This window comes from Haladaptatus sp. SPP-AMP-3 (genome assembly GCF_049568665.1).
In the GTDB taxonomy this organism is placed as follows: Archaea; Halobacteriota; Halobacteria; order Halobacteriales; family Haladaptataceae; genus Haladaptatus; species Haladaptatus paucihalophilus.
Window position 1 is genome coordinate 1 of the sequence record NZ_CP145896.1, and the last position, 57,671, is coordinate 57,671.

Genomic DNA, 57,671 nt, shown 5'->3' on the forward strand with positions numbered 1-57,671 from the left:
ATGACGCTTCGAGTTGCCGTTTCACAGCAAAAAGGCGGTGTTGGAAAGACCGTAACAACGAAAAACCTCGCTGCAGCACTTGCTGACCGCGGTCACCGAGTACTAGTCCTCGACGCTGATCCCCAGGGCGGCACAACACTCAAGCTTGGGCTTCGAGACCGCTACCGACAAAGCGACATCCCAGCATTGTTCGATGTACTAGCCGATCTTGGGGATCTAACGTTAGACGACCTTGACCAACTCGTTGTTTCGAATTGGGACGTCGATAGTGCCGCTCATGAGGGCCCGGAAGGCTTCGATCTTATTCCAGCACATATTCGGAACTTCCGTTTAGAGAAGCATCTGCATTCTCAGACACGCGGTATCGAAGCACTCCGAATGGCACTTGATCGGTACGAGCATGACTATGATTTCGTTCTCGTTGATTCACCGCCAAACCTCGGTCCTCTAGCGGATGGTGCATTAATCGCAACTGAGAACGTCCTGTTCCCAGCCAACGCAAACATCATCGCGAGAGATTCGTTGGAAATTCTGTTTGACGAGATTGACACGCTTGAAGATCGATTCACAGACGGTGACTCGAAGAAGTATTCCATTCGGACGCTTGGAGCCGTCTTGAACGAAGTCCCTGCGCAAGGTTCTGTCGTCACTGAAACACGAGATTGGTTCTATCAGACCTTCGGCGAAGATTTCGTTTTTGAGATTCCAGATCGGAGTGCGATTGAACACGCAATCGAGAATCACTCAACAGTGTTTAGCTACAACCCTGAGTTAGGAGACTACCCGTGGGATCGCAAGAAAATCGATGAGCTACGTAATGCGTATCATCGAATTGCAGAACACCTGGAGGAGTATCAATGAGTGACGACAGTCAAAACGAACTGGGTAAGCGATTTGAGGATCGTATCTCTCCTGAGCCACCCTCTTCCTCAGCGAGTGATTCGTCAAACGCGTCTACCACAGAGGAGATGAATAACCCGGGTTTAGCAAGTGAGACAGAAAACGCGAGTAACTCGAATAACTCGGGTAACCCGAGTAACACGGGTTCGTCGCCAGGACCTGATCCAGATCCAAACGCAAGCCGCAATCAAGAGCGGATATACATGGCTGTTGGCAGTGATCGAGCAGATGCCCTGAACGGTATGTATGAACGATTCGACGCTCGTTCAAAGCTCGCAGGACAAGGTGGAATCGAAAAGCATCGCGATTTTTGGGCAGCCGCAGCTGAATTGCTAGTCGATTCTGAAGACGAACTTGCTGACCGCCTTGATATTCCAGCAGTGACCGAGTCCGAATAAGTCCAGACTGGTAGAGACTGCGGAATTTGTGGTACGTAGGAGAGTATGAGAACTTCCCCTACTCCCTAAATGTTCAGTCTGAGTGATCGGGCCTATGGCTCCACGAGGGTGCGGGACCGTATAGTCGCTCGTCGGTATCGTCAGCGTATGGCATTCTCTCGGGCGCTTCGAGGAGTTCGAGATACAATCCCCACTCGACTCGACAAAATATGTAGGTCAAGCCCTCTGTGGGCCCATCGTCGTTCGTTTGTGGGCCATCAAGCATCGTAATGTCGTCTCTTTCAGCCAATCCATCTATTGCCACATCGATATCCTCTACCTGGAGGCCGAGATGCGTCGCTCCGATGTCGGAGTTGTTCGGTGGCGTATCGTCCTGGTCGGGAGCGTCCCACTCAAACAACTCTAGATTCATCGTTGGACCGCACCGCAGCATCGCAAGTGAAGCTGTCGCGTCAGGATGCACATCCAACCGTCGCTCCATCGAATCACCATCGGAATCTCCGAATGGCCCCTTCCGATAGAGCAAGTCACACCCGATGGCATCAACAAAGAAGTCAACTGCCTCATCGAGATCGGGAACGGTGATTCCAACGTGATGGACGTTTTGTGCCGTCAACGGATGGTCGTTTGTCATCGTGTGTATCTCAGATGGTGGTGTGCATAGGTTACTTTCGAAGGAGAACGATCCCGTCACCGACTGCATTCACTGGCTCTGCGATGAGGACATCGAAGCCAACGCTTTGGGCATGATCGACGAGCCATTTCATACTAATTAAGTATTCATCATCACGAGTGAGGACATTATCACCGGCTTCTAACTCATGCTCTCGGGAGAACTCGCCGACCTCCTGGGCGTGTTCGATGGCAGCCGGGTCGATACCGTCGAGTGCGGACCAAAACGTGGACGCAAACGCCTCGACGCCCCGATTTGCCCACCGTATCTGAGTCTCGCGGTTGGCCGCTGTATCACGAGCGTCGTTCTTCAAGAACGTCTCAGCGATGCAAATATGACCGCCCTCAGGTAAGGCCGTATAGCAATCTTCGAGAAAGTCGACTTTCTGGTCGAGTGGATCGGGGATGTGATGGAAAGAATACAACAGCACCACCATTTCCGGGAGTGAGGTGACTGTTTTCACGTACTCGGTCATATCGGCTGTTTCGAACGATAGGTTTGACACCCCGAGTTTTTTCGCGTTATTCCGGGAAACCTCGGTGACTGTCGCTCGGTTATCGATACCGAGTATCCCTGTTGTTGGCATTTCTTCAGCCAATCGGACAGAGGTTTGCCCTGTCCCAGATCCCATTTCGAGTATTCGGTCAGGAGCCGCATGAGAGACAAGTTCTACAACGTTCTTCTGTAATGCCTCGTAGTACGACGTCTGTCCGAGGTACTTCTCAAATGTTTCATCACTGGTGTAAAAGCTCGGCGTCCCATCGAAGTCACCCATTTGTGTGCCCTCCTGCGCGAGAATGGATCCGATTCAGGGGGTGTGCATTTCTCATCGATCGCATTGTTGAATGCAATCTATTCCACTGGGGTATAACAGATTCGGTAGGCGGGATAATCGGGTGATGGAATGGTGTAGAGGTAGCCTTGGTATCCTTCGCCATGAATCGGCTCCAACGCGGGACGCTCATCAGCCGCAAAGTAGTCTGGTGTGCTGGAGATCGATCCCCAGAGGTCGTCTTCTTCTCCGAGAAATTGCTGGCACTCAACCCCAACGTGGTTCGCTTTATCAACAATTCCAAATTGGAGTTCACCCACACCGTGATTGTAGCGTGTGAGCGAGATGCTTTGATTGTACGTCGCATAGTGTGCCAACTCGTTCGGCCAGGTGAGTCGATAGTAAAGCGTCAGGCTGTCACCCGGCGGAAGTGGCTGGGGAAAGAGGAACTCTAATTTCTGTTCAAATGCTGGCTGCTGTTCGGTGAGATCGTTGACTTCCAGTCGCTGGCCGTCACGGCCATCGACAAATACGAGTGGATCGATGTCCTCGAATGTGATCTTGTTCTCGCCGCTTTCTTTGTGGGTGATCGAATTCGTTGGCTCTGTTCCGGCGTTCTCGACAGTTATCCAGCGGAAGCTGTTCCACTCGTCGGCTGGTCGGTCAAGAAAGTCGATTCGCTTCACATGCCGATAGAAGTGGGAGTTATCAACTAATTGTGGGTCGTCATTCTCTAGGCTCCATGCCGTTGCGATACGGTCGCGTCGAAGCTGAAGCACGGCTTCGTCGATGCTGTCAGTCGAGGCATACTCCCCGCTCTGCTCAGTCACAACTTGATTTGCGACGACTTCCGCAACGTGATTGAGGAGGTCCGCGTGCTGTTGGCCTTTCTCTGTGAGGATAAGACGATCGTCGTCACATGTGAGGGTATCATGTTCAACAAAGCGGTCGATAATCTGTCTGATTTGGTAGCTAGACGTGGTTTTCTCCATCTTGTGGAGGCGGTTTTCGACATCACGATTGACCGTCTCGACCTTGGCAGACCGCAGATCACGCCGGCGGCCACCTGGTCCACTTCTGGTAGAGACCGAATCCAAGACGAAAAATGGTTCAACGCTCCGCGACCCATAGAGCGGCGCGAGACAGGCCTCGATTTGTTCTTTATCGGATGTGGACCCCCATTCAACGGCATCCAATTTGATCCCGAGGTTTTGAAGGGTGGTGATGACATAATCAAGGATTTCGTTCCCAGTATCTGTGAGAACATAGCTCCGATTCTCCCTCTTGATCAGCGAAATATCAGCGGTTTCGAGTGCTAGCGATTGGAAATGGCTCGAGACAGTTGATTGATGTCGGTTGATCGTGTTCGCAATTTCTGTCTGGGTCGTTGCCGTATCGCTCTCAATGAGTACGAGCGCGGGGAATGTTGTGGGGGTGATTGTGCGGAGAATTTCGCCAGCAGTCGTGAGTACTGGCGTGGGCCAGTTTTGGTGAAGGGAGCGGGAGACCATGAGTTAGTAGATAGTTATGGATGTAATATGCCCAGAAGTAAGCGTTATGGATGTAATATGACCTGGTATGGACATAGAATGTCCATATGCGAAATACTTAATTGAGTGTTTGGGAGATAGATGAAATGTGATGGACCACTTCGAAGTGGCCGACGAACCTGCCCAGAAGCTTTCCGGAGTCCGTAGTGGTCCTGATGGCCCAGTTGGCAATACGAGCGATGAAAGACACCAGTTGCAACGATTCGTATCGAATCACTGGTGGTTGACAAATGAAGAATGGGTCAGTGATGCTCTACCAGCAATGCGAGACAGGCAGCTAAGCTAGGCAAGAATCAACGCCAAGAAATGACAACTCCGTCGGAAGTTATTGGGTGCTCCAACACCCGTCACACCTTCCGACGAACGTACAAATGTTGTTTCTTGCTCAGTGGACAAAATTGTTCGGGTGTACACCTGCAGGTATACCCTCTTGTCCGCCTGAGTGACTCTGAGACGGGTCAGCGTGCGACGTATGCACGATGACACACCACACGCAATATCTACAATACGACGACATTGAGGCCAAAACTAACCAGCAGTGCATCACGCCGGACGATTTGAAAACGAACGACGTTATTTTTCTCCGTCGTCATTCACGCGAAGGTGTCGGCAGCCGCGAGAAGGACATACTGAACCGTGAAACCACACGAGGGCGTCGGCATTCCGACGCCCTAAGCCGGGTCCATGGACCCGGCTACCCTGCTACTACTAGTACTGTACTCACACTAGTGAGTGTGAGTGAGGGGGGGTACTCCCACTGGCCAGTGGGAGCAGCCCCCTTCGTGAGGTGGTTCCGATGAGTGGCACGGGCCACATCGATTTGTTTGTGTCCAACCGAGTAATCGAACAAATTCACGAATACGTCCAAGACAGATACGACGTCGGAGCGTCTGAGTCGGACTATTACGTGCGTATCGTGGTTGAGAATGCGATTGAAGAGTGGTGCGACAAAGATCCGAACGCGGAGATTGAAGACCTCATCCGTAATGCCATGGACGCACTCGGTGGCGACGACAACGAAGAAAAAGATCGTTCGTTTTCGAATTTGTCGGTGGCGCCCGACGAGAAGACGCGCCTCGCTCGCGACGTGCGAGAATCAATTGAGGCTCTGTTTAACAAGGATTATGCGAAACGTGCGCCCGAGACAGACACAAAAGGCGACTATCTCTCGCGCATTCTTCTCGAATTCGTCACCGACGGTCGACGTGACCGTCTGCGCCGGAAGATGAAGCGGATCGATCTGTTCGCGCGGTGCAAAAGTGGCGACGCGAGCTCGGTTGAGCAGAAGGTTGCTCGTATCCGTTCGGAGCTTTCGGATAAATTCGATAACGGGTATCCGGTACAGCGTGACGACCTCGTTGCGGCCGTGAAAATGCAGCCACAGACGAAGACGCAAAAGACTCGCGAGAAGTTAATTCAGAGAGTCCTCGATCATGATACGGTTGAGTACGTGGAGAGTCCGACGACGAAGGACGTGTTTATGCCGCGTGAGCAGGCTATCCAGAGAATGGAAAACCTTGGGCTGTCCGGTATTTTGGACGGACCGAAGTACGACCGTCTTCAGGCGGGGTACGAGTTCGCGGATCTCTCGAAGGAGGACAAAATAGAGGGAATCAAAGTCGCACTCGTACGACTCGCGATGCACGCCGATCTGGGAGGAACATACCGGTTGACTGCAGAACAAATACGCCAGCGTGTATTCGGTATTGCCGAGTCTGTACGTGCCGATACGGTTCGTCGCTATATGAACGAAATAGCCGACGAAGACGGGTTCACAGAAACGCAGACGGAGGAAAATAGCACGAAAGCCGTCCGCGTACACGTTCCGACGATCATCAAAACAGACGTTGATCTTCTCGAAAAGGCAAATCTCGCAAAGGAATACGATTACGAAGACGCGCCGGATACGGGATTAGTTGTAAACATTTCGTCTATGTTCGACGCTGAGAGCGGTGAGAGTGACGACGAGAGCGAGTCTCTATTTGATGAGTCCCATCTATCGGAGCAGCCCGATGATAGGCAGAGCACGGTGCGTGAGGTAGATGGACGCTTTGATGAACTCGTGCAGGCGGTCTCAGCAAACAGGGTTGAATAGGAACCTGCTTCAGGACATTCTTCGACATGCAAAGAAATCCCATGGTGAGGCATTCGTTGCTGCCGTCCGAAAGCAAATCAATCACTGATCTTATTTGGTCAATCTGCATTTCCTTCTGATCGACCAAACATCCACGACTTTGCACGTGTGAGTAGCGACGTCTCCCTACTATCTTCGACCGCCGGGACCGGATCGGCTTCGAGTTGTCGCGTCAGTCGGTCATTTTCTTCGTGCAATCGCTCAATTTCGCCTTCAAGCCGGGATAGAGCCTCTCTCAGGAAAGCGGATTCAGCATCTGAATCCAGTGCTGAATGCGTTGAATCACGATTGCGGATAATTTGGCGGACGTATTCACTTCTGGATTCATCTTGTTTCTTCGCTTCCTTCTCCAACTCCTCTATTTCGTCTTTTTCAAGCCGGACGGTCATGTTCTTCATTGAGTTGGTCTGTGAATACGCTTGGATTCATATAGGATTCAGTCAGACGTGCGTGCGACGTATTTCGAGTGGAACCCGTAGTTTGTATAATATACTAACCCACACGGCACGCATCTATTGTCCTCGTTCAATTTTGATATAGCGTCATGCAATATATCGACTTCGAAACGCTCGAATTTGGTGATTACAGCCTTTAATCCGGTGGTATACACTGGAAGTGGTGGTGTGTTTGGCACTTCTGCTTAAATCCATAAGCGGAAGTAGACACACCCCGGGAGCCCCGAATCAATCTATGCGCAACGCTTTCTCACCCTGAATCGGAGTGATCTGAGAGACTTGTAATGAGCGGATAGCACGCTATCTACGCTCGAAGTGGTCAAATACTCCGGGAAGGACAGTAGTGACAACCGCGGTGGAGTGCTGCGTGTCAAGAAGGCTGACGACGACTGACGTTGAGCGTCGCCTCTGATTCGTTGGCCATTCACTCGGGCCAGTGCGCCTGTTCTTATAGGCTTTCTTCATGTTGGGTGACGAGAAAATTGATAACTGGCACCCTGGTATCCTTCTGAAAGAATGTCAAATTCGGGGAGCGGTATCATCGACGAAGACACCGCACAGACTGTCGCAAGCGGTCGAGAAACACTCGGCTCGATACTTTCGGCAACACAGACACATCTCCAGAAAGTATTCATCGTCTTTGTCGTCGGATTCATCGGGACCTTTTATGCGATTTCAGAGGTCGTGTGGCCGTTCCTTCGCCGAGTGATGACACAGGAGATGCCAAAGTCGGTAATGCAACACGTCGACATCGTCGCAGTGACGCCGTTCGACGTCATCCTCTTAAAAGCCAAAATTGCGATGGTGGCGGGTGTCATCCTCGCAATCCCCGTGTTGCTCTTCTTGGCTCGAGGCGCGATCCGGCGACAGGGGTGGTATCCCGATGCCTCTATTTCCTACTGGAAGGTTGGTGTCGTCGTCCTGCTCGGGGCGGGTCTCTTTGCTGGTGGACTCGCGTACGGCTATTCTCTGTTCTTCCCGCTGATGTTCAATTTCTTGGCGAAAAACGCCGTCAATGCCGGATTCAGCCCGAAATACGGTATTGTTTCGTGGACGCAGTTCGTTCTCGTTCTCTCGCTCTCATTCGGGCTGGCAGCCGAGATGCCGCTCGCCATGAGCAGTCTTGGGTACACTGGCATCGTGCAGTACGAGACATTCCGTGACAAGTGGAAGTACGCCGTCATTGTCATCTTCACCTTCGGTGCGGTCTTCTCACCGCCGGACCCGTTCACCCAAATTATGTGGGCAGCCCCGTTGCTCGTCCTCTACGCGGTCAGCCTCTATCTGACGAAAATTGTTGTCACCATCAGACGTGGAAGCGACGAGGTCAGCCTCGGCAGGACGGTACGCGAGAAATGGAACAATATCCTCGGTATCGTCCTCATTGGTGGCGTCGGCACGTACCTGCTCATCTCCCAGGGTGCAGGCGGCTATCTGAATCGAGAACTGATTCCGACGCTCAACGACACCCTGCCGGCGAAGTACCACCTCCCGTTTGTCCCGGCCGTCGAGAACCTATTCGGTATCCCCCGAGAACAGGCTCTCCTTGTCGCTGCGCTGGTCGTCGCGGCGGCCACACTCCTGCTGGCGGTACTCTACTACCTGTTCGTATCGCTCGAAGCAAGTGCTGACATGACCTCACCAAGCAGTGCTCCGGCTGCCATCGATGTGGACGAACTCGACGCAACCGGGGTGCGCGCGGCACCACCTGAAGTGTTCGAGACAATGAGCGGCGACGAGTCACTTGATCACGCTCGAACCGCGATGTCGCACGACAATCCCGAGAAGGCACAAGCCATCCTCGACCGCTACGACGAGATCAACGAGGAAGAAGCTGACACGGCGGTCCAGACGGGCGAGAGCGCCCCCGACGAATCCGAGGATGAGGCACCACTTGCCGAGGACGTGGCTCGCCAGCCCACGGAGAACGACGGCAATGTTGTCCAGAGTACGGCCGCGGGCATGATGAATGCGTTCTCGGAGGACGAGACAACTGAGGATGACATTGGCGGCTACTACTACGATATCGCCTTCATCTTCCAGTCGATCACGACGAAGATCTTCTGGGTTGTCGGCATCTTCATGCTCGTCCTTGCAGGGTCGTTCCTCGCCCTCTACAAGGGCGGGATGGAGGCTATCAACAAGGACTTCACACGGCGTGTTCCCGAGGGCGTCGTGCAGGGTGACCCGGCCAAGTTGTTGAACATCGTCACGCTCCACCCGGTCGAGGCGCTTATCTTCGAGGTGAAGGTCTCGACGCTCCTCGGTGCGGTCGCAGCGGTGCCCGTGCTGCTGTACTTCGCGTGGCCTGCGATGAAAGAGCGGGGCATCGCCCGTGGGAACCGCAATGTATTCTTTGTGTGGGGCTTCGCGCTGTTCGCCGGACTGTTCGTGGGGAGCTACGTCGGCTATACACAGGTCGCACCGCGTATCATCTCGTGGCTGGTCTGGGACGCCCAGCAGGCGAACATGGTTATCTACTACCGAGTCAAGAGCTTCTTCTGGCTTGTGTTCGCCACGACCGTCGGGATCGGCTTGCTTGCGGACGTCATTGTGACGATGGTCCTATTCAACGAGGGCGGCATTGTTTCCTATGACACTTTCCGTGAACACTGGCGGGTGGTCGTCATTGGAATGTTCGCACTCGGTGGGCTGCTGACACCGGATAGTCTGTACACAATGTTCCTCGTTGCCGTCCCGGCCACTGTCGCCTACGTCCTCGGACTGGGCTTGCTAACGGTCACGACCGTTGGCGGCCACCGTGGATAGGCCGTGGGCGACTTTTGTTTCTCGGCGGTACAGGCACTAACAAGAGTTAGTATATTATAATAACTTCGGTGTATTCACATCCGGTCTGGCTGGTGGTTGTTTATGCTGCGAACTAGCGAATTGGCTGCATATGCTTCGTGAGACGGCTTTACTCGATGCACTCTAGAGTGAGCTTGCGATCGTGTCGAAACCAACACAAGATGACAGAATCGACGCCGAGCGGCTTGCAACTCGGATGCTCGAAATTGATGGGACTAAACACTGCTAATCGGCATCGCTGAGGGAACAACGGTCCTCACCTGTAATCGGATGAGTTCGATCACGCGAACGCCAATTCAGACTGATCGATTCGATGGCGACGGGTAGATGACCAGAATGCTTGAATCAGGCGCGTTGGAGCTAGCAATAGGTCATTTTGAAGAGGACGACCAGTAGTGATCAACGACCCAAGGGAAGAAGCTGATCGCAATTGTACTGATGGTAATCCCGACGAGTGCTGAGAGATACATCGAATGGGAAAACGACCCAATGTAGCCACCACAATACCCCGCCACTAACAGCAGCACATTATAGTAGAGTATTCTCACGCCAAACAACGAGGGTGTCAGCGAAAGCCAGCCAGGCTCTGTTCGCGTTGGTGGTGTCACCCATTCACCATAGAAGAGAGCAATACCGACAACGGCGGTTCCCCACCCAAAAACAAGCGCATTTTTAACACCAATCGCAGAAATCGGCTCTAGATTGAGAATGAGAACGAGGACTGGCAGTGCAGGGATTGAGATATCGAATACCGCGTACACCAGGTCACCAACGGGATCGGTAGCTGAGATGGTTGGAAATCTCTGCTCTGATTTTCGGGGCGTTGAGGATGACATTGGTACTCACACTCTCAGTCTCGAACTTCGGGGGCGTACGTCAAAAAATTATTGTTACTTTCTATTACTATGTCTATGAATTCTTCTGGAGGCGTTTCACCGTGCTACTAGACTCGTGCAGACATCGAAGTCGTCGTGTTCATTTCCTATACAATGATTGATTGGTGAATTTCATACTGGACTTTGGTCAATTCTTGATGGGCCGGTAGAGTCATTGGTATTAGATCACGTGTGCCGCCGGGTCGCAATTGCTCCAGCGAGCGATGGGAAACTTCCAACGGCAAGTCCGCCAATCACGACTGCCCACCCCATTGGGAGTAAGGGAAGTTGGATTGTTTTGCCGAGCAAATCACCGCCATAGGCGATAACGGCTAACGCGAGGTTGAAATAGAGGAACCGGAGGCCGATCAGCAGTGGAGTTAGCGAAACCCAGCCGGGGATGTCAGTAAAGAGCGGCTGTATCCAGCCACCACGGATCAAGGCTGTTCCGAGGACCATTGTTAGCCATCCAATCATGGCCGCGCTTTTGATTCCGCCAAATTCGACTGCGGTAGTGACCATAATGACGTAGAGCAATGGAATACAGGGGACGGAGATATCGGCAAATGCATAGACGGTGTCGTCGATGAGGAGGCCAAGGCCATCTTTTTCGACGGTTGTGAGGGTGCCATGGCCACTGAATGAGCGTCGGGTGTTGGTCTCTGCTGGTCGGGGGGTGCGTCCTGGTGGACCAGACATGGTATTTCAAAACTTCTCTGTACGGTAATAAAAACATTCAGGATTGCTGCATTTCTATCACGTGTCTGAATACAAACCAGACACGGGATTGCCGATTTGGTTCAGCTATCCCGAACAATTCTGGGGAAAGACGTCTGTTTTCTGGGATTTCGGAACGTTTTAAGATGCGTGATTGATTTGATAACCGAAGTAGAACGTAAGACGGCAGCGAGGTCGATTCCTCGAATTTGGCCGATTTAGATGATTGACTTCCTGTGGGCAGTATAAGCGGTAGTGCGACACACTAGAAATGACGCCTCGATCTAGGCGCAGTTCGTATGTTCCCTCGTAGATTAAATTCCTTCTCACATGCGCTTGATTGTGTGGTCCGTCAATTGATCCACAACTACGTCATTGATACCACTCACTCGGTTCACAGACGATGTATTGAGAAAAACTTTCTCCAGAGTGTTTGCCAACAAATTTCCAGATAAAAACTTTTAAATATTGTTGGCAATTTATTCTTATCTCATAACTTGATATGGAAATTAACCTTCGGGTAACACCCTGTTGCAAGCTACAAACAGAACCCGTACATATCGATTGTGTACTGATCACCAGCTAACCCGACCAAGCGCGTCAGTCGGCGAGAACGGACGCCATCCAATTCCACCATATGCCACAGTCACCTCAGGACAACCAACAAATATTTTCCAACCAGCAAGACCAGATCGAGAGTCCAGTTCGACGACTCTTTCGCAACTATGGGTCCGAACGACCCCTCCCACTTGCAATTGCACTGCTCATGACGATTCTGTCACCACTTATTGGACTTGTGCCAACCTACTTGCTTAAGCCAGTTCTAGACGGTACCCTTCTCCGAGGGACCTATCAGCTTCCATTAGTTCCCCAAAGCGTGATTCCGTCGGGACCATGGAATCAGGTCGTCTTCACAGTCGGCATTATTCTTGTTACACAATTCCTCCAATTATTTGTCGGGTGGGCTAACGACTGGGGCTGGCACTACTTTTCGGAACATGTTCAACATACGCTTCGAGTAGATGCCTACGAGAAAACCCAACGCCTAGGGATGGAGTTTTTCACCGATAAGCGGACTGGTCAAATCCTCAGCATCCTAAACAACGATGTTAATCAACTCCAGGATTTTCTCCAAAACTATGTCTCCCAGATTTTGCGAATCACTGTGCAGTTTCTGGGTATCGCTGTTGTCCTCTTTAGCCTGAAACCCGCCTTGGCGACCATCACCTTGATTCCAGTCCCATTCATGATCTGGCACAGTTTCAAGTACGGTCAACGCGTCCGAAACAAATACGGAGATATCCGCCAGTCCGTCGGAAAGATCAACTCCCAAGTGGAAAACAGCGTCAACGGTATCTCGGTCGTCAAGTCCTATACACAGGAAGATTACGAACGTGATCGAGTCGAGGAATCCTCCGAAGAGTACTTTGAATCCCGGTGGGCAATGCTCACGGCACGTATCAAGTTTTTCCCTGTGCTCAACTTCATGAACTGGATTGGATTTGGATTAACTCTCCTTGTTGGAGGGTATTGGATTACAGTGGGGACACCGCCACTGCCCTTCTTCTCGGGCAGCCTCACAATCGGAACCCTCGTCGCGTTCCTCACGTTTAACCAGCAATTTACGCAGCCGATCATCCAGATCGGCCAAGTCATGGATATGTATGAGAAAGCACGCTCCTCTATCGTCCGCGTATTCGCACTCCAAGACTACCCCATCAATATCACCGAGACCGAGGCCCCCGTTATTCTTGAGGAAGTCGACGGTGATGTTGCCTTTGACGCTGTCTCGTTCAGCTATCCCAACACCGAGGAGAGAGTTCTCAATGAGGTTGATTTCGAGGTGGCAGCTGGACAAATGGTTGGGCTTGTCGGCCCGACTGGTTCCGGGAAAACGACCCTGATCAAGCTCTTGCTCCGGTTTTACGATCCGGATGAGGGAACAGTGTCCCTCGATGGACATGAGATCCAGAACCTCTCTCTGCAATATCTCCGTGACGCCATTGGCTACGTCAGCCAGGATCCGTTTCTATTTGACGGGACAGTAAAAGAGAATATCGCGTATGCCGATCTAGACGCTGATGACGACGCTATCGAGGACGCCGCGAGGATGGCAAACGCACACGAATTTATTGAGAGCCTTGAACAAGGATTTGACACGCGCGTCGGCGAGCGTGGTGTGAAGCTTTCTGGTGGGCAGCGTCAGCGCATCGCTATCGCTCGCTCCGTTCTGAAAGATCCAGATATTATCGTTCTAGACGAGGCAACCTCTCACGTCGACAATGAAACGGAGGTTCTGATCCAGAACAGTCTCGAGCGTCTCACTGCAGACCGAACAACGTTTGCCATCGCGCACCGGCTGTCGACGGTCCGGAACGCGGATAAGATCTTGGTTCTCGAAGAGGGGGAGCTGATCGAACGGGGGTCTCATGAAGAACTGTTAGCCCTTGAGGGTCTATATGCCAATCTCTGGCGGGTTCAAGTTGGTGAGATAGATACACTCCCTGAGGAATTTCTTGCCCAGGCAACAAACAGAGCGCCGTGACAGCTGCTGTTTTACTGCGGTGAAAGGAATGAGAGGTATTTTAGCGATGATCTAATCAGGTGGAATCGCTATCGGACACCGGGAAAGAAAAAGATACCAAACCAATCGTCGTTTATTAACCCCGTAAGCAGTAGTAATCCCCTCGGATACCTTTGAGTTGATCACTGTACATTTCGTCGGCATATTTAGCGTGCCAGCCGTCGTCGATTTTCCAAAATCAGCAATTTTGGATGACTGACTTTCTTGATAACAGACATAATGATATTTATTTTAAAGTCAATAATTTAAGCTGTGGTGATTATATAGACCTGTATTTATTCTAGTAACAAAACTGACGGAAGTATTTCGGGATTCTGTAATCGAAGAAGCGTATAAGCGACTCCAGAAAGACCATGGAAGAACATCGGATTAGAGAATGTAGCAGAATGCCCCGTCAAAGAAAGTGCTCCGTGGTGCTCACGTCGAGCGAGGCTTCGAGATGCCAATTTAACAGCATCTTCATGAGTTGCGATCCCGTGACGTGACCCAACAAGTAAAACCTCAGATCGGCCGAAATTGCCACAGCAAAGATGATCCATATTCGATGGTTCTGTAGTTGCAGTTTCGGCTAATACTTCGCTTGCGTCAGTAAGTAAGGTTTCATCGTCAAGGTACTCGCTAATACCAATTCTAGCAAGCGCCATCCCAGATCTACCATGGCACCACTTATCGACGTAGTCTTGATCTTCATGAGACTTAGCCCAGTTCATCTGTGATGAATCAAACAATTCCGCTTCAAAGTCAAGTGCTTCTCGGGATGCGTCAGCAAACCGCCACTCATCTGTAGACGCTGCAAGCTTTGCAAGCGCATAAGCAATTCCGCTTGCTCCATGTGAGAATCCTGTGAGTGGAGGTTTGTCCTCTGTTGTCTTCCAGACTTGATGACCTTTGATCGCAGTCCGTCCTTCAAGTAATTGATCGCCACAGGTAATTGCCCGTTCCAGCACTTCTTCACCTCCGTACCGGTCATAATATGCGAGAAGACCGAGTACTGTCCCGGCAGACCCTTCTAATATGTCGAATGTTCTATCTTTAGTAATATGCTCGTCGGTCACTAATTGAATCGCGTTTTTTGCAGCTATACGATATCGCTTTATATTGAGTAAATCAGCGATGACTGAGAGAGTATATACTACACTTCCAATTCCTAACATACCACCAAGATTTGCGATGAATTTTTCTCTCTCAATTCTTTTAACGATTGGTTCCAAAGTTGTCTTAACCTGCTTTCGGTAAGTATGTTGCCCCGTTATCCTATGTAGGGCTGCTGCTGTCAGCCCAATACCACCCCGGCCATGGTACAAAGATGGATCTGTGGGATACAAGTCGAGCCCGGATTTAGTAGGAGAAATAGAAACCCAACGATCCTGATTTGGTGTCTCATATGCCGCATTGATCACATCATCGAATAATGTTACTGCTGTTGCCTCAAACTGGTCATCTGGCACGTCTGCTTCAGGTGGAGTACCTGTATCAGAATTAGCAGGGTCAAATGCATATTGCATAAGCCAGGTTTGCCTGGCCAGGTCTTCCTCATCCATCGTCTCAATTCGTTGCTTACAGACTTCGTATCCAGATCGATCAGCTTGAACATCAAGAGACTTGCCATCATGGAACAATACTTGTTCGTTTGGACGGGATGTGAATCGAGGGATGTCACGCCTTCTTAGTGCTCGTCGCTCTGCCTTATACAACGGCCAGTAACGTTTTGCTTCGCTTTGTTCGTCAAAAAACGGCACTGCAAGTTCTTCAAATTCAACAGTCAGTCTTGCACCATCTCGGAGTGCATCTCGAGCAGTCGCTGATCGGAGGATTGATCCATATTGGGCTGTTGCTCGATACACTAGTCGATTTTCGAGTTCTTTAATAAGATTTGGAGGGGCAATCTCTGTGAAGAATTGACCATCAGCATGGAGTGAGCGTATTGTTTCGTAGGTTTCGGTAAACCCATGAACAAGTGCTTCTGAATAGTTTCTTGGTGGTTGGTCCTCTCCATCGATACTGGGCGTATTCTCATTCAGGTTAACCTCTGGTCGTTTCTCTACAACAGTCATCACGTCAGTATTGACTGCTTTAACCCAGGGACGCGTCTGTTCGCCATACTTTATTTCGCTTGAACTACCAAATCCCGCATGAGATACACCAATATTCTCTTCATGTGCTTTACGTGGATCACCAACTGACCAAGGGAAAAGTAGCGTAAGCAGAACTGATTCAGAAGCGACAGCAGATATCTCTGGCAAGTTTGGCTGGGCTGTTATATCAATGTATGGATGGAAAAGAGTCTCCCCATCCACAATCATCGGGTATTCCCCACTTGCAATGACATTCTCAAACTGGCAATCAGGTAAATTAAGAACATAAGCTACACATGCAATGGATCCTGCTCGTTCATAATAACGCGTCGCAGCTTTCTTGCTGGATAGATCTTTATATTCAATAGACTCCATCCATCCATAGTTGTCTCGGAGAAGATAATTAGGTGTCCTGAATGATGGGGTTGAGAGATGATCTTCAAGTTGGCTCAAAATTGAATATAAAGCAAATCCACCTGCAACATCTCTTGGCTTGTAAATAACGTCCCCAGACTCAAACGACACCCGGACGGGAAGCCGACCTTCTGCATGTGCATCATCCGAGAGGGGTTCAAGTTTTACAACTTCGCCTTTGATATCAAACCGTTTTCGTAGAGCTTCTCTATCAGTATAGATTCGATCATAAATTTCGGTTACACCATTAACCCAATTGTCTAAAAGACATATTAGTTGGCGGGCAAGTACTGGATATTCTAAGCACAAATTCTTAAACCCATGCTTAAACATTGCATTAATAAATTTATCATAGTATTCTGTTGGATATTCCTCGAAATCATTTGGATCGGCGTGTGCTAGATCCTCGTCATGATATTCGACGAAACTTTTAAATTCAACGTATAGTGGACGAATACAGAGGAGAAATATCTGTGAATGTAATCCTTCAATCATTGGCGACAATGAAATCTTTGAATTTATATCATTATCAATTAGATTCCTGGCATAATCTGTAATTACTGCGATCAATTCCGGGAATGCCGCCTCTTCTGGAACTGCATGGAAGCAATTGGTTCGGTTAGTTTGTATATACTGAATCAATTCTTCAAGACTGTGAATCCAATTTGGGAGCGATTCGTCGTGAGGCCAGCTTGTTGCAGTGACTTGATTTCGAATATGTGCCTCTGTGAGTCCTTCTTTTTCTAGACGAGTTTGAAATTGTTCTCCCTCCGGAAATTGATCACGCCATTCGTCCAAAATTTCATCGGGATTTATTGGGGGATCTTCACCTTGGATATTTGGGGGCCCCTCGATGCGTTCGTGAATTGTTCTAGATCTTCCAGCGATTTTTTGTCGTTCTTCTGGTGTGAATATGCTTTTCATATTATGTCATGAATAGGTCTGAATTTCTTATTTCCAATAATTAAGCGAACGGAAAACCGTTCGCTTCATCCGCACTACTTACCTTTTAGTTGGTGGTGTCGCAGCACGGAAGCTTTGAAGCCGTGTGGCAAGGAAGATAACACGATGCAGTAGCCGTTTCGGTATGACCTAATTCATGTTCTTCTGGAGTTTCGATATCGTCGAAATCTTGATCGAACGCATCTTTACTACCAAAGCCATTGGTGTCGTTGTCAATTGCAACGGACATGCAACTATCATTTACTGACCCTCTTTATTTAATTCTTTCTAGATCTATATGATATTTAATTCGAATTTGTCTAATATGAAATCCAGACACGTTCGCCTTTACAAATGAGAGTAACTTCGATTTCTACACAGGAGTAAAATCGTAGAATACTACAAATCAGCATATGGATAAATTATAGGTGATACTATTTGAATGTTTTTCACTTTTTGATTATCTTTCGCTTTAGCGGTACCAAGTCGAAGGCGAGAGTGGTGGGTGCATTTTGGTTTACGCAAGCGAGTAGGCGAGAGCAACAGTTATCTCGGTTCATCGGTGGTGGATTTTCCACTTTGATCATGGATGTCCACACCCGCTTAGTGCAAAAGGCGGTAGTAGACACTTTCCAGGAGTACCACTATGATCCATACGTAATTGCTTTGCAATCACCGTTCTTGTGGGGGTATATAGTTGTAGCAAAAATGTGTCAGCCCCAATTTTTCTCAAACTGTTTGGCATAGCGGGGCCAGTACTCTTCGAAGTGATCGATGGCCTCCCAAATGTCCCAATCAACGGGCTTCTTGTCTTTCGGATCACGAAACAGGCGGTCCATGTGAGTATATCCATGAGATGTATCAACACGAGCGATATCGATACTACTCTCTGTTGCGGCGTCTTTGTAGTATACATTCACAGAAAAGTCGTCAGGGTCGAAATAGTCTGGTGTCCCCCGAACCGCCATTAGATACGTTCGTCCCCGCCACGTCCCAAGGTTGTCCTCAAAATTCTGGGGTCCGGCCATTATTGAAATTCTCCTACATAAGCACATATCCCGTAGCTATTTAACTGTTGACCTCCTACGTCATCATAGACCAAGGGGACAACCCTTCACTGGAGTTGGTCGAGATACCCATGAAAATCAGAAAACAACCGTGTGATGCCAGGGAAGGCGTATCGTCAGAACACCGCAGCCGGACGGGAACGGATTAGGATGAATCAGAAAACAAAGTTCATTCGGCGAGTAGCGGAAGCTGGCTTCGACGATGTGTTGCTACTCTCCCGCTCAACCGCCGAAGAAGTGCTCACAGAAAAACGGATGGAGCTACTCAACGAGATAGCCACTGACGATCTCGAATCAATGCGAGATCTCGGTCGCCGTGTTGATCGAGACATCAGTATCGTCAAACGCGACCTTGACATCCTATACGAGGCTGGAGTTGTCGAATATGAGCAAAACGGTCGTGCAAAGCGGCCAGTGCTTGCTCACAAGAACGTGTTCGTCAAACCTGTCGTGTTCGAAGGTGAGCCAATGGAAGACGCAACCAACCACACTGGCGAGATAGCTGCTGACTAAGACGAATTTGGATTTTTACTGTTGAACAGATTTGATGAACCGAACATCTCCATTGACCTCTATAAACAGCAGTGAAATCGACCACATTGACGTCCTCGGAGACGCATAATTCGGCGTCCCAAAGTCAATTGTGTCGATCGAGAGTGTGTGCCTACAAGCAATCGTTTGTTGGTTAGTATCTCATACTAACCAATATCGCCCACCGATTTAACGACGTTCAGACACTACCACTCAATATGAGCGAGAATGCCGCAATCGTCGCTCGAATTATCGAGCATAACACGGGTGGGCAGAACCGTGCGACAATCGATCGCGACCACATTGGTGTGATTGCAACTCAGCACGGTCGCTTTGACGGCGATATTGATGACTCAATAGCCGAGGCCCTTGCTGAAGGATACATCGAAGAGCAGGATGGCGAGTACGTCGCGACAGAGAAAGTGTGGGATCTTGTTCCCGGTACTACTCGCTAACTAGCCGGAAAACTGCCACCGAAGAAAGTTCGTAAATAGCAACGCCCTGCCGCTCTTAGATCGCGTCTAATCGCTCGGTGAACGGCGACGATCCCTTTTTCGCACGGTTCAACTCGACCAGCGGTATGTCTTCGCCACCGCGACGGACGACGATGTCCTGCGGTGTCTCGGCGTCTTCGGGAACGATGAGAATCTCGTAATCATCGGCAGACCACTCTCCGGGAATCACGGGCCTCGTGATACAGCCCGTACCATCCCCGTCGAGTCGCCGTTCAGGGTAGGCACTGGCGTCCGTAAAGATGGCGTCGCGCGAATCAAAGCGGGCATAGACACGCCCGTCTTGATCCTCGAGGACATACTGGTCATTTCGCTCGTGCCAGACCGTCTCGGTCATCCCATCCGGGCGGGGGAACGTCGTCCCGTTGATCCGTACCGGATGTCCCGAGTGATTGTAGAACGACCCATCTTTCGCCGTGAACGGTGGGTCCGTGAGCGTCCCCTCGACGGTATCCGCGGTTTTCTCTCGACACAGGAACACGCACTTCTGACCGTTCGTGACGGCTTTCCCGAGGTTGACGAGTGTCTGTGAGGGTTGTGTTTTCCCGGTGGATGACTCGGATTCGAGAGCGACATCCGCCCCGTCAGTGAGTTCGAACAAGATCGGATAGTCGTCTTCGAGCTGTGCACGCACTTCGTCGGCGTTCCGAAGAGAGACGGTCGTCTCGAACGGTACCTTCGCGATGCCATCGGCAGCTTCCTCTCCCGTCTGGATGGGTAGTCGGACGTCCAACCCGGCACGGGTGAGCGGGTCGTAGGCGTCTTTCAGGAGTTCGCGATGATTACCTTTTCCCGACGTCGAAGACACACCCGTCGCGAGGAAGAATGCCCGGCCTTCCGGCGTGCACTTGAGGTACATGTCCCCGTCGCGTTCGCTTCGGTCTAATCGCGTGTCGGGGATGTAGTCAACCATCCCCCAGAACTGGGTGCCGCGAAGGGTGTCGAACCCCATCCAGTCTTTCGCCTGTTCCCACACGCGTTCGTCGCGGACGTAGCCATCCGTGTTCTCGTCGTCAGTGAGTGCGAGGTCGTAGGCGGCTTTGAGAATTAACGTCTCGCGTTCCTCGGTGAGTTCGTAGTCGTCGTCAGTCTCATCGTAGTCGTAGAACTTGGAATCGCGTTTCTGATCTTCGCTCGTCCGGCGATCACCACCGTACTGTTCGAGCGAGCGTTCGATGAGTGCCTCTCTGTCCTCGGCTGTCCGGGCGACGTCCTCCACTTCGTCGATCGGAGGGAACGTGCCGACCTTGTAGGTCTTGGTGGGTTCCCCGTGCTCATTGTCCGTTCGCATGTAGAGTTGGTACTTACCGAGGTTGGCCAAGTCCTGTTGTCCGATATCCTCACTGTGACGTTTCGCCATAAGACGCGCCTCTCCCGGTCGCTGTGGGTTGAAATTGAGAATCGTCCCACATTGTCCGAGAATCGCGTTCTGAATCTGCTCTTTGCCGTCCAACTGATTCGAGAGATCCTGACACGCCCCAATGATGGAGAGGTTCTTCGACCGGGCCAGCGAGAGAATACGGGCGATATTCGAGTTGGCCGAAATGATTTTGTCGAACTCGTCGAGAATGGAGTAGAACATCGGCGGTTTCTCACCCATCCGTGACTGTTCGCGAACCGCCACCCAGATACGCCGAATGAGTGCGGTTGCAACCATCGTTCCCACTGTCTCGGAGGTCGTGTTGTCCTCGACGATGATGATTTTCCCATCACGAATTGCGTCCTCGACGGAGAACGTTGACTTCGGATAAGACACGAGTTCCCGCGTAATCGGGTTCTCGATCCACTGTTGGAGCCGTCCAACCAGAGGTTCGAGGTCCGAATCATCCATGTCCGCCAGTTGCTCACGGGCGTACTCGACAATCCAGTCAATCCGTTCGTCCTCAAGCATCTGTGCGTACTGCTCGCGGCGCTCCTGACTGACCAGGGCGAAATACATATCCAACAGCGTACAGTCGTACCCTGCCTTTGCCATGCCCCGAACCATGTTCCGGACGACGCGCTTCATCCGTGGCCCCCAGTAGTCCTCTTCACCGCCAGCGAGGGAGATGAGTGCCTCTAGGTCGTCGGCCAACGCTTCAACCGCCTCTTTGTACGCGGGCGTGTCTGGATCGGCACTTGACGGCACTTCAAGGAAGTTGAAACCGACTTGTTTGTCGCGGTTCCCCCCGAGTTCGATGTAGATTACGTCGTCCTCCCGACCCTCGGGCACGAGTGAAACGACGTCTTCTGCATCGTCACCCTTCGGGTCGTAGAACATCCCACCGACACCGCGGTCCATCATCTGCCGGAAGAGATTCTTCAACAACGTTGTCTTCCCGTATCCTGTCGAACCGGGAACGAACACGTGGCGTTTGAACACATTCTCGTGGATGCCTGCTTCGGTACCTTTCCGTGCCCCGGTGCCGATCCAGTACGGCTTTCCGGCGGCGCTCGCGTTAAACATCGCGACTTGCCGTTCTAATGGCGTGGCCGTCTCGTCTAACCCCGCACGGGCGAAGTCAAAGCGTGGTGTCCCGATCGGGACGGGAATCCCGGCGCGTGACTCGGAATAGTCGATATGCGGATTGTTCACGTCGCCGGAGAGATGGACGACACCCGCCAGTTCCGACGCTGTGCATTTCATCGATGTGTAGTCCTCGAACAACCGGCTGGCCGTCGCTGATAGGAACGAATGCATGTCGCTCCGAGCGGACTTGAACGTCGTATTCCCGACTGGCGTACCGTAGAATCCCTGTCTATTGTGCGATTCATAGAACTCGTCGAGCGCATGCACCACCGAGTGAACCCGGCCTTCGGCCGCCTCTTTCGTGCTCGAAGCCGCTAGAACGCGGATCTCGATCTCATACATCGACTCATTCTGTTGGTTCTCGATGATGTCCGCTGCCTGTTTCTCGACGTCAGTCGCGGGGTAATCGGTCAGGAAGCGTGTGTTCGGCGCTCGCATTCGGTCGGCGACCTTCGCCATCTTCCCGCGGTACCTGAACCCCTGTTGGGAGGGCCGAAAGACGACCTGTAGCATCACGTCAGTACTTCCGCCTGTGACCTTTGTCAGAATATTTTTGAACGGATCCCGGACGTTCTTCCGACCACCATCTTCGTCACCGAACCCGTCGATATCGATGTGCCGGATCGGGTACTCCGTGCTCTTGAAGAAATGCATCCGCGCCCCAGCGACGTACTCGTCTTCATCCCATGTCGGGAACGCCTCGGGGAGTTGCTCGACGGTTGAGTCGGGATAGTCCTCGAACAATTGGTCGCGAAGATTCTTCCCGATGATTCCCGATCCCGGGACGAATCGGAAATCGAGAATCTCTTCATCATACACGATTTCGAACGCGTGTGTTTCGGGGCTCCCGGCTGTCTCGTGCATCCCGTTCAACAGCGTGATCGCCTCGCGAACCCCACCCTCACCGCGGTAGGGACGCACCTTGTAGACGGGTTTGTCGAGCTGCTCGCTCTCTCGGTCGATGATTCCGCGTTCTTTCTCCCCGAGTTCGAACGCTTCAACGTCGCTGATCTTCTTTCGCTTGCGGTTCTGTCGGAGCCGTTCGGTGAGTTCGCTGATTTCGGTTGTCATTAGTCGGCCTCCATCGGTTTCGGTGCAAATGACTGTGGTTCGCTGCTGCTCTCTTCCTCGTCGATCTCGTCGGTCCGTTCCGTGTCGTCCGTCTCACTGTCCTCCTGGTCGTCACTGGCATCGTCGCTCAATTCCCGCTCGAGATAGGCGTCAAAGTCGCCGTCGTCGGACTCACGGTAGTCGAGGATGGCCTTCGCGTAGTCACTCACGCGCTTACGCACCCGATAGACGTCGCCGTCAACATCGACGAGACACTCGCTGTAGGTCGTCCGTTTATCGTCACCGGCGGCCAACCCACCAGCAAGCTGTCCGGCCTGCATGTCCGTGAGCCCAAACGGTTCAGGGTTAGACAGCCCCATCTTCCCGAAATTCTGCCACCCACTGATGGCACACTGTTTGGCGATTCGCTTCGCCGCGTCCTCGTTGAAGTCGTCGTCTGCCTGCGAAACGAAGTCGAACATCAACCCGGCATTCCGACCGGCACGAACCATCGACTCAAGACGGCCAGCCTGTGCCGCTTCACGGAAGAGATCGTGCGCTTCGTCGATGACGACATCCACGTAGTTGTTCGTCTGTTTCGCCACTTCCGGAGCAATGGAGAGAATGTAAGCCATCGCCATCCCCTTCTCGACGGCGGGTTTTCCCTCGAACTTCTGCATATCGAAGTAGAGCACGCGAGAAGAGAGGTCAACGTCCGACTCGCCGCTCATCCATTCGAATGCGGCGTCGGGTTCGTCGTCGGGTGTCGGCTTGAACGGTCGAAGCGCTGTGAGCAGCGTCCCCGCGTGCTCGATCATGTCCTCAACTTCGACGTCCGTTCCTTCCGTTGTGTAGTCCTCTGGGTTGTTCGCCGCGTCGCCAAGGACACTGAAGAAGTCAACCATCGTTGGCGACTTTTCCTTTGAATGCGTCTGTGGGTCGTCGGTGATGCCCGCCTGTGAGTACGTTTTCCGAATTAGGTCAACCAACGTTGCACGGAGTTCTTCGGGATCCGTCGCGTTCTCCTGCAGGTAGAGGTAGAACATATCGGCGATGAGGTTGATCTTCGAGGAGAGGTCAGCCGTGAAGCCCTCCCCGTGTTCGTCAGGTGCACGGACTTCGAACGGGTTAATCTTCGTCTCTCCAACCTTCACCTTCCCACCATCGAACGTCTCAACCACGCCATCGAACCCGCGGGCGATATCGACGATAATCGTTCGGAGGTTGCGCTTGCGGAGCATATCGGCAATCAGCAAATCCTTGATGTTGAACGACTTGCCAGATCCCGACCGGCCGACCCAAAAGCGATGCGGGACGGAGAGCGTTCGGCGGTCTACCTGCAGCAAGCCGAGTGGTGCACCGGAGCGTGCGAGCGCCATCCCGTAGATGGTTCCCGATTCATGTGTTTGATAGCCGCCCGCCATCGGGAACATGGCTCCCAGCGTGTCGGAGGGCATTTCGAACCGCGTGTCGTTCTGTGAGGCATCGTCGAACGCGTCCCCGGGCGTTGGGCTCGTGGTTTTCATCGCGGCGAGTTGGCGGTCGTCCGCCTCGGTCGCCACGATATCGTTCGGCCCAAGGAACTCCGCCTTCACGTGCTTGCGAATCTTGAGTGCTTTTTCTCGGGTGTCAGCGCGCATCGTGACGACCATCGACACTTCAGAACACTCGACACCGTTATCGCGCATGTGATCACGAAGGATAATCTTCTGTGTCGCCGCAACGTCTGCGTCGTCGGCTTTTGCCTGCTTCCCTTCTTTCTCGATCCCCATCGCCGAGAGCCACTCCTGGTCGGTGGCGAGTTCGTTCATCTTCTCGCGGTAGTCCGTTGCGTGGACGTAGAGCGACGCGTCGAGTCGGACACCCGGAACAGTGAGAGCATCGGTCAGGAAGCCGGGAGAGGGCGACGACGGCCAGCCGACAACCCACAGGCTGCTCGTGTAAAAGTCGTCGTTGACACCCACACTGTTGACCTGCTCGTCGACGTTCGCCGGACCATAGATGGCACGCTCACGCGCGCTCGAGGACGTCTGTTGTGTGAGCCAGTCCCGCACCGGCTGGAGTTTCTCTTGCCATCCGTTCTGGTTGTCAGTGTCCGTCTCGTCGGGGTCGTCACTCACGTATGCTGTATCTGGTATTGGCGCGTCAGAGGTGACCTCGGAGTAGCTGAACGGCGTCTGTTCGTCCAACCAGAACTGTCGGAGATAGGCCACGCTCTCATCAGCAGAGAGGCGCGTCCCGTTCGACACACTCGAAACGGCTTTCTGTACTGTCTCAACCCGGCGGTCGAGGGCGACGGCTTGGTTGTCTTTCGTCGTATCTCCTGACGTGAAGACACCGGAGCCAAAGAGATCGGCGAGTTGTGCGATGTATCCCGAATCGGCGGTCGGTGTCTCAACTTCGTGGGGGGCAATCCAGACGACGATCGTGCACGTCCGTTCCATCATGCCCGACGTCGCCAGCCACTCGACGTAGTGCTCCGCTTGCGAACTCGCATACTCACGGGCCGCTTGGGGAAGCGTCTCATCGAAGGCCGCTTCGTCGAGAGCGTCCGTCTGTGAGATATCGCGCGGAGGCGTCTGTGGCAGGTGAATCTTCACATCGAAGCCATCTGACTCGGCCTGTGCGATGTGTTTGTTGATACCGTTCGCGAGGCTTGCGGCGTCGAGAATCCACTCCGCTCGATCGTGTTCCGAGACGTTCTGCAGGTCGACCGAGACGTGCGTGAAGAGTGTCCCATCGTCAGTCTCGAGTGCATCATACTCGGGATGCACGCTCGTCACACCGGGAACGTCCGCCGCGTTCGGGCCCACGAGCGGCATTCGGAATCTCGATCGAAGGTAGTCGAACTTCTTCGATATCGTCTCGAGCGGTGTCGCGTACCACGGCGTTCGTTTGACGGCGAAGTACAACCCGCCCGCCAGTCCCCCCACCGAGATGAAAAACCACATCACCGGCACCGAAATGTAGGTCAGTTCGATGTACGCTAAGAGAGCGGTCGGGAGGACAATCAGAGCTAGCTCCCCGATGGAAAGCCCGAGTACCGTCGCGAAGACGCTCCCGGTCGTTTCCTGTGGGATAATCGTTTCAAGGGCGATACGGCCGCCGGAATCACTGTTGTCGTCACTCATGAGTTAATCCTGCAATTTGTTTCGGATTTCGTTCAGTCGGTCCTGCCGGAGTTGTTCTAACTCGTCGTTCTCCGGGAAGTGGCGCTCGAGTCCGTGCTGGATTTCGCCACCAGTTTCAGGGTCGATGCTACTGCCGCCACGGATGTTCTGAATCCGTTGGCTGATCGGCTGGGTGTACGTCTGGAAGGTCTGGCGTCCGGCCTGTCCCGTCGAATAACCGGTGCCACCGTCGCCGACGGGGTCGGCACCACGCAACCCGCGATGGGTGTCACGAACTCCATTCACTCGCTGACGCGTGTTCTCTTTGACTTCTGCCGCTCGCTCACGCTGGTTCGCATACGACTCTTTCATGCCGTCGGCGGTGGGTGCCGACCCAATAACTCCCACAGAGGCGAGTGCTTGCCCGCCTTTCTGGTACATCACGTACGGCATCACGAGACACGCAACGGCCGTCCCGAGCTGCATCGCGATGAGCTGGAGGCCACTCACGCCGTAGGTTTTGAAGATATCCGTCGTCATCGGCGAGAAACCCACTGACAGGGCGATCGAGACAGGGAGTGTAATCAGCGAGAGCATGAACCACAACTTCGTGAGACCGTCGCCGACCATTCCCAATCCGCGGACAGGGAGTGACTTCAACGCGAAGAAAAACGGTATCCATGGGGTCAGCGCGGTGAGCCCGATGAATCGCAGGCTGACGAGGCTGATGATGACGAGGAAAATCCAGACGTTCCAAAACAAGACGAAGACCATTCCGATCAGCAACACGCCTTTGAGGCTATTCGACGCGATGGACACCCGAGTCAAATCCGCGGTTATCCCGTGGCCGAGTGCGTTCGAGATGGCGACCTCATCCTCGAAGATAACCTGAGAATACTAATAGCTAACCCATGGTAGCCTATCAAAATGTTAGCTATCATATGGTAATGATGGCTAACCTTTAGTAAGCTATCAATAGTGGAGGTAACCACGAAGATACTTATGGCTAACTCGGAAACACCTGACGAACGAATGATCACCTACCCGCTCGAGATACCCGACGACGAGGAAGATACGTGGCAAGATTGGAAACAAACCGTCCCTCGAAGTTACCCCAAAGTCGGCGATCGGCTTCAAGAATTCATCAAAAAAGATCTCGAATCACGGTCAAAACACGGCGAAGGACTTTTAGAGCGGTTCGACGAATATGAATCCAACGAGACTGACGAATGAGATGAGTTCCACGAACCTCACGTTCAGCCAGAAAATCGTTCAGACCATCAAGCGGTTCGCCGTAGGGCTCCCGATGCTTTTCATCATCTTTGGTGTCCTCCAACTCGTCATCCCTGGGATGGCCGCCGTAGCTATCGCACTCATCGTCACCGGCCTCTTTGTGAATATCTACTTCGCCTGAGCCTGTGCTTCGACTTCTGCCGCGAGCTCTTGCACTACTTCCTTGAGTCCCTCGACTCGGTCTTGTGCCGCCTGCGCTTCGGCCTTTGCGTCTTCGACGTCACTCCGCAGCGACTCGATATGCTGCTCAACAGCCGACGGTATCGGGCGAGCACCCGTCCGTGCTAACAAGTCCTCGACTGCCTCACGTCCGTGGTCGGTAAGAGAGAATACACGCGCGGGGATTCGGCCGCCCTGCTGCTCGTGAGCCACGACTTCGATCAGGCCCCACTCTTCGAGAATGTCGAGGTGATAATTCACGGAGTTGACGGTGTCAGTAAGCTCACTCTTCGGTGTCTCGGCCGGATAATTATCGTTAATCGCTAACAGGAGTTCGGCGCGGTTGCCACGGAGTTCGTCGATCAAAACATCCCATGACTTGGGTTCGTCCATACTCTCACTACCACGACGACCGTCAAAATTTTACCGGCAATTGTACATCAAATTCCCCCTCCCGACAATAATAGAGGGGAATCACTCATGGGACGGAAGCGAAATAACAATGAGATTAGTGAGACACTGGGTCCTTCAGGCGACCTGGTCCCGATCTCGCAGTGGCGGTTGAGAAACAAATGCAAGCTACCAGAATAGCATGTCAGAGGGTGGAAACAATCATCGACAGGAAAGAATACTGAGCCAGAGACTGGCAAGAGGGCACCCCAGACTGTCACACGAGAAAATTCAGTTAGAGTGGTGTGAATAGGGCACCCCAACAGGCGGAGAGCCGGAGGAAAGACGCGGTGGTCACGCCACACGAGAACGAAGTGAGTGCGGACGAGGGGACAGTCCAGTCGAGGACACGCGAGGAGAAGAACCAATGGTGAGACCGTGGGACAGTCAAACCGTGCCGGACCCAGAGGAATATGACTGAACAACGAAAAGGGGGCAGTCCGACAGTGCGAACAACGGAGGCGCTGGAGAGTGCATTACCAGCAGGAACAGCGATACATCACTGGCGGCAAGCCGCCATGAGTAACACCGGGCGATGTGCCGCACAGCAAGAAACCGTACCGCGGGGAGGCTGCAACATTACAGCAACAGCACAGCGACAGCAGCAGAGTAAAATGACGGCCAGTACAAGCGAGTGTGGCTGTGATTACCCTTGAGCCAGTGATAGAACGAGAAAAGTGGACAGTCTGCCCTGCCAGGCCATGAGAAAACCACGAATTGAATGTGAGGAGTGCCAGTATCCGTACTGGAGAGGGGTGCCGATTAGCGACACGCGGTCAACCAGTCTTGGTACACTAACTGGGGTGCCAGCAGCACGTACTCACGGAATGCCCGTGTGACGGCAGAGGTGGGGTGCCACATGGGCGCCATACTGGGGTGCCAATATGAGAGCAACCGTCTTCCGCAGAACGCGCAAGTGAGTGGCAGCAAAGCACTACCAGACTGTCCACAGGACGTTAGGGCACCGCGCCTGAACCGGTACAGGGCAGCATATTGGACTGTCCACAACTGAGCAGCACAGAAGATAAGCAGGTTAGAGCCCAGTGGACTGTCCTCTGTGTATTAGCATAAGAGTGATAGGTTTAGTGACGGTGGGACTGTCGAGCAAGCGCTGTTTACAGCGGAACTCTGGTGTCACCAAGGGACTGTCAGGACCTGGGGCTGACTGTCTAGCCGGTGAAAAAGCAGATGAAATCCGGTGTGTTTCAGCTGGGTGGGCACCCCGTCTGGTTTTTGCCGGCCGACTGTCCACCGATCGGGCACGTTTTATTGGTCATCTTCGGCGACAGCGTACAAAAGTCTCGATGGTAACAACATCGTTAATTACGCTCGATACTCCATTCAGAAAACGCATGTTTCGATCGGGGCGTATAGTTCATCCCGCCAGGAAATCCCTTAAATGACTGCATGTAGAGCCCACTAAAGACATCTTGATGGTAGACATCTTCGTAGTCGATTACCACCGGACGATCGTTGAGCGCCATGACTTCAACGTCATGTGGTTCCCAACCTCGGCTTCTGAGTACCCTTTGAAAATGTCGGCGCATCTGATAAGCATGCATTCGACCATCATTCCGAAGTCCATGTAGTCCAGGCAACGTTCCCAATGGTGCGGCCTGTTGCATTACTTCCCACCCCCCAGTCCTGTCTGCTGCAATAATTGGAGCAAAGAACCGACTATCTCCTCGACGTATCGCTTCTTCCCATACCCAGACTTCCTGATCAACAAAACAGTCCTGATGTGCTCGACCGTCGATACAACGAAAGCAAAGCTTCAGGACAAATCGACTCTGCTCGGTTAACGAAGGATCGTCCGTTACGAGATGATCGCCGTCGTGTTGAGATGGAAATGAAACCATGTAGCCTTTCCCAAAACTACGATCTGCTCCCAATGTCTGTTCAAGATGATCCATGACAGCTCGGCTCCTATTTTCATATTGATTGATGGCGTCTATGATGTGACGATGGGCTATTTTCGTCAAGGATGGATAGGATGGAACTGTAGACATACAGTTCCATAGCCGCTACAACCGGATTAACATTATTCCAATCGCGGTGGTCGGCTTACAATGTTCTGACTGGAGGTTAGTATGATCTACTAACTTGTGCACGCACAACATCCGAAGCAAGAGCGATAGAACAGACTCACGCAGAATACTGCAACTCGAGAAAATCTTCCTCGTATCTACTCCTTATCGCGAGAACTACTTAAGCGAGAATTCGGTCAGTAGCCGTTGCCCCCTTCCACACGAATTGCACCGCCGCACTTGCTACAACTGTACTGCTCGGGGTTCCGTACTGTTTTCGAGCGTCGATACCGGGCAATCCGACCGCCGCAGTCCTCACAGACAAGCCACCACGTTGGCGTGGTGAAGCGTTCGCAGTGCTGGGTGGTGTCGAGGGCATCGATCCACCGGTCGAACGTTCGCCCGTGATCTGCCTCGCCGAACTCGTGATACTGCCATGCGTGGATTAGTTCGTGGCGCACCGTCGAACTGAATTGCTTCCAGCCGTGTTGCTCAAAAGCGTCCCAAGCGAGCGAGATCGTTATCTCGCCGTTCGCAGGGTCGTATTTCGTCGCTCCTGCCGACCGCTGTCGTCGGTGGGACACCTCCCACACAATCTCATCAATCGGCAAATCGGGGAAATGCTCAACGGCGACGTCCGCCGCGTGTGCTTTCGCTCGGTTGAGCAGATCGCGTTCAGGTGTCGGTGTGTCATCGCGTTCGGTCGTATCCGCGCACTCAGTCAGCGTTCGCTGGGCAACATCGGAAAGCGTTGTTTGGCGTGACATTAATAAAAAAGGAAGACGGGGTTAGTTCGGCAGTTCCTTTCGTCCTGTTCGCACGCACGGCCAGCACGGGAAGTCACCAAGGCCGTCACAGTCGCAGTTGTCTGGTTCGGTCTCGTCGTCGTCCTCGGACGGGAATGCGTCGAGCGTCCCGTCGTCGGTTGCATTTTCGACGGCGGCCATGTGTTTGCAGTAAGCGTTGCGGTGGACGTGGTGCGGACACGTGCAGGCCATCAGTTCCTCGGTCACGTCGTCGATGGAGACAGTGTACTGGTGGTCTGCGGGGTTCACGTGGCTCTCGTTGGTGACGTCGACCATTCCGGGGACATTGACGTCGAAGGAGAATTGTTCCCACTGTGCGCGTTTCTGTGCCGTCTCGTCAGCTTCAAGTTCACTAGGCGTTTTCGTTGACATGGTCTTCTGGACCTCATTCAGGAAGACCAGTGCCGGGTGCTGGTACACCCGGCGCGTTTCTACACACGCCCGAGGGCACCGTTCTTCCTTACCAATTGCTACGCACCAAATGGTAATAAAGCTTGTCCTCTTGCTTCGCACCAATAGGCTTACACCAGTCGAAATACTACAGACAGATATGAGCCGAGAACGGAACCGAGATACTGGTCGCTACGTCCAGACACTCACCCTCGACGCCGTCCTTCGGGCGATCCGTGAAGCCAGTGACCCGGTCGTCACGGCAAAGGAACTGAGCGAGCGACTGAATTGCTCGTCAGAAGCAGCCCGTCAGAAACTCGTCCAGCTGCATGAGCAGGGACTGATCGAACGTCGGAAGGTTGGTGCAGGGGCAGTCATTTGGTGGATCGACGAGGATACAGCGGAACCGAGCGGAATCAATGCAGACGATCCGTTTTGGTCGCTGAAGCCAGCCGCTGGTGAACCTGTCGAGGAGGACGAGATCGACGATATCCTCTACGGTGGCGATGAGTGAACAACCACAGCCCCTGTTTATCGATACGGGGGCATTCTTTGCGTGGGTGAATGCACGTGCTGGACGGCATGAGACCGCCCAGTCCGTATTCGATGCGCTTCGCCGTGAAGCGATTCCGTATCAGCCGTTGTTCACGAGTCGGTATGTGCTCTCGGAGTTAGCCACGCTCACCACTCGGAAAGTCAACCACAAGACAGCGGTCGATGTGCTTCAGACAATTCGCCGTTCGGAGAGTTTCAATATACTTCCCGTTGGAGAGGGCGTGTTTGCTGCGGCGTGTGATGAGTTCGAGCGCTATGACGACCAGCAGATTTCGTTCGTTGACCACACAAGTGCGGTCCTTGCCAGTGAATATGAGATTGAGCATATCTTTGCTTTTGATCGGGATTTTACGACGCTTGGGCTGATTCGGGTTCCTGCGGATATTCACTTCCCAAAGTGAGTTTGGTTAGGAGTGCGAGGAGAATCCCACTCTTGGGTCGGCAGTCAGTCGAGCACACGCGAGTGGTTTGAGCAGTTTGTGTATTACTACATCCATCAGAAACCGCATCAATTCCTCGATGGAAAAACGCCGGTTGAGGAGGTGCTAAACTAGCAGTGCCGGAGTTCAGTTAGCGTTGAGGATTCGACGTATTGGAGTCTCCGCTGTATCCGGGCTCAGGATTCGCGTAGCAGCCCGTACTGTAAGCCGAGTTTGAAATCAAGGACGGTATGCTCGTCAGCAAGCCCTTCCTCTTTCCAGTCATAGAATGTCATAATCTACAGGAGAATTATTTCAATAGTGGTTTACAGTCTCTTCTACCCACTTGAGTCTTGAGTAGAATTATAAGCCTGCCGAAAAAACAAAGATGCGTGACAGTTACGTTTCTTAGCGGGAGTGGGTTCGAAGCTCTCCAAGAGGCGGTGTTCGAGCGGGTAAGTACCGTTGCGGGCAATCAGCCGGAAGCGGTGGTATTTCTCGAAGCGAACGACTATAGACATCCTGCAATCGCTGATGCGTGGGCGGCAGCCAAGGATCCGCTACGGATCCGTGTAACTGACTTCGACGATTTGGCGTGTGAGTATTACGAACGACTCGTCGGGCCAGGGACACGTCTCGACACTACTTTGCGGCGACAGTTGATCGGCCAAGCGCTACGAGAAGTCGGTGATGAGGCCCACTTTGCCGAAGCACAGGCCTACAATCGAGACATCCGTGAGCTTCTGGCGGAACTCGCGGGTGAGGGCTATGATGATACTGCGGAGATTTGGTCGCTCGTGAACGACCACCTCAGGAACCGAGCGGCGAATGTAGTCGGCCGAACTGCTGAATCATTCGCTACACTCCGGACTGCATGCGCGAGCGAAACATACAGTATATCCGACACATACCAAACTGTCCTGTCGTCTCAAACCGAATTAGAGAACACAGTCAAGGCTGACGTGGTCGTTGTCTCTAATTATTCTAGCCTCTCACAAAATGAAATTGCACTCCTTCAGCGACTCGCGGAAACCACTGAGATTTTCATAAGCCTTCCACTAACGGCAACGCCTGAGAGCGGTGACTCTCCGCCCGAGAGTCTGATTGGAGCAAATGAATACACCGCCGATACGGTCGAGATATACCGGTCACTGGCTGACGAGTGTGTGCATGTCCCTGCAGAATCAAAGGAAGACAGCTACGGAAGCAAACTTGCCGTTGCCGCCGGGCAGATTTTCACCCGAACACCGACGGCCGAAGAGGATGAGACACCACCTTCGGGGTTACACTGGCATTCCACTCCGACACCGATCCGTGAGGCACGGCAGGTCGCTCGACGTGTCCGGCAGCAACTCGCCGATGGCGCAGACCCTGAGGACGTGCTTGTCGTCGTACCCGAATTACTATCGTACCGCAGCCAACTCGCTGAAGCCTTTGACGAAGTAGGTGTCCATGCCGCCAACGTGGGTCGGCCACCGATACAGCAGACACAAGTTGGGCGGGCAGTGCTGAGGCTCGTTGACTGCTGTCTCTCAGAGCCGACACAACGAGATGTGGCAGCACTGGCAAGCAGCCCCGCAGTGACGCTGGGCGACGACGATGAAACGGTCGATACGGCCACGATTCTGAACCTGACCGACCGGCTCCCGACTACAGACCTCGATAGGCTCCAGAGCGAACTAGACGATGATTCCACAACGGCGATAGATCACTTCTGCCAAGATGTTGAAACGGTTGCGTCCGCATCACAGGAGAAGACTATTAATGCTCTCCGCGAGCTCTTCGACGCGGTCGAATTAGAATCGAACGCGGAACGACTTGCGGATGGCGGTGCGGGGATCGAATTGACCGCTCGAGAAACAGTTGAACGCACCCTTGACGCCGTCGAGACGGTTGAATCAGCCGCTGGAGAATGTGGATTCGGATACAGGAAGTCGGCAGATCCAGCGCAGTGTGTGGCTGACTCACTAGATGGGCAGCGCGTCCCACAGCGGACACGCAGCCAGAAGGGTGTCGTCAGGGTAGTAGGCCCACAGGACGCTCTCGGGCTGTCGTACGACCACCTCCATCTCGTTGGTCTCACTCGGGCAGCGTTCCCACCAAATCGGACCCGACCGGAGTTCTTCGAACGAGTTTTCGATGCACTCCCAGGCGTGGACACAGTCGACAGGAGTGCTCGCGCCCGTTATCAGTTTGCAGTGCTCGTCGGGGCGGCCGAGACGGTCCATATCACCACACCAGAGACAGGAGTCAACGGTGACGAACACCTTCCTTCGCCAGTGTTAACTGAATTTTCCCGCGTCACGGGACTTAAGGCGAAGATGGTTGACCGAAGTGTCGCCAGTGCAGCGGACCTCCAACGAGAACTCGCTGGACTCAACGATCGAGAACGGGAAACTGCACTCTCCCAAGCTATCGACGAGCGGATGATCCTCTTGCGGACTGCTGAGACGGTTCGACAAGGAGTCGAGTGTGTGAAGAATCGTGCGAAGACGGAACTGACTTCCCACGACGCCCAATTGGAACCGGAGACGGTTGCCGCACTCCACGAGACGAAGGCTCTCAGTCCGACACAGTTGCGCGACTACGCGCGATGTGGATTCCGTTACTACGCCGAACGGGTCTTGGGATTCGAGGAGCCAGAAGAGTTCCCCCTAGAACCAACACCACTCGATCGCGGCTCCCTCGTCCACGACAGCCTCGAATCGTTCTACGAGGATCTGCTCTCCGATACAAATGGCCCTGTCAACCTCGCCGACTACGAGCGGGCGGACTTAGAGGAACGATTGCTAAAGAGCGTCCGCATGGAACTGGACGCTATCGACGCGCCAACGGACGGTGCGTTCGGCGACCGATGGCTCGAACAGTTGCTCGCCGGCCTAGCGACGCCATCTGAGAACGCCCACTATGGCGGCGATTATCCGCACAAGGGCCAAGACCGCGGGCTGTTCGTCCGGTTTCTCGAACACGAATTAGACGCCGACGACGCCGTCCTCGTGGTTGAGGAGCCGCTTGACTTCGGCGCGGGCGACGGTGAAATCCGCGTTACAGTACCTGATGGGAGAGAAATAACGGTTCATGGCCGTATTGATCGTGTTACAGTCAAGGACAACGACGGCGTCGTTGGCATAGTTCACGATTACAAAACCAGTGACCCGACTACGAAACTCACGTTCGACGGAGTCGGGTTCCAATTGCCTGTGTACACTATTGCAGCGCAACAGGAACTCAAGAAGCAATATGGCGAAGACTTACGATATATCGACGGAGAGTTCTACACCGTCGAGCCACCAACAGATGTGACTCGGAAACGGAGTCTTCAGAAGACAATCTGGCGGAAGGATGGCGACCGTGATGATCTCGAACGCTTCCTCGATAGTGTCGTCCCCGAGCGCATCTCGGACATCAGCGACAGCATCGGTAACGGTGGGTTCCACACTACGACGCTGGAAGCCGACGAAGCAAAGTGCAAACACTGCCAGTTCCGCGACGTGTGCGATGTACGCCATCATCGTCGCCGTGAGCGCGTCGCAGCCGTAGACGAAGAGGAGTATTATGTCCCACAACGGGCTCGGCCTGGCAGCTTCTACGACGGCCTCGGGGGTGACGAGGCGTGAGCGAGCATAAGGATCTGGAGGAGATGGCGGCAGACGACGCAAACGATACGGACGACGAGTTCGAACTCACCGAGAATCAAAAGGCAGCACTCGAATTTGATGATCACGTTGCTGTCACGGCCGGTGCAGGGACCGGGAAGACAACGACACTAACAAGTCGTTACGTTGAACTCTTAGAAAACGACACGGACCCGTCTCAGATTCTGACAATCACGTTCACGACCGATGCGGCAGCCGAGATCCGTGAACGTGTCCGTGAGGCCGTTGCCGAGCGCCTGAACGAGGCGGTGACCAGCAATTGCGACGAGAAAGATGTCAGGGGTGACGATATCCCCGATTACGAGCGGTGGCGAACCGTCGCAAACGAGGTTGAAGATTGCTACGTCCACACGATCCACGAGGCGTGTGCGCGTCTCCGTTCGGAATTCTCGATCGAGGCGGGTATCCACCCAGACGTGGAGACACTCGACGAAGCGGAGGCAGGTATGCTCGCCCGCGACGTGGTCCGGGAGAGTATTGATTCGATGCTGGTAGATGATCACGAGCGGCGTGGAGATCTCCGGCTACTCACCCGATTATGGAGTCGCTCTGGGCTTGAGACCGTTCTCATCGGACTGTTGGAAAGTCGTCCGATGAGTACCGACTGGGCTGATCGGTGGTGTGAAGCAGCTCCTGATGAGTACCTGGATACAGTCTGGCGATCGGTCTACCCCGTCGACACCGAGACAGCCCGCGAACTACTGACTGACGATAGGGTGCAGCAAGCATTCAAAACGATTTCAGATATTGATACCGAGGCCCTCGGGATCAATCCTGACGAGGACGACGGTGCGGACTTCATTCACACAGTCAATAGTGTCCTGTGGGATACGGGTGTTGCGGACGGGACCGCGGAAGGACGCGACTGGCAAATGGCGCTTGACCGACTGTGTGACCGAGTGACGACTGGTGGCGGAACGGTGTACAGTCAGGAATATCGATACAAAGGTGCGAAAAAGAGATGGAAAGCGCACGGCGAGAGTTGGCAGCGATTGAAAGACGCAGCCGACACGTTAATTGATGTACTTGATCCTGATGAGCGGGAGTTCGTCGGGGGACTGGGATCAGATTACAATGGTAGTCGATATGCTCCGGCACTCGCCCGTGTATTTGAGACGGTCGCCGAACGGTACACCGACCGGAAGGACAAGCAGAACGCGGTTGACTTCGACGACCTGATTGAGGATACTATTACACTCTTGACGGTAAACGATGATTTCCGCGATGCCGTCCAGTCGAAGTTCAAGTACGTGATGATCGACGAGATGCAGGATACCGACCCGTCCCAGTGGGCGCTTATTCGCCTGATTGCCGGAGGCAACGATCCAACGACAGGCTCCGATACGTTCGACGCAAATCTGTTCCTCGTCGGTGACGAGAAACAGAGCATCTACCGCTTCCGTGGTGCTGACGTTACCACCTTCGGAACGGCGCGAGAAGCTCTCGCAGAAGCGAACAGCGACACAGCGACTAAGCGGGACGATGAGTACGAAACGGACTCCGCAGAACTCGAACTAACGACAAATTTCCGTACTGTCACAGCGCCGCGAAAGTTCAACAACGAGATATTCGAGCGCGTGTTCACGCCGTTCGAAGAGCAGCGAAAACCATTCGAAGCCGCATCTCAGTCTCTCAACGGGCAACGTACGGCAGGAGCAGAGGTGGCGGGGTCGGTCGAGTACCTCCTCATCCCGAATGAGGACGAGCAAAGACTTCACGAGACGGGCTTTCTCGCGGACACACCCGTCTTCGGCGATGCGGCCGACCGCGAGGCGCACGCACTGGCGGCGCGACTGACGCGACTATTCGCAGACCCTCCAGAAGTGTACGACACAGACACTGAGAAAACTCGCAAAGCACGTCCAGAGGATGTGACGATCCTCTTCCGTGCGCGGACTCGACTGCCAAAGTTTGAGCGCGCGCTCAACGTCTGGGACGTGCCTTACACCGTCGCCTCTGGCACAGGGTTCTGGGATACACCGGAGATCCGGACTCTCATCGGGCTCTTCGAAGTGCTTGCGACCCCCGACGACGACGTGGCGCTGTATGGTCTCCTGCGGTCGCCGCTGTTCGGATTCACTGACGACGAGATTGCTCACCCGGCCGCGAGCGAAGGGTCGCTGTGGACAACGATTCAAGATAGAGGAGGAAATCTCGGAGATGCCGCAGAGCGAATCGAAGAATGGCGGGAACAGGCAACTGTTGGTGACGCGACTGCCGCACCGTTATGGGGACAGCTTCTCTCCGGTATACTTGCAGAGACGGGCTATCTCGGCGCCATCGGGGCAGGCGATAGGCCGCAGCAAGCCGTGGAAAACGTCGAACAATTCCGCGAACAGGTTCGGTCTTGGGCCGATGGTGGGAGACCAACCCTAGCAGAACTACTGACGCGAATCCGCGACCGACGAGAGGTCGATACCCACGCGTCACAGGCGGATGTTCCGGAAGACGCTGACGGCGTGCGACTCCGGACCATCCACTCTGCGAAAGGACTGGAGTTTCCCATTGTCGTCGTTCCCGAGGTGGGACGGGAGTTCAATTTCGGCAGCAGTGTCGACGATGACGGGAAAGTGTATTTGGAGGAGATCCCCGTTGAAGAGGAGACAGAACCAATTCTCGGATTGAAAGCTCCGTCGCCGAACGACCCGTACGAGTCGGTAGATACCCTCGCGCGGTCGGAACTGAAGCGCCGCGGGAGGTGCAGGGAGCGCGCCGAACAGAAGCGACTTCTCTACGTCGCCGCCACGCGGGCCCGCGATTGTCTCCTGTTGTGTGGACTCCACGAACTCGATGACGACGCAGAACCACTCACACTGTCCGAATCAAAGCCCCACGGCGACGGGAAACGCTGGCGAGACTGGCTCCAACCTGTGCTCCTCGGTGACGGAACACTCAACCCGGACGACGATTACCCAGAGGTAGCCGACACCCTCGATGCCCTCAGTGACGACGGTGTCTACGAGACAGAACTTGACGAGGCCAATTACACCGTTCGGGTTCCGCCCGCACCTCTCGAAGATTGGCGTGCAGTTCGAACAGACGATGACAGCGAACGTGACGGGCTGGTGGACGAGAGAATCCCGTGCGTGAACGTCCCAGAGGCGGACATCTCGCAGCCACCGGTTGAGACGACCGCGACTACCTTCGCCGAAACGGTCGCACCAGATCCCACATCTACCATCGAGGGCGACGTGGTGGCAGACACCAACGCTGACCCGGACGAGGAGGGACTCGCCGAGAATCACGTCGGGACTGTGGTTCACGAACTGCTGGAGCACCGTCCACCACGCGAGGATTGGCGAGCCGTCGCCAACCGCCGGGCGAGCGGACTCGGCGACCCCACAACGGAGGATCTCGATCTGATAGTTGAGTACGCCGAGCGTGGACTTAGCACCCGAGAAGCATTGGTCAAGTCGTACGACCCTAATACGATTCACGAAGAGGTATCTGTGATCGCCCGATTCGACGCCGGACGGGTCGTCGGTGAGATAGATCTGCTGCTCGTAACTGACGAACGATTCGTCGTCCTTGACTACAAGACCGACGAGACGAGTACGCGCTCCGTTGACGACCTCGCTGAGAAACACTGGCCGCAGTTAGAGGTATACGCCGTCGCACTCGCACAGAGCGATCCAAACCGTACCGTGGAGACCGTACTGTACTTCACTGACGCGGACACAAAGCGACGGCAGGAGTTCGACGTGTTTGATCTTGAAGATCTCCAGGACGATTTAGAAACGAGGCTGTCGCAGCTGCGGTCGGCTAGCGAAGGTGAGCCACTGACTCGACGCTAAGCTCTCTTTCGCGTCATTCGTCCCTACTGTTAACACCGACGAAACCGATGCCTGAAATGCAAAAAACTATTTGCCTGCCGACGGATTAGTTACGAACGTTATGAGCAAGTGGCGAGCGAAGCGTCGATACGAGGCGAACCGGCGCTTCGGCGAGCGTGCAGACGACGCGCTTGTAGCCATATCTGTGCTTAAAGCACGATCCGAGGGGATCGAACTCGGTCGTGATGACGAGGAGTTACGTGCGAAACTCGAAGACGGGCAGGATCTCTTGACAACCGTCCGCGACGCTCTGGACGGCGAGTCTGGGCTGGATCCGTTTGAGCTGGCCGTCGCGGAGAACGTCTCCGAGCAACAGAGGGGTTCGACTCGACGGATGATCGAGAATCTTGACGCTGCTGCTGCCGAACTTGCGGCTGCGAGTGACGGCATGGAGTTCCACCGCGGACTGCAAGACGCGAAGAATTGGCTTGAAGCTATCTCCACAGTCGCCACTAAAACGTCGCAGGCGACTGTCGACCGAATGCGAGGGAACGTTGCCAACGGCACTCATTGATGCCCGCGTAAAGTCGCTTCGGGCGAAACGAAACTCGATTCGTGATCTGTTTAATCGCGTTGACGTTGATATCGAGGCTGAAGACGACATATTCGACTCCATCTCGAACAGATTCGAAACTGTCGAGGAAACCCGAGATGACTTCCACAGGTCGTACGATCAGGCACCGGAGGCCGACGTGACGAACGATCTGTACGAGAATCACATCCGCGCAGTCGATCGCTTGGCACGAGAGCTGAACGTCCTTGAGACGGAGGCCGTGTATCTTGACCTCTACCAACACCAAAGCACCGGGCACCGCTCGACCCAACTCGAACACGCCGCTGAAGTCTGTGAGGAACTGAAGTGTGTGTTCGATGTTGATCCAATGGTAATCCCGGTGATTCGCAACGGGTACGCCTTCGATCCGATAGACGAAGAGCTGCCGTCTACAGGCGGCGAGAAGTTGAACTACGCCTTGATCCTGCCCCGCGAAGGAGATGACCGGCGCTACGACCCATTCCTAGCACACGAGATGGCACATTCCCTGCTAGACGAACACCCGAGACTACGGTCACGATTCCGACGTGAAGTCAACGAGAGGAACAAGACAGTGAGCCGAGACGGCGTGTTTGGCGATACCTGGAGGAACTGGTTCGAAGAGTTCTTCTGTGACATCTGTGGTCTCCTCGCTTACGGTCCTGCGTACTATTGTGCGGTGGTTAGACGGTTGAGTAACCACGGATCCTTCGAGTTTGAACGTGGTGAAGATGGGGATCCGCACCCACCAGGAGCGCTCCGTGTTGATGTCATTTGGGAGTTAGCCGAACGAAAATTCCCGGAAATCGCCAACAGTATCCGAGACGATGCAATCGCGTATGACCGCCACCTTAGCGCACTCCAAGCGGGAAAACCGCCGGACTACGACACCTACGATGACGACAATTTAGTCAGTTTCCTTCTCGATGAGGTACCAGAGGCCATCGACCACGACCTCGACGCGCTTATTACCGATATCAAAGATGGAATCGATCCAGCTGACCGGCCGGAGCGACGACACCGCCTCAAGGCAAACCGGGAATGGCTGTCGTCATACCTACCTCAGAACGGCGGGTAACGAAGGTTTGACACCCAACTGTGACCGAGTCGTCGGTTCATCTCTCGCGTAAGTGAGACTGTGATCGGGTCTTTCGTCCCTTTCGAGGGTGACCCCCAGTTGAGTTCCGAGAGGAAGAATACGTCGCGGCCAGCTTGGAACGCGTCGACATCACCTTCCGCCGCCTTGACGTGACAGCGAAGTGTCTGCGGCGACCCCTGTGGTAGTTGTTCCGTGTCCGATGTGACGACGACAACTGTATCATCGTCAAGCCGAGCGTGTGCACCCATCTCCGGCATTCCCTCGTCAGCGTACAGCCGATGTGGGCTTCTGTGGGTCACCTCGATGCCAGCCCATTCGAAGTCGTCGGCGAGATATTCAGTGTCTCGGAGACGTTCAATGGTCTCTTCGATTCCTTCAATCTCTTCGTTGCCGAAGAACCCGTTTCTATGGATCGTCAGTGACTCGAACTTGTCAATGTCGGAACCGTCGTCGTCTACGACATCGCGTAGTGCGTCGCGGACGATCTTCTTCGCCTGGCTCCGATCAGTCACACTACTCCGGTTGGTCGGATTTTGATTTTCCGTTCGATAAATAATCTCGTTCGTCATCCCGGATAGCATGACAGCACTTGCAGTACCGCGGTCGCCTCCGTCAGCGTTGAATCCTAAGTATGCCTGCGTCGAGAGTTGCCCCTCGACAGTGAAGGGTACGACGCCCAACTTCGCTGCAAGTCCGACAGCGGCGTTCTCCACCACGTCCTCGTTGTGACCTTTTCTATCTTCGATCCCAGTCTGTGTGACGACCTGGAGCGGATGGCCATCCAGTATATCGATCAATCTGTAGTAGCTCTCTTCGTCGAACCCCTGGAGAAATCCGAGAGTGATATCAAAATGCTCACGGTCCTCCCGGAGTTCCGCAACATCGCCCTCAACGTCGTATGCGAACGCGGCCGGGCGCTCGCTCAATCGTAGACCCAAGTTCTCCTCAGCGTAATCCCTGATCGATTCATACGCCTTGAACGCTGCCTCGTCCTCCTCGTCTGGAAACACGAGCGCCGTTTCGATCAGGTCACCGAACGTCCGGCGTGGACCGAACTTCTCAAGGTAGCCGCTCTTGATCGGATTCCAGTATTCCTCAGTGATTTTCTGACCCGGTCTCGTCTGGTTCTCCAGCCCGACAGCCATCTTTACCGCCTCGTCACGACCGAACCAGAGAGTTGGGTAACCGTACCGTGACACTTCCCGCCTCATCGGGTCAGTGTCAACCGTAACGTCCACGTCACCGATCTCGAATCTTCGGACAACATCGAGAAACTCCTGGGTTCGTTGCCACCGTTCCTCAGGCTCGAAGGCTGCCAGCTGACTCACCTCGTCCGGGCGCTTGTCAGTCGGGGCATAACGGAGTAACGACGGAGCAGCAGGATAGAGGTCACCCCTACCGAAACTGACGAGTACTGCCGGTTCAGACTCATCGATTCGTTCAGCATAGCGATCACCGTACTCTTGGCGAGCGAACTTCAGAACCGACCTGCCGTCGTTAGCTTCCACTTCTGACACAGAATCTTCTAGAATATCGACGAGCGTGACTGTCGCTCTGTCTGGCCTCTCGAAGACAAACTGGTCGTCTAACTCGGCCTCAATTCTACCACGAGACCACGAATCATCGGCAAGGTAATCAGCCAGCGTCTTCGAACTGTGCGTCCCGAGTGTCGGGTCGAGTGTGAGTGTCAGTCCACTGCGAGCGTCCAGCCGGAGCTTCACTCCAGGATAGACATCGAATCCACGGAGGTTCCACTCCGAATTCTCTGCGTACACTCGCCTCCTGTAACGCCTGTTATCGAACCAGTAGTCGTCCAACCGTTCGATCTGCGATTCTAGTGCATCGAAAATCGCCCGCTGTATCAGTTTGAAATCTCTGTCCCGTGAAAAATCGAGTTGAACCTTACCGTGACGGTGGAGATCTTGACGGTTCACAGACTCGACTGTTTTCCGATGATCATGTGCACCGACAACTCCAACGCACCACGTGCCGTCCAACCGGTACCAATGTGCCCGCCCCCCGACAGTATCTCGCAACCGTTCAGCATGCGCGTTCAACAGAGAGAACAAGGCTTCTCCCTCTGCTTCCGGTTCGGGGTTTATTTCGTACAGTTCAGCACTAGTATCCGAAAGTCCAACTTCAAAGGAGTTCAGGAATCGACTCATTGAGTAAACATGATTCAAGCAACGTAAAAATCCATTGCGTCATAGGAATAGTCAGTCCTCAACTACGCTTGGGTCTGGGGCCGCCGAGATTCGACCCAAGAGCCCAGATGCGGCCTCTGTTGCGGTTTCTGGACTCAAGCCGCTTTGACAGTAGATGTCGACGACCAATGCGTAAATTTGTTCGTCCGGCCGTGTTGGCATCGGGCCGAGGTACCCTTCCTCGCGGAGGTACTCACGGAGTATTTTTACGTTTTCCTCTCGGAAATAGTTGACCTCATTCGAGAGTCCATCCAGTATCGACTCAGGTTTGCCAGCGACACGGTCCGCCAAGTTACTGGCCTCATCTATGAACTTGTCACTGACAGCGCCACTGGTTTTGAGTACCTCACGATCGACGGGTTTCTCTCGCCCAACCGTGTAGGCTTCGACGAACGCTTCCAGTGCAGTCCCGTGCTGACGAACACGCTCGTGAGCATTCTCGGGCAGGAGTCCGTCGACACCACTGATCTCCAGAAGCGACCGAAGGTGACCCCACTGCTCGATTCCAGCGGTACGCAGCCTGTACAGTATTTCTGGATCTTCGGTCACGTACCAAAGATCCGCCGACGCTGCACCTACTCTCGGATCGAACGGCGGGACATCGAGCTTTCGCCGGTACTCCTGACTTCGGAGAGGGTGATACCACCGGCCACAATCGTCTCCGGATAGCGTCCGTCATAGTCGAATTCGTCCATGGCATCGACGCTCTCGAATGAAAGGACAACATCAACGTCGCTCTCTTGGGTGATTTCCTTCGTCGGGTTCACAAAACTTCCCGTGAGCCACGCACTGCACAGGCAATCCTCGTTATCTTCGAGTGCATCTCGGATTTGTGGCCACGTTGGTTTGCGTTCGTTATCGGCCATTGCAGTGGAGTATCGGTGATTGATTACTGTGATACCGGTACCAAGTCACGATGCCGGAACCAGACATCGATTTCTTCACCATCGGTTTCGATGCGGTAGCTATAGGAGTCCAGTTCGCGCCCAGTCTCGTCTCCGAGAGTGTCCTGCAAGACGTCCGTGATGGTGCCTTCTTTCCCATGGTGTTCGCTGTCGGGATCAGTTTCTGAGACGTAGACCTGTACGTCGTCGCCTGGTTGGTAGGGGTCGCTCGCTGGTTGGGGCACGTCCTCCATCGATACTCGGTATTCTGTGTGGTAAGTTTTTATCGGTACCGAACATCTGTGTGATTCGATGGCCAACCATTCCCTGGCCAATACTGAGGATGTTTGTGATGTAAATCCCGATATAAACTGGTAGCGGAGAGATCCAAAGGAGATCGGAATGACGCTGGCGAGAAACAAATGAACTTGGGTGGGGTATATCTTCACCAGCCGCCGTCAAACTCGGCAGTCAGACCACACAGCTCGGAGAATTTCGTCAGATACCGTTTCTTGCTCTTCTGATTCAACGCGACATACAGATAGTAATCATCCGATAGACCCTTTGTTTGGCGCATTGGCTCTCCGGTTGGATGAGTCGGCTCTGAATTGAGGATCGCATTTTTGGAGCCAGGAACATAGGGAAACGACTCTAACTGATCGATGAGATCATACTCTTGGATCAGGAGATCAACTGTTTCTGCCATCGCATCGGATTGATTTTCCTTAGAGCATGACCACACGCGATCCCCGTTTGCAGAAAGATGGACGATATACTCTGTCTCGACTGTGGAAGAAGTATCAGAGACGACGTCATCCGAAGTAGTCACAATTTCGCCCCCATTTTCGACGACCGGGAGATCTGCTTCATCGCCGTTTGCGAGCGTGTGAATCAGCGAATCAATGTACTCCTTTGACTTTGGTTCGATTTCCTGCGCTAGTGAATCATCAATTTCTGCAATTACGAGCTGCGTCACTCGTTCAGCGAGGCTTTCTTTTTGCTGTTGGAGTGTTTCGACGGCATGCTGTCGTGCTTCAATACGATGGGCAATCGTGTCTGCTTCGCCAGTCTTAACGAGCTCCTTTGAGAGGAGTTCTAAGACGTGCCAATTGTCTTTGAGTTCAGCAATTGAAAACTGTGCTAGTGAGACCTCATCAGGACGAGAGCTGTCTTTCCGACGGCGGAAGATCTCAAATTGACTGCCAGTCGTGAGGAGCCCCCAATCAACCCCTTTCTGTCGCATGTAGCTCGTCAACTGACTTCGATCGGCGTCAGTGAGTGTACTGTCACAGCCTTTCGCTTCGATGAACACGACGGGAGCAGTTTCAATGAGAAGGGCATAATCTGCACGGGTATTCCCCCGACCGATCTGCATCGGATATTCGAGTTCTACTTCCGACGAGAACATATCCCACCCGAGAAGATCGATGAGCGGTTGGGTGAGTTTCACCTTCGTATTTTCTTCATCCATTTGCGGTGCTTGGTCGATGAGAGATTGGGACCGTTCGACGTACGCTGTGATCTCAGATTCGTTCATCGATTAGTTAGTCCTCGCGTGCGTCAGCGACGAAGCGGTAGAGACCTCGATTGACCTTTTCGACCCATCCAGCATTGACAAGTCCGCGAAGGTCACGGTTGATGTACTGTCTACGGGTATCGAGCTGTTCTTCGAGGCGTTTTGGATTGGCATAGCCCCAGGGCCGTGTTTCGTCTCTCCCCGCTTTGAGTACCTCTAGAATAGCGTCTTGGCGGTCGTTTGGTTCGAATTTCTCATTAACCATTATGGAAAGAGATGTTACTTAGTTACAATTAATGTTACGAAAATAGTGTTGAAGTGAGTTACTATGATCGTTAATAGTATTGTTATAGTGTAATAGAAGACTGTTAAATGAAAAATGAAACTGGAACATTTAGAAACTATGAGAGTATCGAAATTACTGCCTGATTTCAATAGACCTAGTATCAATCGCAGCTACGATACAATTGATATCTGCTAGTGTCGGAGTATGTGGATAAATTCAATATGAGAGGAAATAAGTCGTCTATTGTGAACACGTGACTAACTGGCAATCAAACCATCGAATCTCGACTAACCGATAGATCACCCAACGAGGTCCACGATTTTCACCAAGGTTAAGACTCGTCGTTAATATCCTCTCAATAATGAAGGAAGTTCCCGACGAGGAAGGGCGAGGTAGCCTGGAGAAGCTTGAAAAAGAGGAAAGTGTCACAGATATTCTCGATCAGATTCGGCAGCTTGTGCCGAGTGCGTTTTCGGAGGGCGAATTAGATCCCACCAAACTTGCCCAAATTCTTGGACAGAAGGAACTCCCAGGAGATCGTTATGAGTTCCGCTGGGCGGGGAAGCAGGGAGCACTCGACGAAGCACGGCGGGCACCCAAACAGACGCTAAAACCCGACTACGAACGTAGTCTCCAATATAATGACACGGAGAACATTCTGATTGAGGGTGAAAATCTTGAAGCAATGAAAACGCTGCAAAAGGCCTACCATCGTCGAGTGAAGATGGTGTATATCGATCCGCCGTACAATACAGGCAACGATTTCATCTACAACGATAACTACTACACTTCTCGGGCGGAGTACGAGCGTGAAACCGGCCAACGTGATGAAGATGGCAATCGCATGGTTCCTAATCCCAAGACCAATGGGCGGTACCACAGCAACTGGCTGTCGATGATGTATCCACGGTTGTTCATGGCTCGTAGTCTACTCCGCGACGACGGAGCAATCTTCGTGAGCATTGACTACAATGAATATCACAATCTGCGGATGCTCATGAATGAGATATTCGGAGAGGACAATTACGTTGCGACACTCGTCTGGAAGCGGCGTAACCCCGACGCCCGGAACTCGGGTGGCGTGTCATTCGACCACGAATACGTAGTAGTTTATCAAAAGAGTAATGAATTCGAGATGAAAGGGGAAAAGAAAACGTTCGACGCTTACGATAACCCCGATGACGATCCACGGGGACCGTGGCAGAGCGTTATCCTCACAAATCCAAAAGGGAAAAAGGAACGCCCTAATCTCCACTACCCGATCACTGACCCCGAGACGGGTAATGAGTTCCTAGGGACGTGGAAGTACAAGAAGGACACAATGCAAACGTTAATTGATGAGGGTCGCATTCTCTTCCCGGACTCACCGGATGGCGTGCCGCGTCGAAAGCTATTCAAAAACGAAATCAGCGATACCCTTCCGCTTTCATCTCTGATAGAACCTACGAACACAGACATGGATATAGAATCCGTTAAAGAATCAATGGGTCGCACCATTCTTCAGACTGGGCTGACAAGCCGCGGAACCAAGGAAATAAAGGATCTCTTCGGGTTCAAGGCCTATGATCACCCAAAATCGGTTGGATTGGTCCGAAAGCTCGTGGATCACACAGTTGACCCCGGTGATATCGTATTGGATTTCTTTGCAGGTTCGGGTACCACCGGGCATGCAGTGATGGAACACAACGCGCGCGAACAGCACGATGAACCCGTAAAGTTCGTCCTCGTCCAGCTTGATGAGAAGCTCGACGAGCCCCGTAAAGGCTTTGAGATCCTTTCGGAGATCTGTCGTACCCGTATTAAACTCGCCGCTGACCACATCGCAGAAACGGAATCAGATGTATTCGACTCTGGCCTCAAGGTGTTTCAGCTTTCAAAGTCGAATTTCAGGCGATGGCAGCCGACAGTTGGAGCTGAGGAGACAAAAGCGGCTGTCCAGTCAGCGATTGACGACGATTGGGTCGGCGTGGAAGACGAAGATGCTGCTCTCATTGAAGTGCTACTTACTGAAGGCTTCACACCAAACGCCGATATTGAACAGGTCGATGACGATGACCCCGATAAGTGGATGCACGTTGCTGAAGACGGCCGCGAGGTATACATCTCGTTCAACACTGACTTGACGTTCGACACCATTGACGGGCTTTCGCTTTCCGCCGATACACCGCTTATCTGCCTCGATGCCGCACTTTCTGACACGCAAAAGGACAACGCTGCCCGTAAATACACGCTCAAGACCGTCTAATCATGGAATTTGACTTCGACCCTAACCTCGACCACCAGACCACTGCTGTCCAGTCAATTGTCGACCTGTTCGATGGTCATCCGGACACACACAGAGAAGTGCCATTCGGTCATGGCGAGAACCTCGCCATATCCAACCACTTGCACTACAACGATGACGAGGTTCTCGACCACCTAACTACGGTTCAAGAACGCAACGGTATTGAGGCGTCCGTGTCGCTTCGGCCCGACGATGCTTTGCGCGAGTTCAGCGTAGAGATGGAAACTGGGACAGGTAAGACCTACGTCTATTTGCGAACTATCCACGAACTCTTCCAACAGTATGGCTGGAAAAAGTTCATCATCCTTGTGCCCAGTATCGCGATTCGCGAAGGTGTCCTCAAATCAATAGAGCAGACAGCTAAGCACTTCGACAAGCTGTACGGAAACCCGCCATTCAACCATTGTGAGTACGACTCGTCATCACTGGGTGACGTGATTCGATTCGGCACTTCCAACCAAATTGAGGTGATGGTGATGACCCTTCAAAGCATTAACCGCGGAGAAGACAATATCATGTTCCAGCACCAGGATGCTCTAAGCGGCGATCGGCCAGTTGATCGAATCAGTAGTGCCCAACCTGTCGTCATCATGGACGAACCTCAGAACATGGAAAGCGAGAATAGCCGTGACGCTATCAAGCAATTGAATCCGCTCTTCACACTGCGGTACTCGGCAACTCATCGAACCGTGCAGAATCTAATATACCGTCTGACGCCCGTCGATGCCCACGACCTCGGACTGGTGAAACAAATCGAAGTCTTGTCAGTCACTGCCGAGGAAGATTTTAACAAAACGTACATCAAGGTACTTGAAGTAGACACCGACTCACAGGGACCAAAAGCGAGACTCGAACTGCACAAGAACCTGAGTAGCGGGACAAAGAAAGGTAAAAAAACGGTCCGAACGGGTGACAACTTATATCGGGCGAGTAAGAATGTTTCATCTTATCGTGACCTCGTAGTCGAATTCATTGATGTCCGAGATGGGGTGGTAGAGTTCAGCAACGGCGTCACGCTTTCAACCGGCGAGCAGACCGACGATGACATAGAGGTCATCCAACATCGCCAGATTCGTGAGACCGTCCGCGAACACTTCGAGAAGGCACGTCGCTTTCACGATCAGGGTATCAAGGTATTAAGCCTATTTTTCATTGACCAAGTGGCGAATTTCCGTGGGAAGTCGGGAGAAGAGTCGGGTCACCTCTGGAAAGCGTTCTGTGAAGTGTTCAACGACTTAAAGCATGAAGACAAGTTTGAGGACCTCTTCGGCGATCTCTCACCCGAAGAGGCTAGCGGTGCATACTTTGCGAAGACGCGGCAGGGCAAAATCAAGACTCAAGCATGGTCGATTCGCAATGATGTTGAATCGTACGAACTAATCATGCGCGACAAGGAGCAGCTGTTATCGTTTGATGAACCTACGCAATTCATTTTCTCGCACAGTGCACTACAGGAAGGCTGGGATAACCCTAACGTGTTCCAAATTTGCACCCTCAATAACACGGTCAGTCAGACGAAAAAGCGGCAAGAACTAGGTCGAGGAGTTCGCCTACCAGTCAGACAGGACGGAACCCGTCTTGATGAAGGGGATGATCGCAACACGCTTACTGTCATTGCCAACGAAAGCTATGCCGAGTACGCGGCTGCTCTTCAAGAGGAATATGAAGACGAAGGATATAGCGGCAACCTTGGTGAGAAAACTCGAGAACGGCGACAGCGCAAGACGGTAAAACCGAAACAAGAGGTTATCGATCACAGTGAAGCGTTTGCCAATCTTTGGAAACTAATTGCACCCCAAACCCGCTATCGCACGCAAATCGACACTGACGCCCTCATCGAAACGGCCGCTGACCGTCTAGATAATATAACAGTGAATGCGTCGCGGATGCGACTAGACATGGCAGAGTTAGCGCTTACTGACGAATACGAAGTCGAGTCACGCGTTCAAAAGAGTGGTATCGAGGAATTCGACCGAACCATCGAAGTGCCCGATGTTATCGGCGACCTCGCCGAGGCAACGAATCTCACCCGTGAAACCATCGCCTGTATCCTGCTCGAAGCTGACTGCTTTGAATCGCTCAGCGACAATCCGCATGACTTCGTCGCCGAGGCGAAACAGCTCATCAATGCTGTGAAATCCAACCATGTGGTCGATTCACTACAGTACGAACGCACCGACGAGCAATACGCAATAGAGATCCTTACTGAAATCCAAACGTACGCAGACGATACGGTTTCTGTCGAAAATGGCGTATACGACGAAATTATCTTCGACAGTCTTGGCGAGAAGCAATTCGCCAAGCGTATCGATACGGATGAATCGGTAGTGATGTTCATGAAGCTCCCGCCGAAGTACACCATCCCGACGCCCTACGGCGATTACAACCCCGATTGGGGCATCGTCCACCAACGGACCGATTGGGATGGCGACAGTGCTGACGCTACTACGTTATATCTGATTCGCGAGACGAAGTTCGACATATCCAATGAGGATCTTCGGCCCGCCGAACGGATAAAAATCAAGTGCGCTCGAAAACACTTCGACGCTATCGAAGTGGACTTTACCGACATTTACAACGAGAAGGAAACATTAGATCAACAACGTATCGAAGACTTGCTCGCTATCGCTGAATAATCCGCGAGAAAATCAGTACAGAGTATCGGTCAAAACAGCTAGAGAAGCCGTCGAAATTCGTTTTTGAAAGCTCGTATCGCGCCGAATTGATGTTTTGTCAGCCGGTACTTCAATACGAGGCGCAGATGTCCGAGCATTGCCAAGAGGTTAACGTCTCACCCAGCAAGAATCTCACTGAATATTCGTACGTTGAGAGGCAGGCCGACCTCTTCGACCGAATCCCCGCCAAGGGGAGTTCCAGCGCCATACACCAAGCCCAATTGGCCGACGTCTATGGCGTCTCGCCGGGATTCGAGCCTATAAACACTTCCTGATAAGGGAGCAATCATGGATCATCCCTACCCAGTTACAATCTTCTTGCTTGGAACAGTCTTTGTCCTCAAAGGGAATACGTCGAGTGTTCCTCCTTTAGTTGCGTTTTCAACAACAACCATGTGTTTACAGTAGGAGTTGTGTGGACGTGGTGCGGGCACATGCAGACCATCAATTTGCAAGTCATGTCATTGATTAAGATGACGTATTGGCAGTCTGTGGCGTTCTCAAAAGGAGAATAGACAGTAATTCAAATCTCTAATCTCGCCAAATCAAGCTATCAGCTTCGGTCTGGGACTTCTTCGGGGGCGAGTTCATATAATCCGCGGTGAATCTGCTGAACGACGTCCGCCATCTGAAGATCACGAAGGCGTTTTGAGATGAGTTGTCGACTTTCTCCTGTTCGAGTCGCGAGATAGCTTGGTGTTCCACGACCTTCGCGAAGAATCTCGATAATCTTCCAGTGAAGCTCGTCGAAGTTTTCTTCGTTGGCCATTCTATGAATAGTCATTCTTGGGCGATGGTTATAATATCTATTTGTTCAATCATAGTCGTTTCTGTTACAGTCTACATTTGTATTTACAACGTAAATACTAAGAGGATAGATCTCACACTACAAGTCAGAAGTGTGGTTCGCCTGAAAAGGCCGGTGCTGGCACACCGACCGCGCTTCTGCGTGCCACAGAAGCATGACTAGCAATACCCCTTCCGTAGAAAAACGCATCGACTACCAACCACCCGTTCTCGGAGGACAGGACTAATGGCGTCCTTCGACGAGAAACCCAACGGCGGATTACTCTCACTCGAGGCCCAATTCGGCGCAAAAACCTTCCACCCCGTCAAACGCCTCGAACCCACCCCCGACACCGCCACCCAGGATCCGGACCAACCCACGCCCATTACCGACGAGCCGATCACCCGCGCGTACCTCGTCGAACTCCGCGTAGGCTTTCAAACCCGAACCAAGACCACGGGCCAAGACCCCTACCTGTACTGCATCTACGCCACACCGGACTGCCAACGTTTCTTCGAACGACGGTGCCCGATCGAGTACGACGAGGCGGGCTTCCAGATTCCCGAGGACACCGACACCTACCGCTCGGTCGCTACCACCAAAACGGGCAATCCCAACCTCCCCTCGACACCGCCGGGCGAAACCCACGCCGAAACCCGCACACACTACCAGCACATCCTCAAACAGTGCTACGACATCGACGCCACCACCCACGCCACTGCAACCGAGGTGCACGCGTAGATGTTCCCTACAGAACGCCCTTCCCAGCAAGCGACAGCCATCTGCGGTGGTGGACGATGACCCGCACGTCCACCTCGATCACCGCCGAGGAGATCGAGAACACATTCGAACGCTGTCCCCATTGTGGTACCTACGCAGTGCAAATCACCGACTCCCATTACTGTGACAGCCGGTTCACCAGCGATCTCACCGACGCCGAACGCGACCAGCGCATCGCTGGTGACCCCTATCCTGGCGATGAGACGGTCGCTATCGTCGATCAGCCTGCAGGCGGCGCGTTTGCCTATCACGAACTCGACGCGGGCAATCATTCGCTCTGTACGCTGCAGACCGACAACCCACTCGCCTATTGCACTCGCACAGAGGCACAAGACGATCAGTACGCACCCTGCCAGCTCTGTCAACGCCTTCGCGAAAAACGGGAGGCTGAGCAATGACCGATCAGCGAACGATCCTCGCGCTGGCGTGTACAGACCCGATTCAGATCCACACGCAGAAGCGCACGCTCACGGGTATCGTCTATCAGTGTGATCATTCGGAACCTCAACTCTCCTGTCGTGGCCCCGAGCCCGGTGAGCACGTTCTGTACGTTGCCACGCCGTCGAATGATCTGTACCGGCTGCAGTACTGCTATTACGACGAGTACGAGCACACCGATACCGAGTTAGATCATTACGGACGCACCCCCTCGGGCAAGTACGCTTGGTTGCGCACCTACGCCACTGTCGAGTGCATCGTCAATCCGACGGGAGGTGAGCAAGCGTGAGTGGGTATGCACCAACGCCATTGAATCCACGCGATGCCGGCTCGCTCGTTGCACACCTCGAACCGAGTGACCGCGTTCGCATCACGACCCCGGAGTTGCCACGGACGATCCTCACCGTCAAAGCAACGAACCCACCGACACGCTGCGGCCCGCATCTCGTTCTAACCGCTCCACCGATCACCACGACGGCACAGGACGAACTACAGCAAGCCACTTTCCACTGCACCAGTCAGCCCGACGCACCCATGACTGTTCTTGAGTACACCCACACCGCCAGAGACACGACTGCTCGTTGTATCGGCACGCACACCACCATCGCGCATTTCCCACGACCCTCGACGCCAACAGAGGACACGACGGTCACAGCGGAGGTGGCTGTCAATGAGTAACACCACTCCGTCCGGAGCGTCCAATGCGCTCGAAAACGTCTCAGTCACCGACCTCGCCAAGCACGTTCAGTCGCTCACTGACCGTGTTGACGACCTTGAGCAACAAGTTGCCGAGAAAGACGAGCGAATCGATGATCTCGAGGACTATCGCGAGGAGGCGACGAAAGAACGTGCCCAGGACCGACAGCAATTCGGTAGTCTCGAAGACACAACCGAGTCCATGGAATCGGATATTGACGACCTCGCCGAAATAGAGGAGAAGAATGCACGAGTTCGGGCGTCGGTCTCGCGTATAATCAATCTCGTGCGAGATTACGAGACCGAAGAGAGTGTTGACGACGAGTCACCAAACCTCGCCGCGGAAGCAACCAATGCAGGCCGTCAGCTCTTCGAGACGATTCAGCGTTCGGAGCAAAACACCGAACTCATGAACTTCCGCGAAAAGCGCGCAGAGAGCCAGCAAGTCGAGGACAAATATCTCAACGTCCTCGAACACGCGAAGAACGTCGCCAAGACGAACGACGTGATGGTCGCACGGTTGGGCTATCGGGAAGTCGCAACGCACTATGGCTGTGCGTACAAGAACGACGGCTATCGCGTGATGGAGGAAATGGCCGAACGCGTTCCCGGCGTGACCTACAAGGAATCCCGAACGCTGTGTGTGGACGACGCAATGGGTGTTGGCGGCCACCACATCGAAATCACGTTCGCACATCCCGACTTAGCCGGATGGATGCGCGCCCACGAAGCGAACGCGGGAGGGAACTAACCACGGACGGAGCGGATTATAACGTTATAATCACGGGGGTTCTGCGAACCCCCGCTCGAACCACACCACCACAAGAGATTCACACCGCATTGCCGGTGAAACATGGTGGTAGTAATCGGTTGGGTACGGTGGAGTGCGTCTATTTCTGCGTCTATTTCTGCGAAACGGAGGGGGTCGCTATCGCGATCCCCCTCTATTACAACGGTATAATCGACTATTCCCGCTAGTGACAGTCTTCGACGGCTTGGTTGAGAACGTGGCAAAGTGTTTCGAGCTGACGAGCTAGCGGTTGAACATTATCCACTAATCACCTGTTATGAGTGGCACGCAAGATAGAGAGTATACATTAGTCGTGGTGGGAGGACAGAAACATCCTCTCACGCTAAACTAGTTGCTCAAGTCCTAGATCCCATATTGAGCTAAAAATATTCGTAGGGGCTGAAATGAATACGGAAAACTAATTGCTAAACAATTTCAAACCCATAATTATCTGATGAGTGGTGCATTCTACGGTGCCCTAGCTGGCTCCGCCAGCGTCTTCGTAGCTATACTTACCGCCCTCCTCGTCAATAACTACGTCCAAATTAAATCTGATCGAAGACACACAATAAACGAACTTGACCGGATAGAAGAAGACTTGGAGGGGCTTAGGAATCGACGAGATGATTACCAGAACACTGTCGACAGTCTGGTTGATAAACGCGAAACAGACTACAAAGAGAAAGCGACAAAGCAGGTTAACGATTTCATCGAAAGCGAAATCCCGTCCGAGATCTCTAAACCAATTGAGCAACTATCTGTCGACGAACTCTACCAGAAACTCATTGATTTCCATGACTGCGAATCTGCCGAAGATCTAGAAGACAGTTCAATCAGCTACTACCATAGAGATTTCCTGAAAAAGCGGATGGATGATATCGAAAACCGGATATTGAACGATATCATTCCGCCCTTTGCCTCCAAATACGAGGGGAAAGGCTGGGATCCGAATGCTGACGCAGTTACTACCAGCCTGACTGATAGACTGAGAGAAATAGACAATGGAGAAAATGGTGAAGCAAACGACGCGGAACAATCTACAGAAGATGATGATGACTCAGAGATCGTAAAGAAAGCTAAGAGCCTGAGAAAAGACCCACTCGAACTTGACGAATTCGTCGGGAAATATGAGAAGACCCACAGTATAGATGGGTTAGACGAGAAGACTAAAAAGGAATTAGAAGTTCAGTATAACGAGATAGTAGATAAAAATCCGTCCTCGAATTCTTCCTGGACATCAACAACCAGTCCCCGTGAGACCGGTCCATTTGGTCCTCTTCGAAATGAGTTGGCAGGTAATAGCTTCACCATGCCGAAATTTGACGAACCTTTCAAAGATATGGGAGACAGGGTAACAAACTCTGTCTTGGGACTCAATGTACATGAGCAGCAGAAACTAGAAGAAGCAAATGAAAACCTACGAGAGAAAAAAGCCGAGATCGAAATTTTGGAACAGCGGCAAGATCGACTGAAACGGGAAAAAGAACGGTTACATCCCGAAGACTTAGAGCCTACACTCGTGGCAAACGTGGCGACAATAATCCTTTCAGTCGTCATCCCAATCTTCGTATACCTGATCTTCGTCACAGACTCCGCAATCACACTACCGAATTGGCTCTGGATAATCTCCCACACTGAGATCAACGTCTTCCTATCCTGGTTCTTGGGTCTGTGCGTAGTCTTCGAATCGATCCATGCACGAATTAACGACCGAGAACCCAAAGCATTCAGCTTCTACCAATGGCTCGGGGAGTGTCTCTCGTCAAGTCGTTCGTGATTTCTGGTTCTTACCTACGGCAATATAATACCACCTCAGAATCGGTTGCCATATACGTTCCCTACAATCAGCCCAACCGTCTAAGTCTGTCATCGATGGTGATTACCAACCTAACAGTGATTTTTGGTTCTATGGAGGAGCAGGTGGCAACAATCCATCCTCGAAACTTGTGATCGTTAGAGATACGATTTGAGGCTGGTTTCGCTATGACTCGAAAGCAATTGCTCAATGCGTTTCTCACGCCACCCCAACGGCGACACCACACTCGCGGCTGCACGAATCAACAGCTCCCGATAGAACCCGACATCATACTCACCCAATTCCTCACTCGCCAACAGCAACCGCTCTCGCGAGTCCTTCGAATCATCAACCACCACATACGACACACTTTGCCCAGGCGCACGTGCCAACCCCAAATCAGTCGCTCGCTCTAATGCCGCCACACTCCGGGTTGATTGCGTGTAGTCCTCCCGCTTTTTCGAAACCCGATTCGTGATCACTAACTCACTCGGATCAACTGCCCCACGTTCAAGTCGATCGACCCACGACCGCAATTCTTCACAAACCTCTTTCGGGTCGCGGTACTCATCCAGCGCTCGAATCAACGCTTTCTGCGCTTCATCGATATACGGGGGCGTACTTCGCTGGCGACACTCGATGCCCCGATACTTGTACTCATCTTTGCCAGCGACCTTCCCAAAGTACTTCGTCAACGCACCAGCATCCGAATCACGCAACGGCACGAACGCTATCCAATCGTAGTGCGCTTCATGCTCAAGCCGAATTGCCATCTGCTTAGAAATCTCCGAGACAAGCTCGGACAGCGATGTCTGTTCCTCGTCTTCGATCGGCGTCACCCACACGCTATCGACGATACCATGCACAATCCGCCACCCGTTCTCCTCGAGCACCGCTTTCGTTTCCAACAGAATCTCCCGAGCAAACGCGTTGATCGCTTCGTGGCACTCGATGCGCCCGAACTTCGCATTCGAGAAGCCCTGATACCCGAAACACGAGACCAAAATCCACTTAATCGCACTCGATTGGCCTTCCAACTCGTCGCGATGTTCCTCGTCCTCAGTCTCGCGAATCTCGGCTTTGATCGCATCCCGATCCTCGATCAACGGTTCAAGTACGTCCGGAAGATACCCACGCTCGTCACAAATCGAATACCCGATGCCTGGCACGTCCTCCCTCCCAGAGTGACATTCACATCGGATCTTCTCCGGACTCACGTTACGGGTGACGATGATATTCGG

Annotated in this window: 46 protein-coding genes and 1 pseudogene (1 of these 47 running past the window's edge); 23 read left to right on the forward strand and 24 right to left on the reverse strand. The window is 53.0% G+C overall.

Annotated elements, in window-relative coordinates:
• Both V5735_RS00005 and V5735_RS00010 read left to right on the forward strand, forming a co-directional pair.
• Window positions 1-861 carry a ParA family protein gene (locus tag V5735_RS00005; RefSeq protein ID WP_423743131.1) on the forward strand — a complete coding sequence of 287 codons (861 nt, stop codon included), beginning with the start codon at window positions 1-3 and terminating at the stop codon, window positions 859-861.
• Window positions 858-1,298 (forward strand): hypothetical protein, encoded by a 441-nt coding sequence (locus V5735_RS00010; protein ID WP_423743132.1) that lies wholly within the window; start codon window positions 858-860, stop codon window positions 1,296-1,298. Before V5735_RS00005 ends, V5735_RS00010 begins: the two co-directional genes overlap by 4 nt.
• Before the next feature lie 73 nt (window positions 1,299-1,371).
• Here V5735_RS00010 and V5735_RS00015 read toward each other — a convergent pair whose 3' ends face one another.
• From V5735_RS00015 to V5735_RS00025, 3 genes are all read right to left on the reverse strand, one after another.
• Entirely contained in the window at window positions 1,372-1,932 is a 561-nt protein-coding gene (locus V5735_RS00015; protein WP_423743133.1) for a VOC family protein, read from the reverse strand.
• A 31-nt stretch (window positions 1,933-1,963) separates the two neighbouring features.
• Complete coding sequence (locus V5735_RS00020) at window positions 1,964-2,746, reverse strand: class I SAM-dependent methyltransferase (RefSeq protein ID WP_423743134.1); 783 nt, start codon at window positions 2,744-2,746, stop codon at window positions 1,964-1,966.
• Window positions 2,747-2,823: 77 nt separating this feature from the next.
• Window positions 2,824-4,254 (reverse strand): hypothetical protein, encoded by a 1,431-nt coding sequence (locus V5735_RS00025; RefSeq protein ID WP_423743135.1) that lies wholly within the window; start codon window positions 4,252-4,254, stop codon window positions 2,824-2,826.
• A gap of 835 nt (window positions 4,255-5,089) precedes the next feature.
• Here V5735_RS00025 and V5735_RS00030 point away from each other — a divergent pair.
• Entirely contained in the window at window positions 5,090-6,388 is a 1,299-nt protein-coding gene (locus V5735_RS00030) for a hypothetical protein (protein ID WP_423743136.1), read from the forward strand.
• 98 nt (window positions 6,389-6,486) lie between these two features.
• Here V5735_RS00030 and V5735_RS00035 read toward each other — a convergent pair whose 3' ends face one another.
• Entirely contained in the window at window positions 6,487-6,825 is a 339-nt protein-coding gene (locus V5735_RS00035; protein ID WP_423743137.1) for a ribbon-helix-helix protein, CopG family, read from the reverse strand.
• Between the two features lie 573 nt (window positions 6,826-7,398).
• Between V5735_RS00035 and V5735_RS00040 the strand changes: the two genes are divergently transcribed.
• Window positions 7,399-9,651, forward strand: coding sequence for a twin-arginine translocase subunit TatC (locus V5735_RS00040; protein ID WP_423743138.1), 2,253 nt, complete (start codon window positions 7,399-7,401; stop codon window positions 9,649-9,651).
• Window positions 9,652-10,061: 410 nt separating this feature from the next.
• On the opposite strand, the gene V5735_RS00045 is transcribed toward V5735_RS00040, so the two are convergent.
• A complete protein-coding gene (locus V5735_RS00045; RefSeq protein ID WP_139025488.1) occupies window positions 10,062-10,526 on the reverse strand; it encodes a hypothetical protein in 465 nt (154 codons plus the stop codon).
• 225 nt (window positions 10,527-10,751) lie between these two features.
• Window positions 10,752-11,264 (reverse strand): hypothetical protein, encoded by a 513-nt coding sequence (locus V5735_RS00050; RefSeq protein WP_018128778.1) that lies wholly within the window; start codon window positions 11,262-11,264, stop codon window positions 10,752-10,754.
• A gap of 784 nt (window positions 11,265-12,048) precedes the next feature.
• Between V5735_RS00050 and V5735_RS00055 the strand changes: the two genes are divergently transcribed.
• Complete coding sequence (locus tag V5735_RS00055) at window positions 12,049-13,827, forward strand: ABC transporter ATP-binding protein (RefSeq protein WP_423743139.1); 1,779 nt, start codon at window positions 12,049-12,051, stop codon at window positions 13,825-13,827.
• Window positions 13,828-14,141: 314 nt separating this feature from the next.
• On the opposite strand, the gene V5735_RS00060 is transcribed toward V5735_RS00055, so the two are convergent.
• From V5735_RS00060 to V5735_RS00070, 3 genes are all read right to left on the reverse strand, one after another.
• Window positions 14,142-17,279 carry a type 2 lanthipeptide synthetase LanM family protein gene (locus tag V5735_RS00060; protein ID WP_423743140.1) on the reverse strand — a complete coding sequence of 1,046 codons (3,138 nt, stop codon included), beginning with the start codon at window positions 17,277-17,279 and terminating at the stop codon, window positions 14,142-14,144.
• Window positions 17,280-17,364: 85 nt separating this feature from the next.
• On the reverse strand, window positions 17,365-17,547 hold the full coding sequence (locus tag V5735_RS00065; protein ID WP_423743141.1) for a hypothetical protein: 183 nt from the start codon (window positions 17,545-17,547) through the stop codon (window positions 17,365-17,367).
• 463 nt (window positions 17,548-18,010) lie between these two features.
• A complete protein-coding gene (locus V5735_RS00070; protein WP_423743142.1) occupies window positions 18,011-18,325 on the reverse strand; it encodes a DUF7718 family protein in 315 nt (104 codons plus the stop codon).
• Between the two features lie 189 nt (window positions 18,326-18,514).
• On the opposite strand from V5735_RS00070, the gene V5735_RS00075 reads away from it, so the two are divergent.
• Together V5735_RS00075 and V5735_RS00080 are read left to right on the forward strand one after the other, a co-directional pair.
• Entirely contained in the window at window positions 18,515-18,877 is a 363-nt protein-coding gene (locus V5735_RS00075) for a transcriptional regulator (protein WP_423743143.1), read from the forward strand.
• A 236-nt stretch (window positions 18,878-19,113) separates the two neighbouring features.
• A complete protein-coding gene (locus tag V5735_RS00080; RefSeq protein ID WP_423743144.1) occupies window positions 19,114-19,350 on the forward strand; it encodes a hypothetical protein in 237 nt (78 codons plus the stop codon).
• Window positions 19,351-19,405: 55 nt separating this feature from the next.
• On the opposite strand, the gene V5735_RS00085 is transcribed toward V5735_RS00080, so the two are convergent.
• The 3 genes from V5735_RS00085 to V5735_RS00095 are packed head-to-tail and all read right to left on the reverse strand — an operon-like array spanning window position 19,406 to window position 26,895.
• On the reverse strand, window positions 19,406-22,987 hold the full coding sequence (locus V5735_RS00085) for a type IV secretory system conjugative DNA transfer family protein (protein WP_423743145.1): 3,582 nt from the start codon (window positions 22,985-22,987) through the stop codon (window positions 19,406-19,408).
• The gene (locus tag V5735_RS00090; protein WP_423743146.1) at window positions 22,987-26,097 is read right to left on the reverse strand and encodes a VirB4 family type IV secretion system protein; all 3,111 of its coding nucleotides are present in this window, start codon (window positions 26,095-26,097) and stop codon (window positions 22,987-22,989) included. The genes V5735_RS00085 and V5735_RS00090 overlap by 1 nt, the downstream gene beginning before the upstream one ends.
• A 3-nt stretch (window positions 26,098-26,100) precedes the next feature.
• The gene (locus V5735_RS00095; protein WP_423743147.1) at window positions 26,101-26,895 is read right to left on the reverse strand and encodes a hypothetical protein; all 795 of its coding nucleotides are present in this window, start codon (window positions 26,893-26,895) and stop codon (window positions 26,101-26,103) included.
• A 159-nt stretch (window positions 26,896-27,054) separates the two neighbouring features.
• Between V5735_RS00095 and V5735_RS00100 the strand changes: the two genes are divergently transcribed.
• Window positions 27,055-27,309: a hypothetical protein gene (locus V5735_RS00100; protein WP_423743148.1), complete on the forward strand. Its 255-nt coding sequence runs from the start codon at window positions 27,055-27,057 to the stop codon at window positions 27,307-27,309.
• A 1-nt stretch (window position 27,310) separates the two neighbouring features.
• Window positions 27,311-27,490 carry a hypothetical protein gene (locus V5735_RS00105; protein WP_395285867.1) on the forward strand — a complete coding sequence of 60 codons (180 nt, stop codon included), beginning with the start codon at window positions 27,311-27,313 and terminating at the stop codon, window positions 27,488-27,490.
• On the opposite strand, the gene V5735_RS00110 is transcribed toward V5735_RS00105, so the two are convergent.
• The 4 genes from V5735_RS00110 to V5735_RS00125 form a co-directional block, all read right to left on the reverse strand.
• The gene (locus tag V5735_RS00110; protein ID WP_423743149.1) at window positions 27,478-27,921 is read right to left on the reverse strand and encodes a hypothetical protein; all 444 of its coding nucleotides are present in this window, start codon (window positions 27,919-27,921) and stop codon (window positions 27,478-27,480) included. The genes V5735_RS00105 and V5735_RS00110 overlap by 13 nt on opposite strands.
• 1,376 nt (window positions 27,922-29,297) lie before the next feature.
• Window positions 29,298-29,987, reverse strand: coding sequence for a hypothetical protein (locus V5735_RS00115; protein ID WP_423743150.1), 690 nt, complete (start codon window positions 29,985-29,987; stop codon window positions 29,298-29,300).
• Between the two features lie 215 nt (window positions 29,988-30,202).
• A complete protein-coding gene (locus V5735_RS00120) occupies window positions 30,203-30,772 on the reverse strand; it encodes a SprT-like domain-containing protein (RefSeq protein ID WP_423743151.1) in 570 nt (189 codons plus the stop codon).
• A 21-nt stretch (window positions 30,773-30,793) separates the two neighbouring features.
• On the reverse strand, window positions 30,794-31,183 hold the full coding sequence (locus V5735_RS00125) for an SWIM zinc finger family protein (RefSeq protein ID WP_423743152.1): 390 nt from the start codon (window positions 31,181-31,183) through the stop codon (window positions 30,794-30,796).
• A 178-nt stretch (window positions 31,184-31,361) separates the two neighbouring features.
• On the opposite strand from V5735_RS00125, the gene V5735_RS00130 reads away from it, so the two are divergent.
• The 7 genes and pseudogenes from V5735_RS00130 (at window position 31,362) to V5735_RS00160 (ending at window position 41,274) form a co-directional block, all read left to right on the forward strand.
• Window positions 31,362-31,715: an HTH domain-containing protein gene (locus V5735_RS00130; protein WP_423743108.1), complete on the forward strand. Its 354-nt coding sequence runs from the start codon at window positions 31,362-31,364 to the stop codon at window positions 31,713-31,715.
• Window positions 31,708-32,157, forward strand: a complete 450-nt coding sequence (locus V5735_RS00135) for a type II toxin-antitoxin system VapC family toxin (protein ID WP_423743109.1) — start codon at window positions 31,708-31,710, stop codon at window positions 32,155-32,157. Before V5735_RS00130 ends, V5735_RS00135 begins: the two co-directional genes overlap by 8 nt.
• A gap of 27 nt (window positions 32,158-32,184) precedes the next feature.
• Window positions 32,185-32,310, forward strand: a pseudogene (locus V5735_RS00140) (IS6 family transposase); the annotation flags it as partial.
• Between the two features lie 257 nt (window positions 32,311-32,567).
• On the forward strand, window positions 32,568-35,792 hold the full coding sequence (locus V5735_RS00145; protein WP_423743110.1) for a PD-(D/E)XK nuclease family protein: 3,225 nt from the start codon (window positions 32,568-32,570) through the stop codon (window positions 35,790-35,792).
• Entirely contained in the window at window positions 35,789-39,625 is a 3,837-nt protein-coding gene (locus tag V5735_RS00150; RefSeq protein ID WP_423743111.1) for a UvrD-helicase domain-containing protein, read from the forward strand. The genes V5735_RS00145 and V5735_RS00150 overlap by 4 nt, the downstream gene beginning before the upstream one ends.
• 100 nt (window positions 39,626-39,725) lie before the next feature.
• Complete coding sequence (locus V5735_RS00155; RefSeq protein ID WP_423743112.1) at window positions 39,726-40,178, forward strand: hypothetical protein; 453 nt, start codon at window positions 39,726-39,728, stop codon at window positions 40,176-40,178.
• On the forward strand, window positions 40,159-41,274 hold the full coding sequence (locus V5735_RS00160) for a hypothetical protein (protein WP_423743113.1): 1,116 nt from the start codon (window positions 40,159-40,161) through the stop codon (window positions 41,272-41,274). The genes V5735_RS00155 and V5735_RS00160 overlap by 20 nt, the downstream gene beginning before the upstream one ends.
• On the opposite strand, the gene V5735_RS00165 is transcribed toward V5735_RS00160, so the two are convergent.
• From V5735_RS00165 to V5735_RS00190, 6 genes are all read right to left on the reverse strand, one after another.
• Window positions 41,259-43,460 carry a hypothetical protein gene (locus V5735_RS00165; protein ID WP_423743114.1) on the reverse strand — a complete coding sequence of 734 codons (2,202 nt, stop codon included), beginning with the start codon at window positions 43,458-43,460 and terminating at the stop codon, window positions 41,259-41,261. The two genes, V5735_RS00160 and V5735_RS00165, sit on opposite strands and share 16 nt — an antisense overlap.
• A gap of 51 nt (window positions 43,461-43,511) precedes the next feature.
• Window positions 43,512-44,048, reverse strand: coding sequence for a hypothetical protein (locus tag V5735_RS00170; RefSeq protein WP_423743115.1), 537 nt, complete (start codon window positions 44,046-44,048; stop codon window positions 43,512-43,514).
• 26 nt (window positions 44,049-44,074) lie between these two features.
• Window positions 44,075-44,365 carry a hypothetical protein gene (locus V5735_RS00175; RefSeq protein WP_423743116.1) on the reverse strand — a complete coding sequence of 97 codons (291 nt, stop codon included), beginning with the start codon at window positions 44,363-44,365 and terminating at the stop codon, window positions 44,075-44,077.
• Between the two features lie 23 nt (window positions 44,366-44,388).
• Window positions 44,389-44,637: a hypothetical protein gene (locus tag V5735_RS00180; protein ID WP_423743117.1), complete on the reverse strand. Its 249-nt coding sequence runs from the start codon at window positions 44,635-44,637 to the stop codon at window positions 44,389-44,391.
• A gap of 191 nt (window positions 44,638-44,828) precedes the next feature.
• A complete protein-coding gene (locus tag V5735_RS00185) occupies window positions 44,829-45,920 on the reverse strand; it encodes a type I restriction enzyme HsdR N-terminal domain-containing protein (protein ID WP_423743118.1) in 1,092 nt (363 codons plus the stop codon).
• Between the two features lie 7 nt (window positions 45,921-45,927).
• Window positions 45,928-46,164: a MarR family transcriptional regulator gene (locus V5735_RS00190; protein ID WP_423743119.1), complete on the reverse strand. Its 237-nt coding sequence runs from the start codon at window positions 46,162-46,164 to the stop codon at window positions 45,928-45,930.
• 382 nt (window positions 46,165-46,546) lie between these two features.
• On the opposite strand from V5735_RS00190, the gene V5735_RS00195 reads away from it, so the two are divergent.
• Entirely contained in the window at window positions 46,547-48,430 is a 1,884-nt protein-coding gene (locus tag V5735_RS00195; RefSeq protein WP_423743120.1) for a site-specific DNA-methyltransferase, read from the forward strand.
• Window positions 48,431-48,432: 2 nt separating this feature from the next.
• The gene (locus tag V5735_RS00200) at window positions 48,433-51,105 is read left to right on the forward strand and encodes a DEAD/DEAH box helicase family protein (RefSeq protein ID WP_423743121.1); all 2,673 of its coding nucleotides are present in this window, start codon (window positions 48,433-48,435) and stop codon (window positions 51,103-51,105) included.
• A gap of 592 nt (window positions 51,106-51,697) precedes the next feature.
• Here the strand turns inward: V5735_RS00200 and V5735_RS00205 are convergent.
• Window positions 51,698-51,913: a helix-turn-helix domain-containing protein gene (locus V5735_RS00205; protein WP_231189006.1), complete on the reverse strand. Its 216-nt coding sequence runs from the start codon at window positions 51,911-51,913 to the stop codon at window positions 51,698-51,700.
• A gap of 264 nt (window positions 51,914-52,177) precedes the next feature.
• Here V5735_RS00205 and V5735_RS00210 point away from each other — a divergent pair, with 264 nt between their 5' ends.
• From V5735_RS00210 to V5735_RS00230, 5 genes are all read left to right on the forward strand, one after another.
• On the forward strand, window positions 52,178-52,672 hold the full coding sequence (locus V5735_RS00210; protein WP_423743122.1) for a hypothetical protein: 495 nt from the start codon (window positions 52,178-52,180) through the stop codon (window positions 52,670-52,672).
• Between the two features lie 56 nt (window positions 52,673-52,728).
• Window positions 52,729-53,109, forward strand: coding sequence for a hypothetical protein (locus V5735_RS00215; RefSeq protein ID WP_423743123.1), 381 nt, complete (start codon window positions 52,729-52,731; stop codon window positions 53,107-53,109).
• Window positions 53,106-53,438, forward strand: a complete 333-nt coding sequence (locus tag V5735_RS00220) for a hypothetical protein (protein WP_423743124.1) — start codon at window positions 53,106-53,108, stop codon at window positions 53,436-53,438. Before V5735_RS00215 ends, V5735_RS00220 begins: the two co-directional genes overlap by 4 nt.
• 381 nt (window positions 53,439-53,819) lie before the next feature.
• Window positions 53,820-54,596, forward strand: a complete 777-nt coding sequence (locus tag V5735_RS00225) for a hypothetical protein (protein WP_423743125.1) — start codon at window positions 53,820-53,822, stop codon at window positions 54,594-54,596.
• A gap of 493 nt (window positions 54,597-55,089) precedes the next feature.
• Window positions 55,090-56,412, forward strand: coding sequence for a hypothetical protein (locus V5735_RS00230; protein WP_423743126.1), 1,323 nt, complete (start codon window positions 55,090-55,092; stop codon window positions 56,410-56,412).
• A 176-nt stretch (window positions 56,413-56,588) separates the two neighbouring features.
• On the opposite strand, the gene V5735_RS00235 is transcribed toward V5735_RS00230, so the two are convergent.
• A protein-coding gene (locus tag V5735_RS00235; protein WP_423743127.1) for a type B DNA-directed DNA polymerase crosses the window boundary here: on the reverse strand, window positions 56,589-57,671 show its 3' portion. Its footprint extends 1,017 nt past the window's final position; the window shows 1,083 of its 2,100 coding nt (coding positions 1,018-2,100); the start codon falls outside the window, past its right edge — the gene reads right to left on this strand; it ends in the stop codon at window positions 56,589-56,591.

Excerpts from the sequence above, each read along its gene's own strand:
- V5735_RS00005 (WP_423743131.1), top strand. The coding sequence starts at position 1 with ATGACGCTTCGAGTTGCCGTTTCACAGCAAAAAGGCGGTGTTGGAAAG.
- V5735_RS00010 (WP_423743132.1), top strand. The coding sequence starts at position 858 with ATGAGTGACGACAGTCAAAACGAACTGGGTAAGCGATTTGAGGATCGT.
- V5735_RS00015 (WP_423743133.1), bottom strand. The coding sequence starts at position 1,932 with ATGACAAACGACCATCCGTTGACGGCACAAAACGTCCATCACGTTGGA.
- V5735_RS00020 (WP_423743134.1), bottom strand. The coding sequence starts at position 2,746 with ATGGGTGACTTCGATGGGACGCCGAGCTTTTACACCAGTGATGAAACA.
- V5735_RS00025 (WP_423743135.1), bottom strand. The coding sequence starts at position 4,254 with ATGGTCTCCCGCTCCCTTCACCAAAACTGGCCCACGCCAGTACTCACG.
- V5735_RS00030 (WP_423743136.1), top strand. The coding sequence starts at position 5,090 with ATGAGTGGCACGGGCCACATCGATTTGTTTGTGTCCAACCGAGTAATC.
- V5735_RS00035 (WP_423743137.1), bottom strand. The coding sequence starts at position 6,825 with ATGAAGAACATGACCGTCCGGCTTGAAAAAGACGAAATAGAGGAGTTG.
- V5735_RS00040 (WP_423743138.1), top strand. The coding sequence starts at position 7,399 with ATGTCAAATTCGGGGAGCGGTATCATCGACGAAGACACCGCACAGACT.
- V5735_RS00045 (WP_139025488.1), bottom strand. The coding sequence starts at position 10,526 with ATGTCATCCTCAACGCCCCGAAAATCAGAGCAGAGATTTCCAACCATC.
- V5735_RS00050 (WP_018128778.1), bottom strand. The coding sequence starts at position 11,264 with ATGTCTGGTCCACCAGGACGCACCCCCCGACCAGCAGAGACCAACACC.
- V5735_RS00055 (WP_423743139.1), top strand. The coding sequence starts at position 12,049 with ATGACGATTCTGTCACCACTTATTGGACTTGTGCCAACCTACTTGCTT.
- V5735_RS00060 (WP_423743140.1), bottom strand. The coding sequence starts at position 17,279 with ATGAAAAGCATATTCACACCAGAAGAACGACAAAAAATCGCTGGAAGA.
- V5735_RS00065 (WP_423743141.1), bottom strand. The coding sequence starts at position 17,547 with ATGTCCGTTGCAATTGACAACGACACCAATGGCTTTGGTAGTAAAGAT.
- V5735_RS00070 (WP_423743142.1), bottom strand. The coding sequence starts at position 18,325 with ATGGCCGGACCCCAGAATTTTGAGGACAACCTTGGGACGTGGCGGGGA.
- V5735_RS00075 (WP_423743143.1), top strand. The coding sequence starts at position 18,515 with ATGAATCAGAAAACAAAGTTCATTCGGCGAGTAGCGGAAGCTGGCTTC.
- V5735_RS00080 (WP_423743144.1), top strand. The coding sequence starts at position 19,114 with ATGAGCGAGAATGCCGCAATCGTCGCTCGAATTATCGAGCATAACACG.
- V5735_RS00085 (WP_423743145.1), bottom strand. The coding sequence starts at position 22,987 with ATGACAACCGAAATCAGCGAACTCACCGAACGGCTCCGACAGAACCGC.
- V5735_RS00090 (WP_423743146.1), bottom strand. The coding sequence starts at position 26,097 with ATGAGTGACGACAACAGTGATTCCGGCGGCCGTATCGCCCTTGAAACG.
- V5735_RS00105 (WP_395285867.1), top strand. The coding sequence starts at position 27,311 with ATGAGTTCCACGAACCTCACGTTCAGCCAGAAAATCGTTCAGACCATC.
- V5735_RS00110 (WP_423743149.1), bottom strand. The coding sequence starts at position 27,921 with ATGGACGAACCCAAGTCATGGGATGTTTTGATCGACGAACTCCGTGGC.
- V5735_RS00115 (WP_423743150.1), bottom strand. The coding sequence starts at position 29,987 with ATGTCTACAGTTCCATCCTATCCATCCTTGACGAAAATAGCCCATCGT.
- V5735_RS00120 (WP_423743151.1), bottom strand. The coding sequence starts at position 30,772 with ATGTCACGCCAAACAACGCTTTCCGATGTTGCCCAGCGAACGCTGACT.
- V5735_RS00125 (WP_423743152.1), bottom strand. The coding sequence starts at position 31,183 with ATGTCAACGAAAACGCCTAGTGAACTTGAAGCTGACGAGACGGCACAG.
- V5735_RS00130 (WP_423743108.1), top strand. The coding sequence starts at position 31,362 with ATGAGCCGAGAACGGAACCGAGATACTGGTCGCTACGTCCAGACACTC.
- V5735_RS00135 (WP_423743109.1), top strand. The coding sequence starts at position 31,708 with ATGAGTGAACAACCACAGCCCCTGTTTATCGATACGGGGGCATTCTTT.
- V5735_RS00155 (WP_423743112.1), top strand. The coding sequence starts at position 39,726 with ATGAGCAAGTGGCGAGCGAAGCGTCGATACGAGGCGAACCGGCGCTTC.
- V5735_RS00165 (WP_423743114.1), bottom strand. The coding sequence starts at position 43,460 with ATGAGTCGATTCCTGAACTCCTTTGAAGTTGGACTTTCGGATACTAGT.
- V5735_RS00175 (WP_423743116.1), bottom strand. The coding sequence starts at position 44,365 with ATGGCCGATAACGAACGCAAACCAACGTGGCCACAAATCCGAGATGCA.
- V5735_RS00180 (WP_423743117.1), bottom strand. The coding sequence starts at position 44,637 with ATGGAGGACGTGCCCCAACCAGCGAGCGACCCCTACCAACCAGGCGAC.
- V5735_RS00185 (WP_423743118.1), bottom strand. The coding sequence starts at position 45,920 with ATGAACGAATCTGAGATCACAGCGTACGTCGAACGGTCCCAATCTCTC.
- V5735_RS00190 (WP_423743119.1), bottom strand. The coding sequence starts at position 46,164 with ATGGTTAATGAGAAATTCGAACCAAACGACCGCCAAGACGCTATTCTA.
- V5735_RS00195 (WP_423743120.1), top strand. The coding sequence starts at position 46,547 with ATGAAGGAAGTTCCCGACGAGGAAGGGCGAGGTAGCCTGGAGAAGCTT.
- V5735_RS00200 (WP_423743121.1), top strand. The coding sequence starts at position 48,433 with ATGGAATTTGACTTCGACCCTAACCTCGACCACCAGACCACTGCTGTC.
- V5735_RS00205 (WP_231189006.1), bottom strand. The coding sequence starts at position 51,913 with ATGGCCAACGAAGAAAACTTCGACGAGCTTCACTGGAAGATTATCGAG.
- V5735_RS00210 (WP_423743122.1), top strand. The coding sequence starts at position 52,178 with ATGGCGTCCTTCGACGAGAAACCCAACGGCGGATTACTCTCACTCGAG.
- V5735_RS00215 (WP_423743123.1), top strand. The coding sequence starts at position 52,729 with ATGACCCGCACGTCCACCTCGATCACCGCCGAGGAGATCGAGAACACA.
- V5735_RS00220 (WP_423743124.1), top strand. The coding sequence starts at position 53,106 with ATGACCGATCAGCGAACGATCCTCGCGCTGGCGTGTACAGACCCGATT.
- V5735_RS00225 (WP_423743125.1), top strand. The coding sequence starts at position 53,820 with ATGAGTAACACCACTCCGTCCGGAGCGTCCAATGCGCTCGAAAACGTC.
- V5735_RS00230 (WP_423743126.1), top strand. The coding sequence starts at position 55,090 with ATGAGTGGTGCATTCTACGGTGCCCTAGCTGGCTCCGCCAGCGTCTTC.